Genomic DNA, 55,318 nt, shown 5'->3' on the forward strand with positions numbered 1-55,318 from the left:
GACTTGTGGCTAGGGGTGAAAGGCCAATCAAACTCGGAAATAGCTGGTTCTCCGCGAAATCTATTTAGGTAGAGCGTCGACCGAATACCCCAGGGGGTAGAGCACTGGATGGGCTAGGGGTCCTCACCGGATTACCAAACCTAACCAAACTCCGAATACCTGGGAGTACTAGTCGGCAGACACACGGCGGGTGCTAACGTCCGTCGTGAAAAGGGAAACAACCCTGACCTACAGCTAAGGTCCCCAAGTTATGGCTAAGTGGGAAAGGATGTGAGGATCCCAAAACAACCAGGATGTTGGCTTAGAAGCAGCCATCATTTAAAGAAAGCGTAACAGCTCACTGGTCTAAATAAGGGTCTTTGCGCCGAAAATGTAACGGGGCTAAAGCCATACACCGAAGCTTAGGGTTTGGTCCGCAAGGGCCAAGCGGTAGCGGAGCGTTCTGTAAGCTGATGAAGCCATACCCGTGAGGGGTGGTGGAGGTATCAGAAGTGCGAATGCTGACATGAGTAACGTAAGGGGAGTGAGAGACTCCCCCGCCGAAAGACCAAGGGTTCCTGCTTAAAGCTAATCTGAGCAGGGTTAGCCGGCCCCTAAGACGAGGCGGAAACGCGTAGTCGATGGGAACCACGTTAATATTCGTGGGCTTGGAGGTAGTGACGGATCATTGAGGTAGTCCAATCTTATCGGATTGAACGGGCTGCTGCGTGGTTCCAGGAAATAGCTCCTCCTTATAAACCGTACCCGAAACCGACACTGGTGGTCTGGTAGAGTATACCAAGGCGCTTGAGAGAACTATGCTGAAGGAACTCGGCAAATTGCACGCGTAACTTCGGAAGAAGCGTGACCCTTTTCTACGCAAGTAGAGGAGGGTGGCACAGACCAGGGGGTAGCGACTGTTTATCAAAAACACAGGGCTCTGCGAAGTCGCAAGACGACGTATAGGGTCTGACGCCTGCCCGGTGCTGGAAGGTTAAGAGGAGGGGTGCAAGCTCTGAATCGAAGCCCCAGTAAACGGCGGCCGTAACTATAACGGTCCTAAGGTAGCGAAATTCCTTGTCGGGTAAGTTCCGACCTGCACGAATGGCGTAACGACTTCCCCGCTGTCTCCAGCATAGACTCAGTGAAATTGAATTCCCCGTGAAGATGCGGGGTTCCTGCGGTTAGACGGAAAGACCCCGTGCACCTTTACTATAGCTTTACATTGGCATTCGTAGTGGCATGTGTAGGATAGGTGGTAGGCTTTGAAACCTGGGCGCCAGCTCAGGTGGAGCCACCCTTGAAATACCACCCTTATTACTATGGATGTCTAACCGCGGCCCGTTATCCGGGTCCGGGACAATGTATGGTGGGTAGTTTGACTGGGGCGGTCGCCTCCTAAAGAGTAACGGAGGCGCGCGATGGTGGGCTCAGAACGGTCGGAAATCGTTCGCTGAGTGCAATGGCATAAGCCTGCCTGACTGCGAGACTGACAAGTCGAGCAGAGACGAAAGTCGGTCATAGTGATCCGGTGGTCCCGCGTGGAAGGGCCATCGCTCAACGGATAAAAGGTACGCCGGGGATAACAGGCTGATGACCCCCAAGAGTCCATATCGACGGGGTTGTTTGGCACCTCGATGTCGACTCATCGCATCCTGGGGCTGGAGCAGGTCCCAAGGGTATGGCTGTTCGCCATTTAAAGCGGTACGTGAGTTGGGTTCAGAACGTCGTGAGACAGTTCGGTCCCTATCTGCCGTGGGTGTAGGAATATTGAAAGGATCTGTCCCTAGTACGAGAGGACCGGGATGGACGGATCTCTGGTGGACCTGTTGTGGCGCCAGCCGCATAGCAGGGTAGCTATATCCGGACGGGATAACCGCTGAAGGCATCTAAGCGGGAAACCCACCTTAAAACGAGTATTCCCTGAGAACCGTGGAAGACGACCACGTTGATAGGCCGGGTGTGGAAGAGCGGCAACGCTTGAAGCTTACCGGTACTAATAGTTCGATCGGCTTGATCGTTCTCATTCCTTATGCTCATCTGACAAAGTCAGATGTTCTCACTCACGCTTGTTCCGCCCTGCGGGCGGCGCTACGTGGGTGCGGCGCATCAGCGCCGACGGTCGGTCGACCTTGCGAAGCTTCGCTTCGAAAGGCGTCAGGATCCAAAGAACTGTAAAGGCACAAAAAGACCAGCGAACAGCTCAGAGAAAGCAGCAAATAGGGTCCCTATTCGCTACTCACTATTGGCTATTCGCTCAAAAAAGCTTCTCGAACAACGTGCGTTTTGCCGACCTGGTGGTTATGGCGGAGCGGCTGCACCCGATCCCATTCCGAACTCGGCCGTGAAACGCTCCAGCGCTGATGGTACTTCGTCTCAAGACGCGGGAGAGTAGGTCGCTGCCAGGTCTGCCAAACGCACGTTGAACTCACATCCAATCGGATGTGAGAGAAATCTTCTCTTTATGAAATGGCCCGCCAAGGGATCACGGGCCGCGTAAGCGGCCCTTTCATTTGGTCAGCCATATACCTATCTGTAGGCCTCGGCTTACACAAAAAAAGCAAGCAAGCGCTTGCTTAGGAACGCAAGCAAACGCTTGCTTAGGGAATGCAAGCAAACGCTTGCTTAGGGTTGACGCGGGGTGGAGCAGCCCGGTAGCTCGTCAGGCTCATAACCTGAAGGTCACAGGTTCAAATCCTGTCCCCGCAACCAAATACAAAAGAGCCCGCCCTCGTGCGGGCTCTTTTGTATTGTGCCGTGGTGCCGGCGATTTAACCTGTCATCAGGCGCCCGCAAGCAAGCGGAGCCGACGCCGCCGGACAGAAAACTCAATCCTGTCCCCGCAACCAATCTGCGGTAAACGGCCCGCCTGGCACAAAGCCCGCGGGCCGTTTTGATGTTCGGCTGGGCTGGCCATCGATTGCCCCGGATCAGGCGCCCGCAACAAGGCGAAGCCCAAGCTGCGGGACAAAAAACCCAATCCCGTCCCCCGCAAACCAATCTCCACCAAGCAACAGTCCCCCAGGCACCAGCCAGCGGGCCGTTCGCATTCGGGGGACTGCCGAAGCTTCTCGGAATACGCCGGATGGTCCGAAGGCTGCCGTAAGCCGACGCAGCAGCAGACTTCTTGGCTAAGCGACATGGAGAGCGTCACGCCGCGCCCGGAATAGATGCTATCAAAGACAAGATCGTGGCTTCACGCGATAAAGACGCGGCCGGCGGGAGGGCACCACGCGAGCTCCTGGGTGCCGATACTCTAACCACACTCTCCGCGGTTCGCGGCCAAAGGCCGGAAAGGCCCTGCCTAGCCCGTACGGCACCTTGGCGGCCCGCGACCAGCTTCGTCGATCGGAGCGTATAGGTCCCCGAAGGAGGTCGTGAAATATATTTCAATATGTGAATTATATTGACAACATGCGCCGAGGCTGTAATGTCCCGATCGTCGGCTTTCGGAGGAAGGTCGGCATCATCAAATCCATACGGCAGCGCTCGCCGAGTGCCTGCGACGGTCATTGAGGATGGCTTCGGCCAAGGGAGGAAACTTGCGCAAATTTCTGAGCACGCTCGCAATCGCGGCGGCTGCATCGACCTGCTTTGGGTCGATGCAGGTACGCGCCGAAACCCCCAACCCGTTCAAATGCGAGCCGGGTGAAAAATACGTCATGAACGTCATGGTCTCGGGCGTCGAATACTGGTTCCCGGTCTATGAAATGTTCAAGCAGGCCGGCCAGCAGTTCGGCTGCGAGACCGCCTATACGGGTACGCCGGAATACGACGTCAACAAGCAGATCGCGACCTTCGACCAGGCGCTGGCGCAGAAGCCTGCCGGCATACTGGTACACCCGATGAATTCCGATCCGTTCATCGAGCCGATCAATCGCGCCATCGAACAGGGCACCGCGGTGGTGACCTTCGCCGCCGACTCGCCGAATTCCAAGCGCGTCTCCTACATCACCTCCGACAACAATGCCGAAGGCACCTATGCCGCCGACGCCGTTGCCAAGGCGATGGACGGCAAGGGCGAATATGCGGTGCTGGAGAATCCCGGCCAGGACAACCACGACAAGCGCGTCAACGCGTTCGTTGCCCGCATGGAAGCCAAATGGCCTGACATGAAGCTCGTCGGCCGCGCCGCTTCGAACCAGGATCCGACCAAGGCCTATCAGGCGGTTCTGAGCCTGGCGCAGGCGCATCCTGATCTTGGCGCCGTGTTCATGCCGGAGGCCAACTCGGCCATCGGCGCTGCCCAGGCCGCCAAGGAAGGCGGTGGCAAGATCCGCGTCATGCTCGCCGACGTTAATGCCAAGATCCTCGACATGATCAAGGCTGGCGAGATTTTCGGCTCGGTCAATCCAAACCAGGGCATGCAGGGCTATATGGGCTTCATGCTGTTGTGGATGGCCAAGCATCCCGGCCTGATCGACCCGATGAACGACGCCAAGCGTTCGGGTTTCAACCCGATGAGCGTGCCCTTCGTCGACAATGGCTTCTCCATCGTCTCCAAGGACAATGCGAACGACTTCTACTGGGACAAGTACCTCAAGCGTCGCGGCACCAAGGGCATCGAGGAATAGTCTCGATCTCGCCGCCCGGCCTCGGCATGGCCGGATTAACCGGGAAGGAGGCTTCGGCCTCCTTCCTCCCCCGCAGGTTCATCGCAGGAGCACGGCGTGACCCAGGCGCCCATTCTTGAAATCCGTGGCCTGTCCAAGGCGTTCGGCCCGGTCAAGGCGCTGAGCGACGTACGGTTCGAGCTGCGGCGCGGCGAAATCCATGCACTGTGCGGAGAGAACGGCGCCGGCAAGTCGACGCTGATGAACATGATCGCCGGTGTATTGCAGCCCGACGAGGGCGACATCCTGATCGATGGTGAGCGTGTTTCGATCCACTCGCCCGCGGCCGCCCAACGCCTCGGCATTGCGCTTGTCCACCAGGAAATCGCGCTGTGTCAGGACGCCACCGTTGCCGAAAACATCTACATGGCCGCGATCAACAGCCGGCGCGCGCCGCTGATGAATTTCCAGAAGCTCTACGCCGACGCCCAGAAAGTGATGGATCTTCTCGCACCCATTCCGGTGCGTACCAGGGTCGCCGACCTCTCCATTTCCAACCAGCAGCTTGTCGAGATCGCCAAGGCGCTGACGCTCGACTGCAAGGTGCTGATGCTTGATGAGCCGACCGCGGCGCTGACCGAAAGCGAAGCGCAGCGCCTGTTCTCGATCGTGCGCGGGCTCAAGGAGCGTGGCATTTCGGTGGTCTATATCAGCCACCGCATGGCCGAGATATTCTCGCTGTGCGACCGAGTCACCGTCTTCCGCGACGGCCGCTACGTGGCGACCGATCAGGTCGCCGCCGTCTCACCGGACGATGTCGTGCGCAAGATGGTGGGCCGCGAAATCACCCAGCTCTATCCCGACAAGCTGGCGCCGCAGGTGCCTGGGCGCCTGCTCCTCTCGGTCGAGGGGCTTTCCGATGGGCGCCGCTTCGCCGACGTCGATCTGCAGCTTCGCGCCGGCGAAATTCTGGGCATTGGCGGCCTGATCGGCGCCGGCCGCAGCGAGATCGCACAGACGGTCTGTGGCCTCAGGCCAATGACGGCAGGAACCGTCGCGCTCGACGGAAAGCAGCTCCGGCTGCGCGGCTATGGCGATGCGGTCAAGGCGGGGCTGGTCTATCTCTCTGAGGATCGCAAAGGCTCCGGCGTGTTCCTCGATCTGCCGATCGCCGCGAACATCTCGGCGCTCGACCTCGGCCGGCTCACCGGGCGCCTCGGCCTGCTCGACCGCAAGGCCGAGGATCGTCAGGCGAGGGAACTGACCGGCAGGCTCGGCGTGCGCATGGCCGGCATCGAGGCCGCCGTCTCGACGCTGAGCGGTGGCAACCAGCAGAAGGTTGCCATCGCCAGGCAGCTGTCCGTCAGTCCCAAGGTCATCATCATGGACGAGCCGACGCGCGGGATCGATGTCGGCGCCAAGGTCGAGATCCACCGGCTGCTGCGCCAGCTTGCCGGCAGCGGTGTCGGCGTCATCGTTATCTCGTCGGAACTGCCGGAGCTGATTGGCTTGTGTGACCGCGTTCTCGTGGTGCGCGAAGGCAGGATCGCCGGCGAACTCACCGCCGACGAGCTCGGCGAGGAAGCCATCATCATGCTCGCCTCTGGCGTTCAGGATAGTTCAAATCAAAGGCAGGCCCAGAATGTCGCCTAGGGAATCAGGAGAAGCGCTCGTGCACGCCGAGATCAAGGCCGCCGGGCGGCGCATCAATCTCGCTCAGCTCGCCTCGATGCGCGAGGCCGGGCTGATCGTCATCATCCTGGCGCTGTGCATCGCCATGAGCTTCGCCTCGCCGCACTTCCTGACATGGGGCAATTTCCGCGCCATGCTGATGAGCTTCTCCATCGAAGGGATCGTCGTCGTCGGCATGACGATCCTGCTCATCGTCGGCGGCATCGACCTTTCCGTCGGCTCGGTCGTATGTTTCTCGATGGTGGTCTCGGGTGCGCTGTTCCTCGCCGGCCTCGACCCCTGGACGGCAAGCCTGATCGGCATCGGCGTCAGCGCGCTGATCGGCGCGGCGATGGGCTTCTTCGTGACCGTGATAGGCCTCAATCATTTCATCACGTCGCTGGCGGCCATGGTCATCGTGCGCGGCATGTGCCTGGTGGTCACCAAGGGCACGCCGCTGTCGCTGTTCACACTGCCGCCGGCTTTCAAGGCCATCGGCCAGGGCAGTTTCAACAACATTCCCTATGTCATCCTGATCTTCATCGTCGTGGTGGCCATCTTCGACTTCCTGCTGCGTCGCGCCACGGCCTTCCGCAAGGTTTTCTACACCGGCTCCAACGAGAAGGCCGCGCAGTTCTCCGGCATCAGGACCAATCAGGTGAAGTTCTGGGTCACGGTGCTGTGCTCGACCCTCGCTGGACTGGCCGGCGTCATCTACATGGCGCGCTTTGGCGCGGCGACGCCGACCTTCGGCGCCGGCATGGAGCTCAACATCATCGCCGCGGCCGTCATCGGCGGCGCCTCGCTGAATGGCGGCTCGGGCACCATCTTCGGGGCAATCCTCGGCATGGCGCTGCTCTCGGTGGTGACGAGCTCGCTTATCCTGCTCGATGTCTCGGTCTATTGGCAGGACATGATCAAGGGATGCATCCTGCTGGCGGCGGTGTCGATCGATCACTTCCTGCACCGCAAAAAGTCCTGAACCTCAAAGGCGGCGAAGCAAGACCATGGCCCCTCCCAACACCCGAGACGACATCGCCGCTGTTCGTCAGATGCACCAGGCGCTTGTCCTGCATTATATCGAAGGCAAGACCCAGGCCGAGATCGCCGGGGAACTCGGCCTCTCGCACGCGACGGTCAACCGGCTGATCAAGCGCGGCCACCAGCTCGGCCTCGTCGAGATCAAGATCAAGTCGCCGATCGACCATCTGGTCGACCTGGAAGCGCGGCTGGTTGCGCTGGGCGGCATCGAGCGGGCGATGGTGGTGCCGTCGGTTTCCGAAAATCCGCACACGGCCCTGCAGCGGGTCGGCGAGGCGGCGGCTGGGCTGCTGCTCGACACCATCAAGGACGGCGACACGATCTCGATCACCGGCGGCAAGGGCGTCAGCGCGCTGGTCGCCGGTCTCAAGCCGGGGCGCCGATACGACGTCGAGATCATTCCCGCAACCGGCCTGGTGCAGGGCAAGCACTATACCGACGTCAACCACGTCGCCTCGCTGATGGCCGACAAGCTCGGCGGCCGCGCTTACCAGATCCATGCGCCGCTGTTTGCCGACACCGCGCAGCAGCGCGAAATGCTGATGGGCATCAGCTCCGTCGCCGACGTGTTTCGCAAGGCGCGCGAGGCGGATGTCGCGGTGGTGGGTGTCGGCTCCATCCTGACCGACGATTCCAGCTACTACGACCTGCATCCGTCCTCGAATGCCGATCGCCAGGCGATCGAGAAGTCCGGGGCGACAGGCGAGCTGCTCGCTCATCTCATCGACCGCCAGGGCAAGCTTTGCAACTACTCGCTCAACCGTTCGCTGGTCTCGTTGACGCTTGACGAGTTCGCGACCATCCCGCGCTCGATCGGCATTGCAAGCGGCCCCAGCAAGGTCGCGCCGATCCTCGCCGCCCTGCGCGGCAACCATCTCGACACCATCGTCACGGACGAGGCCACGGGGCTCCAGATCCTCGAGCTGGCCGAACAGGAGGTAGCATGAATTCTCGACAGATCCAGCGGCAGATCGGCAAGTCCGGCATATCGGCGTCGGCTGTAGGCCTGGGCACCTGGGCGATTGGCGGGTGGATGTGGGGCGGCACCGACGAGAAGGAGTCGGTCAAGGCGATCGAAGCCTCGATCGATGCCGGCCTCAGCCTGATCGACACAGCGCCGGCCTACGGTCTTGGCCGCAGCGAGGCGATCGTCGGCACCGCCATCAAGGGCAAGCGCGACAAAGTGGTGATCGCGACCAAATGCGGGTTGAACTGGCATTCCGGCAAGGGCGGCCATTTCTTCGATCAGGACGGCAAGCCTGTGCATCGCTATCTCGGCGCCGCCGGCATCGCCTATGAGGTCGAGCAGAGCCTGCGCCGTCTGGGTACCGACTACATCGACCTCTACATCACCCATTGGCAGGACCCGACGACGCCGATCGCCGAGACGATGGCAGTGCTGGAAAGGCTGAAGGCGGACGGCAAGATCCGCGCCATTGGCGCCAGCAATATCAGCGCCGAGGATCTCGGCCACTATATCGACGCCGGCCAGCTCGATGCGATCCAGGAGCGCTATTCGATGATCGACCGCGAGATCGAGAGCAGCCTGCTGCCGATCGCCCGCCGCCATGACATCGCCACCCTCAGCTACTCCTCCCTGGCGCTGGGCCTGCTCACCGGCACGGTTGAACCCGGCCGCACATTCGGCGGCGACGACCAGCGTAAGGACAACCCACGCTTTTCCACGGCCAACCGGCAGAAGGTCGCAAAGCTGAAAGAGGCAATCGCCCCGATCGCGGAAAGCCACCAAGCGTCGATGGCGCAGATCGTCATCGCCTGGACGCTCGCCCAGCCGGGCATCACCTTCGCCCTGTGCGGCGCGCGCAATCCTGAACAGGCGCTCGACAATGCACGGGCCGGCGAGATCACGCTTGCCGCAAGCGAGCTTGCGGCAATCGACGCCGCGGCAGCCGCGCATCTCACCGCGATGGATGCCTGAGCAAAAAAGGCAACAGCCCCGATGAACCGTAGCCATACGTTAGCCGGTCTGCGCGACCGGCCTGATATCGCCGTGCTCGTCATCGGTGGCGGCATCAACGGCATCAGCGTCTTTCGCGAACTGGCCCTGCAAGGCGTTGATGTCGTGCTGGCGGAGAAGGGCGACTATTGCAGCGGCGCCAGCGCCGCCCTGTCGCGCATGGTGCATGGCGGCCTGCGCTACCTCGAAAACGGCGAATTCAAACTGGTGCGCGAATCGCTGCTCGAACGCGACCGGCTGCTGAGGAATGCGCCGCACTATGTGGCCCCATTGCCGACGACGGTGCCGATCTTTGATATGTTTTCCGGCCTCGCCAACGGTGCGGTGCGTTTCCTGGGGCTGACGCGGCGGCCCAGCCGGCGCGGGGCGCTGGTCATCAAAGCCGGGCTTGCCATGTATGACCTTTTCACCGCTGCACGGCGTTTGATGCCGACGCACCGGTTCAGGGGCCGCGCCGAAACCCTGAAGACATGGCCGGCGATCAACCCGGCGATCCGCAATTCGGCGACCTATTACGACGCCTGGGTAAGCCGGCCCGAACGCCTCGGCCTGGAGATGCTGCTGGACGCCACGGCGAGCGCGGCGAACGCCCGCGCCTTAAACTACGCTCAGGTATCGTCGACAGGTGACGGCCTCTCCATTACCGACACGCTGACGGGCGAACAACTGCCGGTGCGGCCGCAACTGGTGATCAACGCCAGCGGCGGCTGGATCGACCTGACCAACAAGGCCATCGGGGCAACGGCGCAGACTATGATGGGTGGCACCAAGGGCTCGCATCTGATCGTCGACAACAGCGAACTGTTCGACGCGCTCGGCGGCCACATGGTCTATTACGAGAACGAGGACGGACGCATCTGCATCCTGTTTCCCTATCTAGGCAAGGTGCTGATCGGCTCGACCGACATCCGGGTCGATGATCCGGACAAGGTCCGTTGCGAGGCGGACGAGCAGCGCTACATCCTGCAGTCGCTCGCTTTCGTCTTTCCCTCGATCAAGGTTACCGAAAACCAGATCGTGTTCCGCTTCGCCGGCGTGCGTCCTTTGCCGGCCAGCGAAGACAGTTTTACGGGCCGCATACCGCGCGATCATTTCTGCGAGTTCGTCGAGCCGGCCGGACATCTGCCGGCGACATTGTGCATGATCGGCGGCAAGTGGACCACCTTCCGTTCGTTTGGAGCGCTGGCCGCCGACATGGCGCTGAAGCGGCTCGGCCTCGCGCGCAGCAAGGGCACGCAGGACATGGCCATCGGTGGCGGCCGTGGTTTTCCGGCCGACCCGCAGGTCTGGTGCGCATCATTCGCTGGCGAGCATGGCCTGCCGGTCGAGCGCGCGCACACACTTCTGCAGCGCTACGGCACGTCGGCCGGGGATTTCGTTTCGCATCCGGCAGGCGAACAGATGCTGCCGCGGTCGGACTATTCGGCAAGCGAGATCGGGCGCATCATCGAGCGCGAGCAGGTCGAGTGCGTTGCCGACCTGTTCCTGCGCCGCACCACCATCGCCATTTCGGGTGGCCTCAGCTTCGACCTCGTCAACGCCGTTCTCGACATGCTGGCGGCGCACAAGGGTTGGAGCACCAGCGAGGCCGCCACTGAGCGCTCGACCTTCCTCGCCTTGCTGGCAGACCGGCACGGCATCGACCTCCAGACGCATCAAAGGAGCGCCCTATGCGCGTAAACAAGAAAGTCCGCATGAACCGTCTGTTCGGCGGCGGCCGCTGTCTCGACGTCGCCATCGATCACGGCGTCTGCAACGAGCCGAGTTTCCTTGCCGGGCTGGAAGACATGGCAAGCGTCGTCAACCAACTGGTCAAGGCCGGCCCCGACGCCATCCAGATGAACTACGGCCAGGCCGACCTGCTGCAGGCCGTGCCTGGCAAGGACAAGCCGGCGCTGGTGATGCGCATCGACATGGGCAATCCCTATAACAGGATACGCCACCGAGCGATGTGGGCGGTGCTGCAGAACGAAGCCGAGCCCTTGCTTGGCGCCATCGAGATGGATGCGGCTTGCGTCGTGGTCAATCTGTTCATGCTGCCCGACGAGCCGGACCTGTTCCGGCAATGCGTGCAGAACATCGCCCGCGTGCGCGCGGATTGCGAGAAATACGGTCTGCCGCTGATGATCGAGCCGCTGGCCATGCTGCCGGTCGCAGAGCATGGCGGCTACATGGTCGACGGCGATGCCGAAAAGATCGTCACCTTGACCCGGCTTGCCCGCGAGATGGGTGCCGATATCGTCAAGGCCGATCCGACCACCGATCCCAACGACTTCCACCGCGTCATCGAGGCGGCGCGCTGCCCGGTGCTGGTGCGCGGCGGCGGCAAGGAGGATCTGCGTGCCGTGTTCGACAAGTCGGCTGCCTTGATGGCGCAGGGTGCGCTTGGCATGGTCTATGGCCGCAACATCTACCAGCATGCCAATCCGAGCGCCGTCGTGCGCGGGTTGATGGCGATCATTCATGACGATGCCGATGGCGGCGTGGCCTGGGATCTGTACAACCAGGCATAGGCTGCGGCCTCGGGAGGCGCCAATGGCAAGCTACATCCTCGGCCTCGATGCCGGCAACACCGTCATCAAGGCCATCCTCTTCGACTTGTCCGGCCGCGAGCTGGCATTCGCCGCCCGTGACGGCCGCTCGTCCATGCCAAAGCCCGGACATGTCGAACGCGACCTCGACGAACTCTGGCGCAACGCGGTTTCGGTCATCGGCCAATGCATTGCTGAAGCCGGTATCGACGCCGGCGAGATCGTTGCCATCGGCTGCGCCGGTCATGGCAACGGGCTCTACGCGCTCGATCGCGATGGTGCGCCATTGATCGGCATCCAGTCGCTCGACACACGCGCGGTCGGCATCGTTGCCGAATGGGCAAAAGAGAATGTCGGTGACCGCACCTATGCACATTGCCTGCAACGGCCGTGGGCGGCGCAGACACCGACCCTGCTTGCCTGGCTCAAGCGCTTTTCGCCGGCTTTGTTCGCCAACATCGGAACTGTGTTCCTGTGCAAGGATTTCGTCGTCAACCGCCTGACCGGTGCGCGCAGCAGCGATACTTCAGATATGTCGGGCTGCGGCCTGCTGCAGATGCGGGACCGTCGCTACGAGCCGGACCTGCTTGCCGCCTATGGGCTCGGCGATTGCGTGGACCTGCTGCCGCCAGTGCTGGAATCGGCCGACATTGCCGGCCATGTGGGCGCGGAGGTGGCGGCCCTGACTGGACTGCGCGCCGGCACGCCGGTCGTCGCCGGGCTGTTCGATGTCGTCGCCAGCGCGGTCGGTTCGGGCGTGACCGGAACCGGTGCCGCCTCGGTCATCGCCGGGACCTGGAGCATCAACCAGGTCATCACCGACGAACCGATCCGCGACCCTTCGATCTTCATGCTGTCGACTTTCGATCGCCAGCGCTATCTGGCGATCGAATCCAGTGCCACCTCGGCCGCCAATCTCGAATGGATCGTTCGCGAATTCCTCGAACATGGCGGCGAAGCCGGCAAGTCGCCGTTCGAATTGTGCAGCGAACTGGTGGCGTCCGTCGATCCCAACAGCGACATCCCGATCTATCATCCCTTCCTCTACGGCTCGCAGCAGAATGGCCATGCGCGCGCCGGGTTCTACGGCATCGCCGGCTGGCACAGCCGAGCCCATCTGCTGCGTGCGCTGTTCGAGGGCGTAGCCTTCGAGCATAAGCGCCATGTCGAGACCTTGCACAGAGCGGGCGCTGATTTCGACCAGGTGGTGCTGTCCGGCGGCGGCTCGCGCAGCAGCGTCTGGCCGCAGATATTCGCCGATGTGCTCGGCGTGCCCGTCACCGTGGCGCGCAGCCGCGAAACCGGCGCGCTGGGAGCGGCGATCGCTGCGGGCACCGGCGTCGGCATCTTCGCGGACTACAGCGCCGGTGCCGCCGCCATGACGGCGGCGGCCCGACATTTTGTACCCAATGAGGCGGTTGCCGACGCATATGCGGGGCGGTATCGACTGTACGGCGAGATCAACCAGGCGATGACCCCGATGTGGGAGCGTATCGCCGGACAGCAGGCGCGCACGTGACCGAAGCTCCACCGTCCCCGTTCGGCAGTTACGACTACGTCATCGTCGGGGCCGGCTCCGCCGGCTGCGTGCTCGCCAACCGGCTTTCGGCCGATCCGCGCAACAATGTGCTGCTGCTCGAGGCCGGGGGCAGCGACCGCTATCACTGGGTCGATATCCCGATCGGCTATCTCTTCTGCATGGGCAACCCGCGCACCGACTGGATGATGAAGACCGAGCCGGAAGCCGGTCTCAATGGACGCAGCCTCAACTATCCGCGCGGCAAGGTGCTCGGCGGCTGTTCATCGATCAACGGCATGATCTACATGCGCGGCCAGGCAGCCGATTATGATGGCTGGCGGCAGGCCGGCAATGCCGGCTGGGGCTGGGACGACGTGTTGCCCTATTTCCTCAAATCGGAAGACTATCACGGCGGCAAGAGTGCCATGCACGGCGGTGGCGGCGAGTGGCGGGTCGAACGGCAGCGGCTGTCGTGGCCGATCCTCGACGCCTTTCGGGACGCTGCCGAGGAACTCGGCATTCCGCGCACCGAAGACTTCAACACCGGCACCAATGAAGGCTCGGGTTATTTCGAGGTCAACCAAAGGAAGGGCGTGCGCTGGAACACGTCGAAGGCGTTTTTGCGCGGCATCGCGGGGCGCAAGAACCTGCGCGTGGTGCTCGGCGCGGAGACCGAACGGCTCGAATTCGACGGCCGGCGCGTCACCGGACTGGTTTTCCGCCAAGGCGGCCGCCTGCACCAGATCCGCGCTGGACAGACGATCCTTGCGGCCGGTGCCATCAACTCGCCGAAGCTGCTCGAACTGTCGGGGGTGGGCCGCCCCGACCTGCTTTCGAGCATCGGCCTGGATGTTCGTCATGCCTTGCCGGGCGTTGGAGAAAACCTGCAGGACCATTTGCAGATTCGCACCGTCTTCAAGGTCGCCAACACCGCCACGCTCAACCAGCGCTACCACAATCTGGTCAGCCGTGCGTCGATGGGGCTGGAATACGCGCTCAAGCGCAGCGGGCCACTGTCGATGGCGCCGAGCCAGCTCGGCATCTTCGCCAGGAGCGATCCACGCCTCGCAACGCCCGATCTCGAATATCACGTGCAGCCGCTGAGCACCGACCGTCTGGGCGAGCCGCTGCATCGCTTTCCCGCGGTCACCGTCTCGGTCTGCAATCTGCGCCCCGAAAGCCGGGGCAGCGTGCACATGGGTTCAGCCGATGCGCGGGAGGCGGCGAAGATCCGCCCGAACTATCTTTCCACCGAGGGGGACCGCAGCGTGGCCGTCGCGTCGTTGCGCCATGTCCGCAGTCTGATGAAGGCACAGGCGGTGGCGCGCTTTGCGCCGGAAGAGATGCTGCCCGGCATGCAGTATGACAGCGACGAAGAGCTCATCCGCAAGGCCGGCGATATCGGCACGACGATCTTCCACCCCGTCGGCACCTGCAAGATGGGTTCGGATACGATGGCGGTGGTCGACGAGGCCCTGCGTGTTCACGGGCTTGGCGGGCTGCGCGTGGTCGATGCCTCGATCATGCCGACAATCGTTTCGGGCAATACCAACTCGCCGGTCGTCATGATCGCGGAAAAGGCAGCCGAGATGATCCTGCAAGAGGCCCGCTGACCGCCATCGGCTTCAAGCCGCGGCAACACCGCGCGATCGCCGTCTCTCGGCCGCCGCGAGCAGATCGACGAAGGTGCGCACCTTGGCGGGCCGGAACCGGGCCGGCGGAAAGACCGCGTGGATGCCGCCTGACGGCAGGCTCCAGTCGGCAAACACCGGCACCAGCCGCCCCTCGGCGATATCGTCGCTGACGCTGTAGTCCGGAAAGACGCCGAGCCCGATGCCGACGAGCACGCAAGCCAGGGCGGCGGGGCTCTTGTCGCACATGATGACCGGATTGAGTTCGGTCAGCACCGTTTCGCCGTCCCTGGAAAACAGCCATTGGCCGATGCCACGCAACTGGGCGTTGCCGACCCAGGCCAGCGATCTTGCCTGGCGCGGCGTCACGTCGGGCGGCAGGCTCGCCGCGAAGCCAGGGCTCGCCACCACGATCTGCCGGATCGTCCCCAGGCGCCGCGCCTGGTTCGAGGAATCGGTGAGCCAGCCGACGCGGATGCCGAGATCGATCTGCTCGTCCACCAGATTGCTGACGGCGTCGTCGAAGATCGCCTCGACGCGCATATGCGGGTAGGTTCTGAGATAGGCCGCCATGACCGGAGCCACCATCTTGGTGCCGTAGTCGAGTGGCGCCGTCAGCCTCAGCGTTCCGCTCGGTTCGACGGCTCCGCGCGAAATTTCGCCATAGGCCGCCTCCGCTTCCCGCAGGATGATCATCGCGCGGTCATAGAAGAGGCGGCCCTCTTCGGTCGGCGTGACCCGCCGGGTCGTACGCTGCAGCAGCGTTGCGCCCAGTTCTTCCTCGAGCTTGCCGATCTGATGGCTGACCACGGCCTTGGCGACGCCAAGCCGGTCCGCCGCCGCGGTGAACGAGGCGGTTTCCATCACCGTAGTGAAGTAGGCGAGCCGATTGAGGTTCAGAAGTTCGGCCAAGCTGGCAGTCTTTGTATGATCAGATCAGACAGTTTGTATAATTGGGCACCGTTTATCGCAAGACCCCCGCCTGCCACATATGAGCCAAGGGCATTCGCCAAGCCGGCAGCCCAGGGATGGCAGCGATTATGAGCAATTCAGAAGTGACCTATCTTTTCGATCCGCTGTGCGGCTGGTGCTATGGCGCCACACCGATGCTCGGCAGACTGTCGGCCACCGGACTGCACGTCGAGCTCCTGCCGACCGGCCTGTTCTCGGGCTCCGGCGCGCGTCCGATGGACGAAGGTTTTGCCGCCCACGCCTGGGCGAACGACCAGCGCATCGAGCGCCTGACCGGACAGTCGTTCACGCAGTCCTATCAGCGCAATGTCCTCAATGTTCGTGGGACCTTGCTGGACTCGCATGCCGCCACGTTTGGCATCAGTGCCGCCGGCCTGGAAGACCCCAGCCGCCGGCTTGCCGCGCTGAAGACGATCCAGCATGCGCGCTATGTCGACGGCCGCGATGTCGTGACGATCGGTGGTGTCGCCGAGGTGCTCGCCGCCGCCGGCATGGCGGACGCCGCCGAGTTGCTGAAAACACCGACGGAAGGGCTGCTGACAGCCCACCGCGAGCTGGTCGGCCGCGGCCGAGCACTGTTCCAGCGCCTGCATGCCGATGGCGTGCCTTCGCTGGCGGTCATCCGCAACGATGCGCCCCGGCTCATCGGTTCGAACGCACTGTTCGGCAGCTTCGACAATCTCGTCGCCCATATCGCGGCGGCGTGATCCCCAGCAAATCTTCAACAAGGGAACTGAAAGACATGGCAAAAGTCGCTCTCATTGGTGCATCCGGCGCAGTTGGTTCGCGCCTTCTCAAAGAACTCTCCGATCGCGGCCACACCGTCACCGGCATTGCGCGCAACCCGGAAAAGATCGCGGCGCTGCCACGCGTGACGGCCAGGAAGGGCGACGTCTTCGACGAGCAGGGTCTTGCCGATCTGATCCGCGGCCATGATGTGGTGATCAGCTCGGTGCATTTTTTGGACAGCGACGCCGACACGCTGATTGCCGCTGTGCGGGCCTCCGGCGTGAAGCGCTATCTCATCGTTGGCGGCGCCGGCAGTCTCGAAGTCGCGCCCGGCAAGCGGCTGGTCGATACCCCCGAATTCCCTGATATCTACAAGGCCGAAGCGCAGAAAGGCGCCGACTTCCTGGACAAGTTGAAGACGGTCGGCGACCTCGATTGGACGTTCCTGTCGCCATCCGCGATGTTCGTGCCGGGCGAGCGCACCGGCAAATTCCGCCTCGGCAAGGACACGCTTCTCGCCTCCGACAAGGGGAGCAGCATTTCCTTCGAGGACTACGCGATCGTCATGGTCGACGAGATCGAGAAGCCTGCCCACATCAGGCAGCGCTTCACCGTCGGCTATTGAGCGAACGGGTGGTGGCGGCCGGAGCTCAATCGAGGCCGGCCGACGCCAGCCGCATGAAGATTTCGCGGACGGCGACGCCCCGGTAGGTCATCGGTGACGACGCCGTCCCGTCTCGGTGCCTTGGGCAAAGCAAATGCTGGGCTGTCATGCCTGCGATCTCACTTTTCGGGATCATGGTCCGGCCCGGTTCAATCTTGGCGCGGCCGCCACCAGCGCCTTGCCGATGGCTGATTGCGGCGCGCCGATGACGGTTTGGGCATCGCCGTTTTCGGCAATTCGGCCGGCGTCGAGAAGGATGACGCGGTGGGCGACCGACCTGATGACGCCGAGATCATGTGAAATGAAGAGATAGGCGATCTTTTCCTGGCGTTGCAGGTCGAGCAAAAGCTCGAGGATCTCCCCGCGCACGGAGACGTCAAGCGCCGACACCGCCTCGTCGAGCACGATCAGCGACGGCTTCGTGACGATGGCGCGGGCAATGGCGACACGCTGCCGCTGGCCGCCGGAGATTTCATGAATGGCGCGCGGCGCGAGATTAGCCGTCAGCCCGACGCGCTCCAGCAACGCGGCGATGCGGCGCGGGCGCTCGGCGCGGGAGGCGATGCCATGGATGCGCAAGGGATCGTCGAGCACACGCGCCACCGTGGCGCGAGGGTTGAAGGCGGCCAATGGATCCTGGAATACCATTTGCAGGCGTGCGCGGCGTGCTCGCAGCGCGGCGCCGCTCAAGGCCAGGAAATCGTCGCTTTCGAATTCGATGCGTCCGTCGTCCGGCTCGATCAATCGCAGCACCAACCGCGCGATCGTCGACTTGCCGCTGCCCGAAGGTCCGGCCAACGCCAGCGTCTCACCGGGGTCGATGTGAAAGGAGACATCGTCGACGGCAGCGATGGTCTTGCCGCCGCGACGGTAGCGCTTGGTGAGGTTGGACACCGCCAGCAGGTTCATGCGTGGAGCCTGGCTCGGTTCAGCAATGGCCTGGTGTCGAGGCCTATATGGGCGTCGAGCAATGCACGCGTATAGGGCTGGGCCGGGGCGCCGACAATCTGCGCCGTCATGCCAAGCTCGACCAACTGGCCATGACGGAAAACGGCGATGCGCTCGGCAAGCTCGGCCGCCAGCGCGATGTCATGGCTGATGAACAGCAGCGTCATGCCGTCCTCGTTCACCAGTCGTCTGATCAAGGCAACGATCTCGGCCTGCACGATGGTATCGAGCGCGCTGGTCGCTTCGTCGGCGATCAGCAACTTCGGACCGGCCGCAATGGCGGCGGCGATCGCCACACGCTGCTTCTGGCCGCCGGAGAGCTGATGCGGGAAGGCGCGCAAGGCCGAGTCCGGATCTGGCAGGCGGACGCGCTCGAGCAGGCTTTTGGCCCTGGCATAGGACTGGGACCAGGTGAGGCCGAGATGCGTGCGCGCCACTTCGGCGATTTGCTTGCCGATGGTCATCACCGGATCGAGGCTGGCGGACGGGTCCTGGAAGACGAAGCCGATGTCGCGGCCGAGGCGGGGGATTTTGTTGAGTTCGGGTTTGAAAGGCTGGCGTTCCGTCACCCCCCCCTCTGTCCTGCCGGACATCTCCCCCGCAAGGGGGGAGATCAGCAGCTTCGCCGACCGCTCCCCTTCCGCGACATTGGTGATTGGCGAAGGCAGAGGTGAGAGCGTAATCTCCCCCCTTGCGGGGGAGATGTCCGGCAGGACAGAGGGGGGTGCCTTGGCGCCCGATGAGGACAAAAACCAATCGATGCGACCTCCAACCTTGGCAGAAGCCGGCAGCAGCCCGGCAATGGCCAGTGCCAGCGTGCTCTTGCCCGAGCCGCTTTCGCCGATGATGGCGAGGCGTTCGCCAGCGGCGATGTCGAGGCTGACGCTCTTCAGTGCCGCCACCTCGCTGCCGTCGCGGCGGTAGGTCACCGTCAGGTCGCGGATCGTAGCCAGGGCGGTCACGAAAGGCCTCTCCTGACTGCCGTCGTCTCGACGATGCCTTCACCAGCGAGATAGACGCCGAGCACGGTCAGAACCAACGCTATGCCCGGGACGATCGACAGGAAGGGCGCGGTGCGCAGCACGGCGCGGCCTTCTGCTATCATGCCGCCCCAGGTGACCCGGTTGGGGTCGCCCAAGCCGAGGAAAGACAAGGCCGCTTCGGTGAGGATCGCGGCGGCGACGATCACCGACGACATCGCCAGCACCGGTGGCAAGGCGTTGGGCAGCACCTCGCGAAAGGCGATCGCCAGCGGGTGCATGCCGATGACCCTGGCCCCGGCGACATAATCGCGTTCGCGAATGGAGAGGACTTCAGCGCGGGCTACTCTAGCCGGTCCGGTCCAGGTGCCGAGAGCGATGGCAATCACGACGACGCCGAGCGACGGTCCGACGACGCTGACGAAGGCCAGCGCCAACAGGAAGCTCGGCACGGTCTGAAAGGCGTCGGTGACGCGCATCAGCACCTCGTCGACGAGGCCGCCGGCAAAGCCGGCCAATGTGCCGACCACCGCGCCGACGACAAGTGCCGCCGCCGCGGCCGCGAGCCCGACGGCCAGCGACGTGCGGGCGCCATGAAAAAGCTCGGCCAGCACGTTGCGGCCAAGCCGGTCGGTGCCGAGCGGCAGCGACCAGTCCTGGAACGGCGGCAGCAGCGCCGGCCCGGCAATCGCTTGCGGATCGCCGGGGAACAGCAGCGACGCCGACAGCGCCATGGCGATCAGCATCGCCAGGAGGAGGGCGCCGGCGACCGCCTCGGGCGTGCGCAGAAAGCGGCGGAGCGGGCTCATGCGTCGGCCTCGCCGGCGCCGACGCGCGGGTCGAGGAAGGCATAGGCGATGTCTACGGCAAGGTTGATGACAATGACCAGGACGGCGCTGGTGAGAATAATGCCAAGCAGAAGCGGCGTATCGCGGGAGGCGACTGCCTCCTGCGCCAGGCGGCCGAGGCCGGGCACGGAAAACACGCTCTCGATGACGACGCTGCCGCCGAGCATCTGCGCCGACTGCAGGCCGAGCATGGTGACCAGCGGCAGCAGCGCATTGCGGGCGACGTGGGCGAGCACGATGCGACGGCGTGACAACCCTTTGGCGCGTGCGGCCAGGACGAAATCCTGCCGCCAGACCTCGGCCATGCCGGCGCGCATCATGCGCAGATAGAGCGCCAGATAGATGAAGCCGAGGGCGGAAACGGGCAGGATAAGATGGACAGCGATGTCGGCGACGCGATCAAGGCCGGTCTTGTCAGAGGCCAACGTCTCGATGCCGCCGATCGGCAGCCAGCGCAGATCGACGGCAAAGACGACGATCAGCACCAGTCCGAGCCAGAACCCAGGCACGGCATAAAGCGCCAGCGAACCGATCGACAGGAAGCGATCGCGAAAACTGCCCGGCCGCGCGCCGGCATAGATGCCGAGTGCCGAGCCGAGCCCGAAGGAGAGCGCGGTGGCGCTGACCATCAACAGCAGCGTGTTGGGCAGGCGCTCGAGGATGACGTCGCGGATCGGCCGGGAGAAGGTCACCGACTGGCCGAGGTCGAGATGCAGCAGCGCCCAGAGATAGTTGGCCAGCCGCGTCAGTTCCGACTGGTCGAGGCCCCAGCGATGGCGCAACAGCTCGATCATGCCGGCGTCGCCGCCGGTCGAGACGATATAGGCGTCGACCGCGTCGCCGGGGGCAGCTTCGAGCAGCAGGAAGGTGCCTATGACGACGATCAGCAGCACGAAGATGCTGCCGACGAGGCGACGGCGGAGCAGGGTGAGGGCGCGGGTCATGGGAAAAGGACGCCGGCCTGATCGTGAGAGGTGCGGTGTCTGGGCACCCCCCTCTGTCCTGCCGGACATCTCCCCCGCAAGGGGGGAGATTGGATGTCACCGACGGCTTCGCCAATTTTCGAGGTTGCATAATTGGCGGGGCGGACAAATAGCCGATCTCCCCCCTTGCGGGGGAGATGTCCGGCAGGACAGAGGGGGGTGTGAAGGATCGCGGCCTTAGGCCATGTCTCGCCCCCGATTTCGCCGCAAACTCTCATCCGCGCAACTGTGTCACGATTCCAGATACGTGTCCGCCCAGTTCGACACCGCCCAGCGCGGGTTGTTGGCGATGTTGCCGACAGTGTCGCGCGCGACGCTGATAAAACTCCATTCGGCGACGTTGATCAGCGGCAGGTCGGTGGCCACCTCCTTCTGGAATTCCTTGTAGAGGTCGGTGCGGGCTGATGCGTCGAGCGTCTCCGATGCCTTGGCGATGAGCGCGTCGAGCGCGTCGTTCTTGTAGCCGCCCTGGTTGGAGAACGGCACGCCGTCCGGAATGCCGCTCTGCACCAGGATGGTGGTGGAAATCGCCGGGTCGCCGCGGAACACCGGCGGGCCGACGGCGAGGTCGAAGGCGTGATCGGTGTAGACCGCCTTGATATGCGCGGCCGAGTCGTTGTTGACGAGCTCTGCGTCGATGCCGATGGCGGCGAGCGCCTGGCGCAGATAGTCGCCGAACTGCTTGGTCTCGTTGAAATAGGGCGCAGGCAGCAGTTTTAGCGTGAAGCGCTTGCCGTCCGGACCTTTCTTGTAGCCGGCCTCGTCGAGCAGCGCGTTGGCCTTGGCGACGTCGAAGGCATAGGTCGGCACATCGGCGGTGTAGAATTGCGGATCGTTCTTCGGCACCGGACCGGTGGCCGTGGCGGCATAGCCGAGGAACACCGTCTTGATGACGAAATCCTTGTCGATGGCATGCGCGATCGCCTGGCGTACTTTCAGGTCGGCCAGTTCCTTGCGGCGATGGTTGATCTCGACGACAAGCTGATAGGTCAGCCCTTCGTAACCCTTGGAGATCACCTTCAGGCCCGGCACTTTCGAGATGCGGTCGAGGTCGGCCAGCGGCACGGCGGAAAAGGCTGCGAGCTGGATCTCCTCGGCCTCCAGCGCGCTCGCCGCTGACGTGCGATCCGGCAGCACCTGATAGATGATCTCGTCGAGATAGGGCTCGTCCTTGCCCCAGTAATCCGTGTTCTTCGTCAGCCGGTAATATTGGCCGGCCTTGTACTCGCCGAATTTGAACGGCCCGGTACCGATCGGCGCGTTGTTGGCCGGGTTGTCCTCGATCTTGCCGACCTCGTAGATGTGCTTCGGCACCACGCTGCTCAGCGCCGGCAGCGCGTTGCGGATCAGCTGGAACGGCGTCGGCTTGGCGAATTTGAAGATGGCGGTGAGATCGTCGGGCGTGTCGACGCTGGCCAGATCCTTGAACACAGTGCGGCCGAGATTCTGCAGCGGCTTCCAGATCTGCAGCGCCGAAAAGGCGACGTCGGCCGAAGTGAACGGCTTGCCGTCATGCCATTTGACGCCGTCGCGCAGTTTGAACGTCGCCGAGAGCCCGTCGGCGGCACCTTCCCAGCTCAGCGCCAGCCGTGGTGCAAGCCCGTCCTTGCCGTCGAAGGAGGCTTCGGCCAGCGTTTCGACGATCTTGCTGGAGATGAAGAACACGCCGTTGGAGGCGACAATCGCCGGGTTGAGGTTGCGCGGTTCGGAATCGGCGGCAAGCACCAGCCGCCCGCCCTTCTTTGGCGTCTGCGCCCAGCCCGGTGCCGGCATTGCGGTGGAGGCCAGCAGCATTGCCGAACCGGCAAGCATCGTGCGTCTGGAAATCGTGAAACCTGACATGATCGAACTCCGTCCTCTCCGCGACCCGGTCGGGTGCGCCAATACCCCTCGGACGCCGGCAAGCCCGCCAGCATCCCTTGCGGCGGCAATTATGAGCTTTGCCGAGGGTTTCGCCAGAGACGGAATTGGCGCATCCTCGCTTGGCTTTGAAATTTTCGTCCGCTGGACCAGTTTGGAGGGCGTGGCTCAGTTCAATCAATCTGGTAAGACCAGATTGATTGAATGTGCGACGAATGACAACATAGAGACGTAGAGAGGCGACATTTCATCTCTTTCTGGCTGGACCAGAATGGGCAAAATGGTGCAGATTTGACCACTGCCAAGGGATCGGGAGCGGAACTGCGGCGATCCGGCTATTCAGGGAGAGAGAGATGAACATTGCTCCGGGCAAGAATGCCGTCGGCAATATTCCGTTCGACCAGGCAAGGGTCGACCGGCTGATGGAGGAGGCCGGCATCGATGTGCTGCTCGCCACCTCCAAGCACAACACGCAATATCTTCTGGGCGGCTACAAGTTCATCTTCTTCGCCGCCATGGATGCGATCGGCCACAGCCGATACCTGCCGATCGTCGTCTACGAAAAGGGTGGGCCGGACCATGCCGCCTATATCGGCAACCGCATGGAAGGCGGCGAACATCAGAACAACCCGTTCTGGACGCCGACGCTGCACGCCGCCTGCTGGGGCACGCTCGACGCCGCCAACCTTGCGGTCGAGCATCTGCAGAAGATCGGCAAGGCCGGCGCCCGCATCGGCATCGAGCCTGGCTTCCTGCCGTCGGACGCCTATACGCTGATCCGCAAGGCGTTGCCGGATGCCAGGCTGATCGACGCGACCGACATGCTGGAGCGCATGCGCGCCATCAAGACCGATGCGGAACTGGAGAAGCTGCGCACGGCCTCCGAACTGATCACCGATTCCATGCTGGCGACCATTGCCTGGGCGCGCGAAGGCACGACCAAGGGCGAGATGATCGAACAACTGCGGCGCGAGGAAACCAATCGCGGCATTCATTTCGAATATTGCCTGCTGACGCTGGGCTCCAGCCACAACCGCGCCGCTTCACCGCAGGCGTGGAAAAAAGGCGAGGTGCTGTCAATCGATTCCGGCGGCAATTATCACGGCTATATCGGCGACCTCTGCCGCATGGGCATCCTCGGCGAACCGGATGCCGAACTTAGAGATTTGCTGGCCGAGGTCGAGACGGTGCAGCAGGCGGCCTTCTCCAAGGTCAAAGCGGGCACGCTGGGCGGCGACATGATTTCGCATGCCGAGGGCGTGCTGAAGGCTTCGAAGGTCGCGCCCTACACGGATTTCTTCGCCCATGGCATGGGGCTGATCACGCATGAAGCGCCGTTCCTGATGACGAACCATCCGGTCACCTATGAAGGCACCTATGCGGCCAAGCCGCTGGAGAAGAACATGGTGCTTTCGGTGGAGACAACCATGCTCCACCCGACGCGCGGCTTCATCAAGCTGGAGGACACGCTGGCGGTCACCGACACCGGCTATGTGATGTTCGGTGATCGTGGCAGGGGATGGAACAGGGGTGGTGCGGCCTAGCTGGTACTGAAGGGCGCTGCCCCCTCACCCGGATTGCCATCCGAATAGCGAAGAGCAATTCGGGGCAATCCGACCTCTCCCCGAGGGGAGAGGTCGGAGCCGGCGATGATGCTCGTCTCTTCTCCCCTTGGGGAGAAGGTGGCCGCGAAGCGGCCGGATAAGGGGGGCCTCCCAGCAAACGCGGGAACGGAGGAAAGATCACTGCCCCGCCGGAACCAGCCTGAAGTCCGGTAATTCCCGCAAAACCAGTTCGGGCCCTGCCGGCGAATAGACGACGAAAAGCTGCATCGGCCCGTCGCCGGTGTTCAGCGTCGAATGAAAGCGGCTTTCCGGCACATAGATGGTGCAGCCGGGGCCGACTTTTGCGACCACCGGATTGCCCTTTTCGTCCTCAACCATCTGCTCGCCATGACCGGAGATGACGAAGATGATTTCTTCCGCGCCCGGATGATTGTGGCGCGTGTGACCCTTGCCGGAAGGCAGGTCCACCACACCGCCGGAAAAGCGGGTTGCGCCATTCACTTCGGGCGCCACCGTCAGCGCCAATTTTCCCCAGTCGAAGCCGAAGGCGCTGACGTCCTTCGGGTAGACAAATACCTTGCTCGTGTCAGTCATCGTCTCATCATCCCTTCTTTTTCTTCGTGGTCTTGTCACCACCAAGTGTCACCGCCTTGAAATCGGCCGTCTGTTTGGCGATCGCGGCTTCCGCCGGCAGCCGTTCCATCGAACTTGCGCCATAGAAGCCGTGCAGGCCCTTGGCCTGGGAGAGAATATAGCGGGCGTCGTCGGGCATCGAAATCGGGCCGCCATGGCAAAGCAGGATGACATCCTTGCGCACCGAGCGCGCGGCATTGGCGATGGCGTCGATCTCCTGAACGCAGTCGTCGAGCGACTTGGCTGACGTGGCGCCGATCGAGCCGCCTGTCGTCACACCCATATGGGCGACGACGATGTCGGCGCCGGCTTTTGTCATGGCGCGGGCTTCGTCGGGGTTGAAGACATAGGGCGTGGTCAAGAGATCGAGCTTGTGCGCCGAGGCGATCATGTCGACCTCGAGGCCGAAGCCCATGCCGGTTTCCTCGAAGCTTTGCCGCATGCTTCCGTCGAACAGACCGATGGTGGGAAAGTTCTGCACGCCGGAAAAGCCCATGGTCTTCAGCTCGGCCAACAGCAGCGGCATGATGACGAACGGGTCGGTGCCGTTGACGCCGGCAAGCACAGGCGTGTGTCTGACCACCGGCAGCACCTCATAGGCCATTTCCTTGACGATCTCGTTGGCATTGCCATAGGCGAGCAGGCCGGCGGCCGAGCCGCGCCCGGCCATGCGGTAGCGGCCGGAATTGTAGATGATGATGAGGTCGATGCCGCCGGCTTCCTCGGCTTTCGCCGACAGGCCGGTGCCGGCGCCGCCACCGACGATCGGCACGCCCTTGTCGATCATTCCCCTGAATTTCTTCAATATGTCCTTGCGCGGTATGGCGGGCATCTTTGATATCTCTCACTGTCTGGCGATGTCGAGGAAGGCTGATGTTGCAGCCTTTGCGAATTCCGGGTCGTTGATGTGCAGCGGCAGGCGCGTCACGCGGCGCTTGCTGTTGGGCTTGATGGTGCGCTCGATGGCATCGAACAGAACGGCGTCGGCTTCCGGGTCGAAGAAGGCGCCGCCTTCGATGTCGAGCGCCGAGACGCCTTTTTCCGGGATGAGAAAATGCACCGGCCCCCCGCAGCGGGCGAGCTTGGTGCCGATCCACTCGCCGATCGCACGGCATTCGTCCGCCGTGGTGCGCATCAGCGTGACATTCGGATTGTGTTCGTAGAACAGCCGATCGCGATAGTGCTCCGGGATGGTCGAAGGCGCCCAGAAGTTCACCATGTCGAGCGCGCCGACGGAGCCGACATAGGGCAGCCCCGTGCGAGCGATGGCGCCGAAACGATCGTCAGTCGCCGGCAGCACACCGCCGAATAGCAGGTCGCAGACTTCGGTCGTGGTGATGTCTACGACGCCGGACAGCAAGCCGCTGTCGGCCAGCTTTTCCATGCTGCGGCCGCCTGTGCCGGTGGCGTGGAAGACCATGCAGTCATATCTAGAACGGAGCTGCTCGGCGATGGCGGTCACGCAAGGCGTGGTGACGCCGAACATGGTGAGGCCGATCGACGGCCGGCCGTCGGGCGGTGGCGCCGGCCTTGCCGCCATGCCCGATATCGCCTGGGCGGCATTGTGCAGCACGACACGGGAGAGCCGGTTCAGTCCGGCCATGTCGGTCACAGCAGGCATCATGATGATGTCGGAAACGTCGACGTAGGGTGCGGTATCGCCGGAGGCGAGCGTCGAGACCATGATCTTGGGCAAGCCGAGCGGCAGGGCGCGCATGCCCGACGTGATGATCGATGTGCCGCCACCGCCGCCGATGCCGATCATGGCTGCGATGTCGTTGCGCGATTGGGCAAAGCGGGCGAAGGCGATGCCCATCGCGGCGACCGCGGCGCCACGATCATTGCCGCCGAGCACGGCGTCACGGCCGCCGGGATGATGGTCGGCGATTTCCCTCGCGCTGATATCGACGGGGATGGTTGCGCCGCGCGTTCCGACATCGACACGGCTAACGAGGGCGCCCGCAGCAGCGATCGCATCGGCCAGGAAGGCGAGTTCCTCGCCCTTGGTGTCCGCGGTACCCACCACATAGATACGCTTCATTGCGCTCTCCCAATCCTGGCAGGCGCGATGCCGCCTCCATCACTCATTGCCCGGGCCGCTCGACGATGCGGACGCCATTGCAAATTTTTGAGACGAGCGTATCGTATTGGCATGAATGTCTCACGTCAACAATCCGCTGCGATCGACGACGCTGAACGGGCAACCGGTCCAGTGCCCGAACGTGGGCCGCGCGCGCGGACGAAACGGCTGATGCTGGAGACGGCAACAAGGCTGATGCAGGCGGGCGTCACACCTTCGGTCAGCGAGGTCGCCGAGGCCGCCGAGGTTTCCCGCGCTACCGCCTATCGTTACTTCCCGAGCCAGGCGGTGCTGGTGCAAGCGGTGGTCGACGAGGGGCTGGGGCCGATCCTCACCTGGCAATCGACCTCCGCCAATGCCGAGCGCCGGGTCGCGGAGCTGTTCGACACGGCCATGCCGCGCATCGAGGCCTTCGAAGCCACGTTCAAGGCAGCACTGAAGCTGTCGCTCGATCAATGGGCGCGACGTCAGGCCGGCACGCTGGGCGGTGAGCCCGCCTTTACGCGCGGCCATCGCATCGACTTGCTGAAAGATGCGATCGCGCCGCTCAAGGGCCGTTTGCCGCCGCGCGACTTCAAGCGGCTGGCGCAGGCGCTGTCGCTGATCTTCGGCGTCGAGGTGCTGATCGTGCTCAAGGATATCTGGGGGCTGGACAGCCGCCGGACGAGGGCGGTCGCACAGTGGGCGGCCGGGGCGCTGGTGCGTGCGGCAGTCGCGGAATCGGTCGATGAAGGAGGCAGCCTCGATCCGAAGGCAGTCATGAAATAGAACCTAACTGGTTCGACCAGATTGGCATGCACACTACCGATCTTAGCCGTTGGGTGGAGTATCGGACAATACCCAATCATATCACTGAGTAGGAAAATCTTGGTAAAACAGGCAGATAAAGCGGGAATCCCATGGCAATGGCCATGTCAAGCTGCCAAGAAAGGGCTTGACGTGCATGCAAAATTGGTAATACCAGATTGGATCAGAAATGCGGATCGAAAGTGAGGGCTGCGATCCATTTTCCGGCGGGGCGAGGAGGCTCGAAACCGGAAAGGTGCGATCACGGGAGGAACTACCAGGGCCGGCCACGTTGCCGGCTCGCACGATAAGGTAGAACGCGCACAAGGGAGGAAATCATTATGCGCAAGTTAGTGACCAGCGTACTTGCTGGTATCGGCTTAACGCTTGCCTGCGGAACGTCCGTTTACGCGCAGGAAAAGTCACTCACCATCTTCTGGGCTGAATGGGATCCCGCAAACTATCTGCAGGAACTCGGCAACGAGTACGAGAAGCAAACCGGCGTCAAGATCACGGTGGAAACCACCCCGTGGGCCGATTTCCAGACCAAGGCCTTCACCGAGTTCAACGCCAAGGGCAGCGCCTATGACCTGGTCGTCGGCGACTCGCAATGGCTTGGTGCCGCCTCCGAGGGCGGTCACTATGTCGACCTCACGGACTTCGTCAAAGAGAACCAGGTTCTCGACAAGATGGCTCCGGCGACGGTCAAGTTCTACTCCGAATATCCCGGCAACAGCGGCAAATACTGGTCGATCCCGGCCGAGGGCGACGCAGTGGGCTGGGCCTACCGCAAGGACTGGTTCGAGGACCCGAAGGAAATGGAAGCGTTCAAGGCCAAGTATGGCTACGAACTTGCCGTTCCCAAGACCTTCAAGGAAATGACCGACATCGCGGAGTTCTTCAATAGGCCCGACCAGAACCGCTACGGCATCGCCATCTACACCCAGAACCAGTATGACGGCCTGGCGATGGGCTTCGAGAACGCGCTGTTCTCGTATGGCGGTGAGCTCGGCGACTTCGGCACTTACAAGGTCGACGGCATCATCAACTCGGACAAGGCGGTAGCCGCGGCAGAAAACTACCGCAAGCTGTTCGGCTTCACGCCTCCGGGCTGGACCAACGCCTTTTTCGTCGAGAACAACCAGGCCATCACCGAAGGCCTGGCGGCGATGAGCATGAACTACTTCGCCTTCTTCCCCTCGTTGATCAACGAGGCGTCGAACCCGCATGCCAAGAACACCGGCTTCTTCGCCAACCCGGCAGGTCCAGGTGGTGAGCAATTCGCCGCGCTCGGCGGCCAGGGCATTTCCGTCGTCTCCTATTCCAACAACAAGGAAGAGGCGATGAAATTCCTGAAGTGGTTCATCCAGGACGATACGCAGAAGAAGTGGGCAGCCCTCGGCGGCTACACCTGCAACAAGGCCGTGCTGGAATCGGCCGAGTTCCAGAACGCCACGCCCTACAACAAGGCCTTCTACGACACGATGTTCAAGGTCAAGGACTTCTGGGCGGTGCCGGAATATGCGGAACTGCTGCAGCAGCTCAACCAGCGTGTCTATCCGTACATCGTAAACGGCGATGGTACGGCCAAGGAAATGCTGGATGCGCTGGCGAAGGATTGGGACGCCACGTTCAAGAAATACGGCCGCGGCCAATAACCGACATGTAGTGCGGAGGAGGCCCGTGCCTCCTCCGTTTTCTTTTTCAGGAATGGGAGCAGGTCTTGGCGACCACAATGATCACACCGCTGAATACCTCCTCCAGAGCCGCCTCTCGCGGCCTCAGCGACATTTCGATACGCAACCTCTTCATCATCCCGACGATCGTGTTCCTGATCGTCTTCAACATCTTTCCGCTGATCTATTCGCTCGGCTATTCCTTCACCGACTTCCGCGCGTCGACCAATGCGCCGGCCAATTTCGTCGGACTGAAGAACTATCGCGAACTCCTCAGCGACCCTTATATCTGGAACAATTTCGCGGTGACCGCGAAATACGTCATCGTCTCGGTCGTCGGTCAGGTTGTCGTCGGCTTTGGAACGGCGATGCTGCTCAATCGTACCATTCCGCTCAAGGGCCTGATCACGACATTGCTGCTCTTGCCGATGATGCTTTCGATGGCGGTGGTCGGCCTGTTCTGGAAACTGCTCTACGATCCGTCCTGGGGTGTCATCAACTACGTGCTCGACCTCGGCAAATTCCAATGGCTCGGCGATCCGAAGATGGCGCTCTACGCGGTCGCGTTCACAGACATCTGGATGTGGTCGCCCTTCGTCATGCTGTTGTCGCTCGCCGGGCTTTCGGCGGTGCCGAAGCATCTTTATGAAGCTGCCGCGATCGACCGCGCCGGGCCGTTCTATACCTTCTTCCGCATCACGCTGCCGCTGGTCGCGCCGATCCTGATGATCGCGGTCATCTTCCGCACCATGGAAGCCTTCAAGACTTTCGATCTTGCCTATGTGCTCTCGACGCAGCCGAGCACCGAGGTGATTTCCATCCGTCTCTACAAGATGGCTTTCCAGGAATGGCAGACAGGGCGCTCCTGCGCGCTTGCCTATATCGTGCTGATCATGGTGCTGGCGATCACCAACATCTATGTGAAATACCTCAACAAAGTTAAGGAGCGCTGAGATGGCGGCCGTCCAGACTTCGGGTGAACGGGCGCTCAACAAGGTCGCTATTGTCGCCGTTCTTTTGGTGACGATCATCTTCCTGGCGCCGATCTACTGGATCGTGGCGACCTCGTTCAAGCCACGCAACCTGGCCACGACGATCCCGCCGACCGTGATGTTCGAGCCGACCATCTCGCCTTTCGTCAAACTTTTCACAAAGCGCTCACAGTTGCGCAGCCCGCCGTCGGCCGAAGAATATGCCGCCGCGCCGTGGTGGGAGCGCGTCGTGTTCGACGGCGGCGAGAAGATCGTGCGCGACGGCAAGGGCCAGGTGCAATGGTCGGGATATCCGAGCCGCTTCCTGAATTCGCTCATCATCGCCATCACCTCGACGGTGTTGGCGGTCGGCATGGGGACATTCACCGCCTATGGCTTCTCGCGTTTCAAGGTGAAAGGGGAGGCGGACCTGCTCTTCTTCATCCTGTCGACGCGCATGTTGCCGGCGGTGGTGGTCGCCATTCCGATGTTCCTGATGTACCGGGCAGTCGGGCTCAACGACACGCATCTGGGCCTGATCATTCTCTACACCGCCTTCAACCTGTCCTTCTCCGTGTGGCTGATGAAGGGTTTCATGGACGAGATCCCGAAGGAGTATGAGGAGGCAGCGCTTGTCGACGGCTACACGCGCATGGAGGCGTTCTTCAAGATCGTGCTGCCGGAGGCCGCCACGGGCATCGCCGCCACCGCCGTGTTCTGTTTCATCACCGCGTGGAACGAATACGCCTTTGCGCTGATCATGACCAACCGCCGCGCCCAGACCGCGCCTCCCTTCATCCCGAGCCAGGTCGGTTCGGGCCTGCCGGACTGGACGGTGATCGCCTCCGGAACCTTCCTGTTCCTGCTGCCGGTCGCCATCTTCACCTTCCTGCTTCGCAACCATCTGTTGCGCGGCATGTCCTTCGGAGCGATCCGCAAATGAGTTTTCGCGCCATCAACCAGAAATACCTCGAGCCCGGATCGCAGATCCTGATGGTGCTCGGCATCATCGCGCTCTGCCAGCCCTGGAGCATGCTGCTGCACACCTATGGCCTGACCATCATCCTGATCGGACTCGTCGGCTTCAACGTAACCTCCAAGATCGCGCCCGAGGAAAAGGCCGGCACCGGCCAGGTGCGCAATCCGGGAGCACAGCATTGACCCAGATCGAGCTTCGCGGCGTCCAGAAATTCTTCGGCGCCGTCCAGGTCATCAAGGACCTGAACCTCAAGATCGCCGACAACGAGTTCATCGTGCTGCTGGGCCAGTCGGGCTGCGGCAAGACGACAACGCTGCGCGCCATCGCCGGGCTGGAAACCATCGACGAGGGCGACATCTTCATCGACGGCAAGCCGGTACAGCATTTGAAGGCCGCCGACCGCGACATCGCCATGGTGTTCCAGTCGTTCTCGCTCTATCCGCATATGAGCGTCTACGAGAACATCGCCTTCCCCTTGCGTGCCACGCGCAAGAGCAAGACGGAGATCGACAGCGAGGTTCGCTCCGTCGCCAAGACGCTGCAGATCACCGACCTGCTGGACAAGAAGCCGTCGGCGCTCTCGGGTGGCGACATGCAGCGCGTCGCCATCGGCCGGGCGCTGGTGCGGCGGCCGAAGGCCATGCTGATGGACGAGCCGATCGGCGCGCTCGACGCCAAGCTGCGCGAGGAGATGCGCGCGGAAATCAAGCGGCTGCACATCAAGCAGGGCTCGACCACCATCTATGTCACGCACGACCAGATCGAGGCCATGAGCCTGGCCGACCGCATCGTCATCATGCACGCAGGCGTCTTGCAGCAGGTCGGCACGCCCGACGAGGTCTATTCGCAGCCGGCAAATCTGTTCGTGGCGCAATTCGTCGGCAGCCCGGTGATGAATGTCACCGATGCCGCAGTCGCCGAGACCGGATCCGCGGTCTCGGTAACGGTCGGCGGCGCGGCTTCCGGCTTCGAATTTCCGCAGGCATTGCTGTCGAAGCTCAACGGCCATGCCGGGCGGCAGCTCGCGCTGGGCATCCGCCCGGAGGGCGTGCTCATTCGGCGCGAGGCAACCGAGGGCTTCGTGCCTGTCGACACGCATATCGTCGAGCCGCTCGGCTCCTTCGACATCGTCGATCTCAAGGTGGGAACCGAGTTGCTGCGGGCCCGCACCAAGAGCGGCTTCGTTGCCGGACCCGGTGAAAGGGTCTTCGCCAGGATCGACCCGACCCAGGCGCACTTCTTCGACAAGGCAAGCGGCAAGTCGCTTGAGGTGAGACTCTGATGGCCCATATCCAGCTCAAGAACATCTCGAAGACCTTCGGCAACCACACTGCGCTCACCGGGCTCGATCTTGATATTGCCGATGGCGAGTTCTTCGTGCTGCTGGGCGAGACGGGCGCCGGCAAGACGACGACGCTGCGGCTTATCGCCGGCCTGGAAAAGCCGAGCGAAGGCCAGGTCTTCATCGACGGCGTCGATGTCGCCGACTGGGGTGCGGCCGAGCGTGACGTGGCGCTGGTGCTGCAGCAATATTCGCTCTATCCGCGCTACACGGTGCGCGAAAATCTAGAATTCCCGCTCAAGCCGAAAATCCGCCGGCTGCCCGACGCCGAGATCAAGGATCGCGTCGACCGTGCCGCCCGTACGCTGCGGATCGAGCATCTGCTCGACCGCAAGACGGATCGGCTGTCCGGCGGCGAGATGCAGCGCGTCTCGATCGGCCGCGCCATCGTGCGCAAGCCGCGTGTGTTCCTGATGGACGAGCCGCTGTCGGCGCTCGACGCAAAGCTGCGCGAGGCGCTGCGGACTGAACTGAAGAACCTGCAGATGCAGCTCGGCGCCACCTTCCTGTTCGTCACCCACGACCAGATCGAGGCGATGTCGATGGGCGACAAGGTGGGCGTGCTCAACCATGGCCGCATCGTCCAGACCGGTACGCCGCACGAGATCTACAACAACCCGCGCGACACCTATGTGGCAAGCTTCGTCGGCTCGCCGCCGATGAACCTCATCGACGGCAAGCTTGTGAACGGCCGCGCGGTGATGGCTCCGTTGAACTTCGAACTGCCTTTTTCGCAGGGCGCCAAGACTTTTGGGGGGCTAAAGGCGGGTGCGGCGACCGACGGTCGCCCGCTCGTCTTCGGCATTCGTCCCGAGGACGTCTATCTCGAGAGCGGCGCGCCGGTCGAGGCGCGCGTCCACGACGTCGAGAATCACGGCGTCGAAAAGATCCTGACGCTGCGCGTCGGCGACGCGACGCTGCGTGCCACCGTGCCGGCCAGGACTGACGTCGCCATCGAGCAGGCGGTGCGCTTTGCCTGGAACCCCGACAAGGTGGTGCTGTTCGACAAGGGCAGCGGCGTCAGCTTGCGACACGCCTCATAGGCTGCATCCCAGCCTATTTCTGGAAGTAGGTTTCGTAGGGCGTGTCGTTGATCAGCAGGATCACGCATTCCGTGTCGGAGACGCAGGCGTCGTCATGCATCTCATCGGCCTTCTGGGTCCAATAGGATCCAGGAGGCAGTTCGACCTTGGTCGCCTCGCCGCCATCCATCTGCCAGTGCGCCCACAGCCCCTTTATGACCACCGCGCGATAATCCGCGGTATGCGCATGGACCGGTGCACGCCAGTTGCCGGGAACCTTCAGCAACGTGCCTGCCGGGCCCTTGGCCCGCTCGCCCCACAATGGGCCAAGACGATGCGGCTGGTCGGGTACTTCCGCCACATAGGGGATCTTGTCGGCCGGCAGGTAGCTGTCCTCGAGGGCAAAGGCGCGCCCGGGAACCGCAAGCATGACGGCGAGTGCGATGACCTTCGGATAATTTGGCATTGGTTCTCCTCTTCGGACCGACTGGACGCCGGCCTCTCGCTGCTTGGTTCTGGCAAGCTATTGCATGCGGGTGGCCCGGCAATGGCATTGCGTCCGGAAGGCTTGGCAAATCATCCAGACCCGGCAATTCATCCAGACCCGGCAATCCACGGCCGCGGATCCGGGATCGCCTCAGCGGTTTTCGGAGGTGCTGTCGACAGTGCGCAGGTGGCTGGGCGCGATGCCTATGATGCGCTTGAACGCCCGGCTGAACGACGCTTCGGAATCGTAACCCAGTCTGGCGGCGACCACTGATACCCGCATCCGATCGTCGATCAGCCATTGCCGCGCCTGGTGCATGCGTATGTGGGCGACATATCTCGCCGGTGTTTCGCCAACGATGGCCGTGAAGCGTTCGGCGAAGGCCGATCGCGAGGCGCCCATTTCGCGCGCGAGCGCTTCGACGGTCCAGTTCCTGTCGGGTTGCAGATGAATGGCGGCAAGTACGCGGCCGATGTCGCGATCCTTGATCGCCGCGATCCAGCCCCTGGTGTCGCCGCCACTGTTTTCTGCCCAGGAACGGATGATGCTTGCAGCCAGCACGTCGGCCAGTCGCGCCAGCATGCCGCCAGAGCCGGCCCGGTTCATTGTGATTTCGCCGGCCATGGCTTCCAGCAGATGCGGAATACCTGGCTCGCCAGCCATCAATTCCTTGGCGCGCATCATGTCCGGCATCATGCCCAGCAAGGGGTGCGACCCGTCCAGGTTGAAGTGCATGCTGCCGCAAAACAGCAAGGTTTTCGGGCCGTGGCCGCCGTTCGAGACATTGAAGACATTGTCCTGCAAAGGCTCGACAGTGTAGCTTTCGATCGGCACGGCCGGAATGCCAGGCGCGCTGGCAACGACATGCTCGGCACCGCGCGGCAAGAGCAATGCATCGCCGGGTGTCAGCTCAATCCATTCCCCGGCTGGCGAAAACAGCCAGCATTGGCGGCGGCCGATAAAGTGAAACCTTGCTGCCTTCTGGGCAGGAAACAACACGGCCCATGGGTCTGAAAGTTCGCAGCGGCCATAGTCGACGCCATCAAGCCGCAATCCGCGCAAGATGTCGGTTAGCGGACCGTCCGAGGCCGGGAAGGCAGTCTTGGGCGAGGTGAAAACCATGCTGATTTCTCTAGCCTGGAATCACCAGTCCGTCACGGCCTCCATGCGTCAGCTCAGGGGCAACAAACTCGGGCCAACGGGTTCCTCCGCCGGGGCGTCGGCTGACGTAGCATCAAACGCAAAACCCACCTGTGCGGCGGGTCACTGGCGCAAATCAGCACCATGGGCAAAAATGTAGCATAGCTGAGGTCACCGAGTCAAGAAAAAATTCCTATCGCGAAAAGCTGCCGGCAAAAAAACTGCCGGGACCGCCGAACTGGGTGCTGCCTTTGTCAAGCTGAGTTCGGAACCCTGTGCGTCAGCTGGCCTGGCGGATATCGGCCTGTTCCTCGGCCCGGAGATGGCTGGGCGCCGAGCCGATGACGCGCTTGAAGGCGCGGCTGAAGGCGGCGTCCGATTCATAGCCGAGACGCGCCGCAACGACGGAGATCTTAATCCGGTCGCGGACCAGCCATTGCCGTGCCTGATGCATTCTGACCTGAGTGACATATTTTGCCGGGGTTTCGCCGACGATGGTGGCGAAGCGATCGGCAAATCCCGATCGCGAGGCGCCCATCATCCTGGCCAGCGACTCGACCGTCCAGTCATGGTTTGGCTCGAGATGGATGGCGGCCAGCACGCGGCCGATTTCCGGGTCCCTGACGGCGGCGATCCAGCCGGAGGCGTCGCCGCAGCCGCGCTCGACCCATGAGCGGATGACGGTGGCGGCCAGTACGTCGGCCAGCCGCGCCAGGATGCCGCCGGAGCCGACGCGCTCCATCGTCACCTCACGCTCCATCGATTCCAGCAGATGCGGAATGCCGGGCTCATAGGCTTCCAACTCATGCGTGCGCATCACATCCGGCATCATGCCGAGCAGGGGGTGCAGGCCATCGAGATTGAAGTACATGCTGCCGCAAAACAACAGGGTTCCCGGCCGGCAGCATTCCGACATGCCTTCGTTCGACGTGCAGTAGACGTCCTTGCAGACCTCCTCGACTTCGTAGCCGTGGATCGGCCAGGCCTGGGCGCCGGGCTCGCTGGCCAGCACGTGCGCCGCACCGCGCGGCAGCAGCACCGCGTCGCCTGCCTTGAGTTCCACCCATTCGCCGGATGGCTGCTTCAGCCAGCAGCCTTTGCGGCCGATGAAATGAAACCGCGCCGCTGGCTGGGCTGGAAACTGAATGCCCCAGGGTTCCTTCAGTTCGAAGCGGCCGTATTCGACGCCATCGAGGCGCAAGCCACGCAAAATGTCGGTGAGCGGGTCGCCAGTGATCGGAATTTTGGACGAATTGTCAAGCATGATGGGGTTTCTAGCATGGAAGCTCCAGGTGGTCACTCCCTATGTTGCGTTGCAGCCAAATGCTGCGCTGCAAAACAACTCGGAGACTGACCATGGCCGAACAGGCGACAGGCGTCATCGACGCCACACTTTTGAACCCTGCGGACTCCGACGAACGAACCGAGCCGGCCTGGGGCGCCGTTGTTTCGCTGGCACTTGGTGTTTTTGGCCTCGTCACCGCTGAATTTCTCCCCGCCAGCCTGCTGACGCCGATGGCGCGTGATCTCGGCGTCAGCGAAGGCGTGGCCGGACAGGCGGTGACGGCAACCGCGATCGTCGGAGCCATTGCCGCACCCACCATGGCCATCATCACCAGGCGTATGGATCGCAGGCTGGTGATGTGGATGCTGACCGTATTCCTGATCCTGTCCAATCTTCTGGCCACCTTTGCCTCATCGCTGCCCGTGCTTCTGCTTGCCCGTGTCGTGCTCGGCGTAGCACTTGGCGGCTTCTGGGCGATGTCGGCAGCGATGGCGCTGCGGCTGGTGCCGATGCGATTGATGCCGCGCGCCATGTCGATCATCCTGACCGGCGTCTCGCTGGCGACCGTCTGCGCGGCGCCGGTCGGCGCTTACGTTGGTGACATCTGGGGCTGGCGCACGGCATTCATGATTGCGACCGTCGTCGCCGCCCTGGCACTGTTGGTGCAACTGGCCACCATTCCGAAATTGCCTCCCGTGGGTGTTGCAAGCTTCCGCACCTTGCTCGACGTGCTGAAGCGTCCGTCGATCAGGGTGGCGCTGCTGGTCGTGCTGCTGGTCGCTTCGGGACACTTTGCCGGCTTCACCTATGTCCGTCCGTTCCTCGAGAAGGTGCCCGTGCTCGACATCGAGACGATCTCGCTGGTGCTGCTGGCCTATGGCATTGGCGGTTTCTTCGGCAATGTCGCCGGCGGCATCCTGGCCGAGCGCAGCCTCAAGGCAGCCGTTGCGCTGGCGCCGTTGCTGATCGCAATGGCCGCCGCCTCGATGCTGATTTTCGGGGCTTCGCCGACGATCGCCGCTGCCGACGTCGCGGTCTGGGGCTTTGCTTTCGGCGCGGTGCCGGTCGGGCTGCAGAGCTGGCTGGTGCGGGCCGCGCCCGATCAGGCAGAAAGTGCCGGCGGACTGATGGTGGCGACGTTCCAGGTGGCGATCGCGCTCGGCGCCGTCTTCGGTGGCCTGCTGGTCGACCACACCGGCGTCGCCAGTGCCTTCGCCTATTGCGGCGCCGCGACATTGCTGGCGGCCATCGTTGTGTTCCTGCGCGGCCCGAAGCAGGCCGAGTAGCCTGGCCGCAATCAGGCTTCCCTGACACTGCGCGTCGGCCCGAGAACCATCACGGCTTTCGGGCCGGCGCCGTTGTGATGGCAGGGGCGAACAAACTCAGGCCGACCGCCCGTCGAAATCGAAAACCGACAGGGTCGAGGGGTCGAGATCGGCCACGCAGTTGATGTTGATGTAGGCACTGCGTTCGCTGCCTTCGCGGACATCCTCCGCAAAGGGATGGATGCCGCAGGCCCGGCAGAACCGGTGCGCGATGGCATGATTGCCGAATGTGTAGGTGCCGAGATCGTCGCCCCAGGCCAGGACCTGCAAGGTCCCGTGCGGGATGGCACACAACAGGGCGCCCTTGCGCGAGCAGATCGAGCAATTGCACCGCAAGGCGCCCGTCAGTTCGGCCTTGAATTCGAAGGCGACCTTGCCGCAGTGGCAGCTGCCTTTGTAGAGCATCGGATTTTCCTCGCATTAGACAGGGTGCAAAACCGCCTGCGCCGGGTTAAGTCTCGGCAAGCCATGCCCCAAGGACGTTCAAGGCGTTCGGAGTCCGACACCGAAAATGCAATCCGTTCGTGATCATCTGGAAACCATTCTCGCGCGCCTCGCCGCCCGTGCCGGCGAAGAGCGCGTGTTCACGAAGCTCTATGCCGAAGCCGCACGGGCCGCGGCTGATGCCAGCGATGCCCGCAAGCGGGCAAGTGTGACGCTAGGGCCGCTCGACGGCACCATCGTCTCGATCAAGGATTTGTTCGATGTCGCCGGCGAGCCAACCACGGCTGGCTCGCTGATGCTTAGGACCGCAGCACCTCCGCTGCGCGATGCCGTGATCGTCAGCCGGCTGCGGCAAGCCGGCGCGGTCATTATCGGCAAGACCAACATGACCGAATTCGCCTTCACCGCGATCGGCGACAACCAGCACTATGGCACGCCCGGCAATGCCGTGGACGCCAGCCGCATTCCGGGCGGATCTTCCTCAGGCGCCGGCGTCTCGGTCGGTGAGGCGACGAGCGAAATATCGATCGGTTCCGACACCGGCGGTTCGATACGCATTCCGGCTTCACTCAACGGTGTCGTCGGCTTCAAGCCGACTGCGCGGCGCGTGCCTCTTGCCGGCGCGTTCCCGCTGTCCGCCACGCTGGACTCGATCGGTCCGCTTGCCCGAACCGTCGCCCAATGTGCCGCCGCCGACGCCGTAATGGCCGGTGAAGTGCCGACCGCGCTGACGCCGATTGCCCTTGCAGGGCTTCGCGTCGGCATTCCACGCGGCGTTCTTTTCGAAGAGACGGAAGACGAGGTGGCGACCGCGTTCGACCGCTGCCTTGGCAAGATCGAACAGACGGGCGCGCGGATCGCCGACCTGTCGATCGACGATCTGCTTGCCGATATGCGGGCTGCCACCAAGCGGGGTTCGATCGCTGCGATGGAAGGGGCCGAAGTGCATGCCGACTGGCTGGCGACAGGGGCTTCGGTGCCGGTCGACCCGCATGTCAGCGGACCTTTGTCGCGGGCGGCAATGCTGCCGACGCCTGTCTACATCAGGGCAATGCGCCGCCGCACAGCGCTCGTCGCCGCCATGGACGAGCGGCTGGCATCGGTCGATGTGCTGGCTCTGCCGACCACGCCGGTGACGGCGCCGACCATCGTTTCGATGTCTGACGATGCCGAGTTGCGCGACCGCACCGAAGGCCTGCTGCTGCGCAACACGCAGGTCGCCAACCAGTTCGATCTCTGCGCAATCTCGCTGCCGATGCCGGGCACGGCGCTGCCCGCCGGATTGATGCTGGTGGCGCGCAACGGGCACGACCGGCGCCTGCTGCGGATTGCTGCTGAAATAGAACAGCTGCTTGGCGCGTGACCAGGGCTGACCTGCCTATCAGCGCGACGAACAGTGCTTGCGTTCGCTGTCCTTGGCGGTCCGCACAATATGGGTCGCGACCAGCCAGGGGAGATTGTGCTCCTTGCCGGTGATCGTCTGGGTGCGGTGCTCGATCGAGCCTCTGACGACGATCTTGCCGGCATAAAGCGCGTCGGAAAGATCGGTTATCGCCTTGTCGGCCTGCGGCAATCCGCTGGGGTCGATCGACACGCCCTTGATGATCGTGCCGGTGCCAAGGTCGAGCGCGCTGTTCGATGGGCAGGGCGCCTTGAAGCAGCGCAGCCCGTTGTCACAATAGACATAGCTGCTTTCGGCCGCGAATGACGGCATGGCGCAGAGCGAACACACGACGGCTACCAGGGATGCGAGGCGTGGATCGGACATGGCTCTCAACGTCGCGGAGAATTGGGGCGAAACCGCGATGTGTTACAGGCTCTCCGGAAACCGCCGCCGGTAGTGATCGACCACTTCCGGATTGCGCAGATTGACCGGCAGCTTGTTGGCCAGCACCAGCAAGGCTTCACCCGCCGCGCCGACGCCCATGCGCATCATCGATTCTTCGGTGATCCCGGCCATGTGCGGCGTGATGATGACAGTGTCGAAGCCGAAATAGGGATGATTCGACGGCAGCGGCTGCGTCGCAAACACGTCGAGCGCGGCGCCGCCGATACGGCGTTTCTGCAACGCCTCGATCAGCGCGTCGTCGTCGATGACCGGTCCGCGCGACACGTTGATCAGCAGCGCATTGGGCTTCATTCGGGCGATCCGCTCACGGTTGATCAGGCCGCGCGTTTCCGGCGTCAGCGGGCAGCAGAGCACGATGATGTCGCTCTGCTCGACCAGCGCGTCGATCGACAGGAAGCCGACCTTGTCCGGCGCCGGCTGCATGCTGCGCGTCGTTGCCACCACCTTCAAGTCGAAGCCGTGCGCGGCGATATGGCCGACCGCCTGGCCGACGGCACCGAGGCCGACGATGCCGATCGTCTTGCCGGCAAGCTCGATGTTGGAATTGGCGTGCTCGCGGCCGGCGAGCCAGCCTTTGGTGCGCAGGTCGCGGTCGACGGCGCGGAAATTGCGCAGCAAAGCAAGCGCCGCAAACATGACGTGCTCGGCAACCGAGCGGGCATTGACCGCCGGCACGTTCGCCACCAGCACGCCGGCGACGGTCGCTGCTTCCATGGGGATCATGTCGAGCCCGGCGCCATGGCGGATTGCCGCCTTCAGCAGCTTTGCGCCGTCGAAAAGCTGTGGTGGCAGCGGCGCGCGCACGATGACGATCTCGGCATTTTTAGCCTCGGCGGCCAGCGTGGCCGGATCGATGGCGGAGGCGACGACGAGTTCGCCGGCGCCTGAGAGCATGGCCGAGGCGCGCGGGTGCAGGGCGTGGGTCGTGAGGATACGGGCCATGTCGGTCAGGCTCTTTCGAGCGCCGGGCTTTGCGGCTCCTCGCCATGGCCCTCGATCAGGCCTTTCCAGTAGCTCTCAGCCCCTTGAAGATGGGCGCTCATCAGCGCCTGGGCGAGATTGCCGTCGCGGCGCAGCAGCGCCTCATAGATCTGGATATGCTCGGCATGCGAGCGCAGGTTGCGCTCGGGGTCGTTGAAATAGATCGGCAGGCGCTGCTCGCCCATCATGTAGTAGACGCTGCAGACATTGTGGAAGACGCTGTTCTTGGTGGCGCGCACGATTTCGAGGTGGAATTCGCGGTCTTCCCTGGCAAGCCCTTCACCGGCGGCGATGCGCTCTTCCGAAGCCTTCAGGATTTCGCGCAGCCGCTCGAAATTCTCCTCGGTGGCGCGCGAACAGGCAAGTTCGGCCGCCTTGATCTCGTGGATCTTGCGCAGTTCGACCGTCTCGTAGATCTGGATCGGGTCGAGCGGCAGGCCTGCGCGGGCAAAAAGCGCCATGGCCTCCACACTGGCCTGCTTGGTGTCGATGTAGATACCGGACTTGGCTCGACGCTCGACGATGCGCATGGCCTCCAGGATGGCCAGCGCCTCGCGGATCTGACCGCGGCTGACGGCGAAATGCTCCGCCAGTTCGCGTTCCGAAGGCGTTCGGCCGCTCTCCTTGTCCGAATGGGAGAACAGGTAGGCAGCGAGTTCTGCGAGGAGGTTCTTTTCTTTCATCGTCAACCGCGTTGCGCGTGCGCCTCCAGGAACCGCTCCGAAATGGTGAATCCCAGACCCGGTTTTTCCGGGATCGCTATCATACCGTCCCTGGCTTCGACAGTCTCTTCGACCAGATCATGGATCATCGGGTTGGCGCCAAGCGAATATTCGACGGTGAAACTCGACGGCGAGGCGGCGCAGACATGCAAGCCTGCGAAAAAACAGGGCGCGCCGGCCCACAAATGGGGTGCAAAGCGCAAATTGAAGGCGCTGGCGATGGTGCCGATCTTCATCGCCTCGCTGATGCCGCCGCAGAAAGCGGGATCAGGCTGGAAGATGTCGGCGGCTTTGAGCACGGCAAGGTCGCGGAAGGCATAGCGTGTCGCCTCGCTTTCGCCGGTGGCGATCGGGACGGCACCTGACGCCCGCACTTCAGCCATGCCGGGCTTGTCGTCAGCGATAATAGGTTCCTCGAACCAGGCGAGGTCCAAATCGTTGACAAGGTGGATGAAGCGCTTGGCCTCGGCCACCGTGTAGGTGCCGTGCGCGTCGACCATCAGTTCGACATCGGGGCCGAGCGCCTGCCGTGCGGCCCGCACGCGGGTGGCGGAAATGTGTGCCGCGCCATCCATGGCGCCAACGCGCATCTTCAGTGCCTTGAAACCGCCCTTGGCGATATAGGACTTCAACTGCTCGCCGATGGCGTCGGCGGCTGCCCAGCCGCCGGACGCATAGGCCGGCATGCGATCGAGCTTGCGGCCGCCGAGCAGCCGCCAGACCGGAACGCCAAGCGATTTGCCAAGAATGTCCCACAGCGCGATGTCGACGGCGCTGATGGCGGCGATGCTCATGCCGCGCCGCGCCAGTTGCGGCATGGCGTGGCCGCCACGCGCGGCGCTGTCGTGGCGCACGCCATTGTAGAGCATCTCCCATATGACGCCGATGTCGGCCGGATCGCGGCCGACCAGTTGCGGCCCGACCTCATGGTTCAGCATGTGGACGAGCGCACCGTAGCTGCCGGCACTGCCAGCGGCGTTCTTGCCTTCGCCCCAGCCGACCAGCCCGTCATCGGTCTCGATGCGCAGGATGGCGGCGTCGAAGGTCGTCACCTGACCGAAGTCGCTGCGGTGCTGCCGAGCGGCTTCGATCGGAACGCGGATCCACCAGGCTTGGACGGACTTGATACGCATATTCTTCCCCAGCCCCGCCGCCGGTCAGGGCGGAAGGGCGAATTTCCCAGAGGCAGTCGACTACTTGATCAGCGGCAGCAACGTTTCGGCGTTGATGCGCATCTGGTCGGTGTAGAATTTCTCGGTGAGCACGCTGGAGCCGTGGTCCTGGATGAACTTCAGCTGCTCGGGCGAGATGTCGACCGGATTGCGCTCGACCATGTCGGGATAGGGGGCTGCCGGCGTCCGGTCGACGGGCGCGACGAACTCGTTGGTCAGCGCGCCGTCGTAGCCGATCTCGCGCAAGGTGGCGACGATCTTCGGCCAGTCGATCTGGCCGAGGCCGGCGGCAAACCGGTTGTTGTCGGCGACATGGAAGTCGAACAGGCGCTTTCCGGCCTGCCGGATCGCGTCATAGACGTTAAATTCTTCCATGTGGATGTGATAGGCATCGAGGCAGACGCCGCATTCGGGGCTGACCGCGTCGGCCAGAGCGAGTGCCTGGGCGCCGCGATTGAACAGATAGGTCTCGAAGCGGTTGAGCGGCTCTACCGCGATCTTGACGCCGACCTTTTTGGCGTGGGTGAAGCATTCACGGGTGGCGTCGACGACCCACTTCCATTCCTCTTCTTCGGTCCCGTCAGGCACAACCTTGCCGACGGTCGCCGGAACCAGCGTGATGATCTCGCCATCGAGTTCGCTGACCATGGTCAGCACGTCCTTGACATATTGAACGGAACGCTCGCGCTGGCCCTGGTTCCTGGCGGCAAGGTTGCGCTCGCCCAGCATCAGGGTCACCGCGCCCCAGCAGCGAATACCATGCTCCTTCAGCAACGCCCGGGTCTCCTTGGTCTTGTACTGCTCGGGCTCGCCGGAAATCTCGATCGACTCATAGCCGAATTTCTTGATGCGCTTGAGCGTCGTCTCCAAGGGTTCCGCGCGCATCCAGTTGTGCGTCGAAAGATGCATGGTCTGTCCTTCCCAACTCGTCTCTATGGTTCGCCTGCGACATGCATCGCCAAAAGGCGACACAAAGGTTCCTCCCCAAGGCGTTCCCAGCCTTTTCTCGCAAACTGGTTCGACCAATTGGGCCTGAAGCGAGGTCTACAGCAAATTCTCCAGATCGGCAAGAAGCGCTGGGATGCAACTTTCTCTGGGGATTATTTGCTTGATTATATTGAGATATATAGGCCTGCACCGGGTGATTTTAGGGTCTTGGTGGCGCATTGCATGGCTTGACCAAATTTCCACATTTGGTAATACCAGAATGGCGGTGCGTGCAAGCACCCGTTGAGAAAAGACCAAAGTGGCTGGCCCTGTTTCCAATCGGCGCTATGCTCGGTCGAGAGAAATGAGGGAGGATGCCGATGCCGACGACAATGAAGGGCCCTGGGCTGTTTCTGGCGCAGTTCGCGGGCGACGCCGCGCCGTTCAACTCACTGGCGTCGATCACCAAATGGGCGGCCGGTCTCGGCTACAAGGGCGTGCAGATCCCGACCTGGGACGCGCGGCTGTTCGACCTCAAGAAGGCGGCTTCTTCCAAGGCCTATTGCGATGAGGTGAAGGGCATCTGCGCGGATGCCGGCGTCGAGATCACCGAGCTGTCGACGCATCTGCAGGGGCAACTGGTGGCGGTGCATCCTGCCTATGACGCGCAGTTCGACGGCTTTGCGCCGGCTTCAGTGCACAACAATCCCAAGGCACGGCAAAAATGGGCGGTCGAACAGATGGAGTTCGGGGCCAAGGCCTCGAAGAACCTTGGCCTCAAGGCCTCGGTCAGCTTCTCGGGAGCGCTGGCCTTTCCCTACCTCTACCCCTGGCCGCAGCGGCCGGCCGGGCTGATCGAGGAAGCGTTCGCTGAGCTCGGCAAGCGCTGGAAGCCGATCCTCGATGTCTATGAGGATAATGGCGTCGATATAGGCTACGAGATTCATCCCGGGGAAGACGTGTTCGACGGCGCCACCTTCGAGATGTTCCTCGATGCGGTCGGCGGCCACAAGCGCTGCAACATCAATTACGATCCGTCGCATTTCCTGCTGCAGCAGCTCGACTATCTCGAATTCATCGACATCTATCACGAGCGCATCAAGGCGTTTCACGTCAAGGACGCAGAGTTCAACCCGACCGGCCGGCAAGGCGTCTATTCCGGCTATCAGAGCTGGACCAACCGTGCCGGCCGCTTCCGTTCGCTGGGCGACGGACAGGTGGATTTCGGCGGCATCTTCTCCAAGCTGACACAGTACAATTATGATTCCTGGGCGGTGCTGGAGTGGGAGTGCTGCCTGAAGCATCCGGAGGATGGTGCGGCCGAGGGCGCGCCTTTCATCGAGCACCACATCATCCGCGTGACCGAAAAGGCATTCGACGACTTCGCCGGTGGCACCACCGACAAGAAGTTGCTGCGCGCCATGATGGGAATCTGACGCGGTTTCCCCTCCCCTCGAGGGGAGGGTGGCCCGAAGGGCCGGGAGGGGTCGGTTCATGCCGAACTCTGCCTCAACGACCCCACCCGATCCGCTGCGCGGATCGACCTCCCCTCAAGGGGAGGTGAGCAACAGCGAGGAGCAAGATATGGTCGGCGCATCGAAGTCGGAAACGGGAGGCGGCCCGATCCGCTATGGCATGGTCGGCGGCGGGCAAGGCGCTTTCATCGGCGCAGTGCACCGGATCGCGGCGCGGCTGGACAATGATTTCGTGCTGGTTGCCGGTGCTTTGTCAGCCGACCCGGCCCGTGCCAAGGCCTCGGCCGCCGAACTGGGGCTCGACCCCGCACGCAGCTATGCATCCTATGCCGAGATGGCCAAGGCCGAGGCGAAGCGCCCCGATGGCATTGAGGCGGTGGCCATCGTCACGCCCAACAATGTCCATGTGCCAGCGGCAAAAGCTTTCCTCGAGGCCGGCATCCACGTCATCTGCGACAAGCCGCTGGCGACGACGCTCGCCGAAGCAAAAAAGCTTGCGGCGATAGTCGAGAAGACCGGCAAGGTGTTCGTGCTGACGCACAACTACACCGCCTATCCGATGATCCGCCAGGCGCGCGAGATGGTCGCCAAGGGTGTGCTCGGCGACATACGCATCGTGCAGTCCGAATATCCGCAGGACTGGTTGACCGAGGACCTTGCCGCGACAGGCCAGAAGCAGGCGGCGTGGCGCTCCGACCCCAAGCAGGCAGGCGCCGGCGGCGCGCTGGGCGATATCGGCACGCATGCCTACAACCTCGCCCGCTTTGTCTCGGGGCTGGAACTGGACTCCCTGTCGGCCGATCTCGACGCCTTCGTGCCGGGCCGGCTACTCGATGACAACGTCAACGTCATGCTGCGCTTCAAGCCGGTCGGCAAGACGCACCCGGCCAAGGGCATGATCTGGGCAAGCCAGGTGGCGCCCGGCCATGAGAACGGGCTGAAGCTGCGCATCTATGGCTCGAAGGGTGGGCTGGAATGGGTGCAGGCCGACCCGAACTATCTCTGGTACACGCCGTTCGGCCAGCCGAAACAACTGATAACCCGCAATGGCGCCGGCGCGCTGCCGGTGGCGGGCCGTGTCAGCCGCGTGCCGTCAGGCCATCCCGAGGGCTATCTCGAAGGTTTCGCCAACATCTACCAGGAGGCCGCGCGCGCTATCCGCGCGGCACGCCGCAAGGGCGGCAAGCCGGCCAAGGACGTCGTCTTCCCGACCATCCAGGACGGCGTCGAGGGCATGGCCTTCATCGAGGCCTGCGTGAAGTCATCGAAGAAGAATGGGGCGTGGACGAAGCTCTGAAATAGAGGCGGTCCGGGGGATCCAAGGGGAGGGGGGCGTCGATGAAAATCGGCATGTGCATGTTCTTATGGACGACGGCCGTGTCCAAGACACACGAGCCGCTGTTGCGCGACATCAAGGCAACCGGTTTCGATGGCGTTGAGATACCGATCTTCGCCGGCACGCCCGACGACTACAAAAAACTCGGCGAACTGCTCGACCGCATCGGACTGGAGCGGACCGCGGTTTCAGCGATGGGCGATCCCCGGATGAACCTGATCTCGGCCGATGCGGCAACGCGCAAGGCCGGTGTCGATTATATGAAATGGGCGATCGACTGCGCCGATGCGCTTGGCGCCAGCACGCTGAGCGGCCCGCTGCATTCGACGCTCGGCGCCTTTTCCGGCTCCGGGCCGACGGCCGCCGAGAAGAAGCGCTCCGTCGCCTCGCAGCGCGCTATCGGCGACCATGCCGGCAACAAGGGCGTTACCATCGGGCTCGAGGCGCTGAACCGCTTCGAATGCTACCTGCTCAACACGATGGCGGACCTGTCCGAGCATATCGATGCCATCGACCGGCCGCACATCAAGGCGATGTACGACACCTTCCACGCCAATATCGAGGAGGCCGACCCGATCGATGCCTACACAAAACACCGCAGGAATGTCGTTCATATCCACATCTCGGAAAACGATCGCGGCGTGCCGGGGCGCGGCAACATTCCGTGGAAGGAAACATTCTCGGCCATTCGCAAGAGCGGCTATGACGGCTGGCTGACGATCGAAGCGTTCGGCCGTTCGCTGAAGGATTTGGCGGCGGCGACCAAGGTGTGGCGCGATTTTTCCGAGAGCCCGGAAGCGGTTTATCGGGATGGGTATAAGCATATCAGGAACGGGTGGAGGAAAGCCGCTTAGGCACCCTTCGTCATGGTGGGACGGAGCAAAGCCTTCCAACACACCTGCCGCCGCGTTCCTTCACACCCCCCTCTGTCCTGCCGGACATCTCCCCCGCAAGGGGGGAGATCGGATGTCCGTCGGCCTTCGCTAATCTTCGGCGTTGGAAGGACGGCGCCGTCAGCGGAACCGCCCAATCTCCCCCCTTGCGGGGGAGATGGCCGGCAGGCCAGAGGGGGGTGCTGTCCCGCCGACTTTTCGCCCAATTGTGCACCACAGGACGATCACCCCTGCTCGGCCTGGATCCTGTTGTAGTCGTGGATCGTCTGGCTCAGCCGGCGGCGCAGGAAGTTGGAGATGTTGTCGAAGATGAAGACAACGGCCAGGATCAGCAGCACCATGTAGAAGACGTTGGCCCAGTTGGAGTTGGTGCGCATCGCTTCCCACAGCTTCAGGCCGATGCCGCCGGCGCCGACAGCGCCAATGATGGTGGCGCCGCGGGTGTTGGATTCCCACTGGTAGAGCGTCTGGCTGATGAACACCGGCACCACTTCCGGCAGCACGCCGTAGCGCTGCACCAGAAGGCCGTTGGCTCCGGTCGAGGTAATACCCTCGCGCGGTTTGTCGTCGATGTTCTCCAGCGCCTCGGAATAGGTTTTGCCGAGCGTGCCGATCTCGGTGAAGAAGATGGCTGCACTGCCCGCCAGCGGTCCCGGCCCGAAGGCACGGGTGAAGAACAGCGCCCAGATCAGCATGTCGATGGAGCGCATGAAGTCGAAGAAGCGCTTGAGCACCTGGTTGACCAGCCGGCTGGGCGTGATGTTTCGGGCGGCGAAGAAGGCCAGCGGGAAGGCGACGATGCCGCCAAGCATGGTGCCGAGAAAGGCCATGACGATGGTCTGCAGGAGCTTCGTCCAGACATCGCCATGCTGCCACTGGGCGTTGTTCCAGATGTTGTCGCCGGCCAGCGCCAGATTGGACGTGCCTGGTTTCAGTTCCGGTCCGGAGACGATCAGCGAGGCGACTTCGCTTGCCGACTTGCCGAAGAAGGGCGAGCGGGTGTCGAAGACGAAGTTTGCCCAGCCGAGAAATCGCTTTCGGATCCTGACGCGGTCAACGGCGACACGGGCCTCGCCGGCAAAGCCCATGTCGGCGACGACCTCATCTTCATGCGCGGTGATCCAGCCGGGTACCGGCCCCGAGATCAGCGGCTTGCCGGTGCCAAGCGCGACCGCAACGGTCTCACCATGGGCAATTATCGTCGCCTGCGTCTTGGCGAAGGTGATCGAGTTGGCGGTGCCGTCGATAAGGACCGTCACCGAACCATCGGCATTGGTCTTGACCCAGTCCGGATCTGGATTCGGGCCGAGCACCGAGAAGCGTGGATATTTGGCGGTGATCTGCGGTTCGTCGAGGCGGAAGATCGGCTGCACGTCGTAGCTGATCCACTGGGTCAGAAACAACGGCAGGCGCTCCCAGTGCGATTCCCGCATGACCTGCGGCAGGTTGAAGAACCACAGGGCATAGAGCAGGTAGAGGAAGATGCCGCCAAGCAGCATCAGCGGCCCGAAGCGCTTGTGGAACGGCCGCTGGAACACCTGCGGGAAGCGCTCTTCGATCGACTGGATTTGATCGGCGGTCAAGGCAGCCATGGTCAAGCCCCCACCACGAAAGCCTGCTCGCCGACCAGCTTGCGGCGCAGCCAGGCGGAGAACTGGTCGACGATGAAGATCGTCGTGAACAGGAGCAGCACGAGAGCTATCGTCTTGGCGCCGAAGCCGCGCGAGATCGACAGCTTCAACTCCTCGCCGATGCCGCCGCCGCCGACCGCGCCCATGATGGTGGAAATGCGGACATTTATCTCAACACGCAGCAGCGTGTAGGACATGAAGTTGGGCAGCACCTGCGGCAGGCCGGCAAAGCGCACCCGCTCGAACCAGTTGGCGCCGACAGCCCTCAGTCCTTCCTCGGCGCGCATGTCGATGTTCTCGTTGATCTCGTAGAACAGCTTGCCCAGCGCGCCGATCGAATGCAGGCCGATGGCGATGATGGCGGCGATCGGGCCGATCGAGACGATGGCGGCGAACAGGCCCGCGATGACGATCTCGGGAAAGGCGCGCAGCAGCTCCATGAGGCGCTTGACGATCAGCCGCAGCACCGGATGCGGCGTCAGATTGCGCGCCGCGATGAAGGAGAACGGCACGGCGAAGACGAAGCCGATGAAGGTCGAGACCAGCGCCACGTTGAGCGTGGTCAGCATCAGCTCGAAATATTCGGGGATGTAGAAGCTGTCCCAGACATACGAGCGGCCAAGCGGAAAGTTGAATTCCTGGGTGCCGGTGTCATGCGGGGAAGCGATATCGAACATCGCCCGCCAGACATCGTTCCAGTCCTTGGGGACGAGCCAGCTCAGGAAGTCCAGCAAATGCGGCAACCGGTCGAAGAAATGCCCGGCATTGGCCTCGTCGGCGAACCACATGGTGCTGCCAAGCGCGATGATGAGAAGGCCGACACCGATGGCGGTGTAGAGCCGGCGCAAGGACGTCTGGCGACGCCAGGCGTCGGCCATCTGGTGAGTGGCGCCGGAAGGGGCTGTCACGGAAAGGGTCATGATCGGACATGCAAGAAGGGCGGCGTTTTATCGACGCCGCCCTTCCTGATTTCGCCGTTAGCCGCCAATGGCTGCCTTACGGGCTTCGACGATGACGTTGTAGAAGTCCGCCTTGACCGGGACGTAGCCGGTAAAGTCGCCGCCTTCGACGCCTTCGAAGCAAGCCTTGTCCTTCTTCGGCAACTGCGTGAAGAAGTCGGCGAGCTTGGCGGTCATTTCGTCGCGGAGCGCGGTGCGCACGACCAGCGGGCCGTTCGGGATCAGGCCCGAGCGCCAGACTTCGACGAAGTCGTTGGGGTCGACGGCGCCCTTGGCGACTTCCTTGTGGAAGGTGCCCGAGGTGTAGCCGTCCTTGAAGTCGCCGATACCGGAGGAATCGTCCACCGCCACATCGACCTTGCCGTCGCGCACGGCCAGAACGTTGTTCTCGTGGCCGCCGTTGAACTGGGTCGAAGCGAAGAAGGTTTCGTTCGAAGCGCCGGTGTCCTTCGGGATCTGGGTCAGCGGGATCAGATAGCCGGAGGTAGAATCCGGATCGGCGTAGCCGAGTTTCTTGCCCTTGGCCGACTTGATATCGGTGATGCCGGAGGATTTCAGCGCCAGGCCGATCGAATAGTAGCCGGTGGCGCCGTCGGTCTGCTGGGTGGTGAGGATCGGGGTGACCGCCTTCGGGTCCTTGAGAGCGATGCTGGCGTAGCCGGAAGCGCCGAGTTCGGCGAAGTCGAGCGTGCCGCCAAGCAGGCCCTGGATCACGCCGTCATAGTCGGCAGCGGGGAACAGCGAGACCTTTTCGAAGCCGAATTCGGCCTTCAGATGGTCGGCGAGGCACTGGTAGTTGCGCAGCCGGTCGGTTTCGTTTTCGCCGCCGAGAATGCCGACGCGAAATTCCTTCATGTCGGCGGCATGGGCCATGCTGGTCGCCATGGCGAGCACCGAAACGGCGCTGAAAACCATCTTCCTGAACATCTGTAATCTCTCCTGTAGGTTCCGGCCCCGCGCCGGCAGCGTTCTCGATTTTGACAGGTGCCCTTGACGCGGGCTGTCGATCCAGGCCGCTCTCAGTATCCCGGGAATGCGGGCTCGAGCGGTCCGGCGGATGCGGCGATCTTTCGGCTGAAGGCAACGCTGGTCGAGGTGATGGCCTCGGAGATTTCCTGGCCATTGCTGTCGGCGCCGTAGACGAGACGCACGGCCTCGCGGTTGAGTTCTTCCGGCGGGCCGTCGAAGACGACCTTGCCGGCGGCCATGCCGATGATGCGGTTGCAGTAGGTGCGGGCGGTGTCCAGCGTGTGAAGATTGGTGACGACGGTGATGCCGTCGCGCAGATTGACGTCCTGCAGCGAATCCATCACCACCTTGGCGTTGAGCGGGTCGAGCGAGGCGATCGGCTCGTCGGCGAGGATCACTTTGGGCTGCTGCATCATGGCGCGGGCAATGGCGACGCGCTGCTGCTGGCCGCCCGACAAGGTGCCTGCGGGCTGCAGCGCGATGCGGGCAATGTCGAGCCGCTCGAGTGCCGCGACCGCCTCGGCGCATTCGGCGCGCGAGAACATGCCGAACAGGTTGGTGATGGTCGAACGGTGGTTCAGCTTGCCGAGCAGCACGTTGGTCAGCACGTCGAGGCGCGGCACCAGGTTGAACTGCTGGAAGATCATGGCGCAGTCACGCTGCCAGCGCCGCAGCGGCGAGCCGCGCAACTGGGAAACCTCGGCGCCGTCAAAAAAGATCGATCCCTGGCTGGGATCGATGAGACGGTTGATCATGCGAAGAAGGGTCGATTTGCCGGCGCCCGAACGGCCGATAATGCCAACCATCTGACCCTGTGGGATGGCGATGTTGATGTCGCTGACGGCGGTGTTCTTACCAAATCGGCGGCTGACACCGCGGATTTCGAGCGTGGCGGAATTTGCTGACATGGGGCAGGTTCCAGTCTGGACCATATTGATCGTCAGGCACTCGCCTAACGCAGCCACATGAACCTGCCGTGTCGCGGTGATGTCAGTTTTGTTACGCTCCACAGGTGTGGAGTTATGGCCGGCCCAGGGCCAGCAGGTCCTCGAAGTGCTCCATGTCCCTGAAGCCGCAGAAGGCGGGAGTTTTGATTTCGATCACGGGAGCCTGCTGCTCGAAAAAGCTTGAGAGAGTCATCGAACAGGTCCTGCCATGTGGCTGCCATGACGATGATGTGAAGAATTATCCTTCGTATTTTTCCAGGAAGGCCTCGGCCGATAGTTCCCGGAAATCGTCGAGCGAAGCGCGCAGCCTGGCATGATCCCAGTCCCACCAGGCAAGCGCCTGATAACGGTCGGCGGTGCGGCGGTCGAAGCGCTCACGGATCGGTTTGGCCGGCACGCCGGCGACGATGGTGTAGGGGGCGACGTCCTTCGAGACGACGGCTCCGGCGCCGATCGCCGCGCCGTCACCGACGGTGACGCCGGGCAGGATGGTCGAGCCGTGGCCGAGCCAGGTGTCGTGGCCGATGGTGACTCGCCTGGCGCGACGCTGGGCGAAGAATTCTGTCTCGTGCTCGGCGTCGTCCCAGTAGTCCGAGGCGCGATAGGTGAAATGGTGCAGCGTTGGCCGCCAGGTCGGGTGGTTGGTGGCGTTGATGCGCACGCTGGCGGCGATGTTGGCGAACTTGCCGATCGTCGCGCACCAGACGGCGCAGTCCTGCATCATGTAGGAATAGTCGCCAAGCTCGCTTTCCGACACCCGGCTGCGGTCGGCGATCTCGGTCCAGCGGCCGAGCGTCGAATTCTGCACATCCGCCGTCGGATGGACCAGCGGCGTCTCGGACAATTTCCTGGTCATGCGGCGATTTTTCCGGGAGCGAAAGCGGTGACGTCGATGATGCGGTCGGCAACCGCCTCGCGTACGTCGTGGTCATGGAAGATGCCGAGCAGCGCGACATCAGCCGCCTTCTTGGCGGCGATGAGTTCAATCACGACATCGCGGTTTTTGGCGTCGAGCGAGGCGGTCGGCTCGTCGAGCAGCAGGATCGGATGCTCGGTGATGAAGCCGCGTGCGATGTTGACGCGCTGCTGCTCGCCACCGGAGAAGGTCGCAGGTGGCAATGCCCAGAGTTTCTCCGGCAGGTTGAGCTGCGCCAGCAAGGCGCGTGCCTTGCCGCGGGCAATCTCGCGATCCTCGCCGCGCTCGACCAGCGGTTCGGCGACGACATCCAGCGCCGAAACGCGCGGCACGGTGCGCAGGAATTGGCTGACATAGCCGATCGTTTGCCGGCGCACGGCAAGCACGGTGCGCGGGCTGGCAGTGGCGAGGTCGATCAGCCCGTCATCGTGGCTGACGATGATCTGGCCTTCGTCGACGGCGTAGTTGCCGTAGAGCATCTTCAGGATCGAGCTCTTGCCGGCACCGGACGGGCCGCCGAGCACGGTGCATTCGCCGGCCCTGATCGAGAACGAGACACCGGCGATAACAGGCAATTTGATGCCGTCGCGCAGATGCATGGTGAAGCTCTTGGCGACGTCTGAGACAACGAGGGGCGTCGGCATCAGAAGGTCCTCCAATCGCTGTTGGTTTGCGGGCCAGCACCCCCCTCTGGCCAATGCAATTGCATGTGCGGAATAACGGTGAAATCTCGAAGCGGGTGTTTGCGAGGTGTCGGCGCGAGGCACCCCCCTCTGTCCTGCCGGACATCTCCCCCGCAAGGGTGGAGATTGGCAGTTTCACCCGCAGCGCTTTTCTTGCAGCCTTGGTAATTGGTGAAAGCAGCAGGGACAGCCGATCTCCCTCCTTGCGGGGGAGATGGCCGGCAGGCCAGAGGGGGGTGCCTCGCGCCAAGGTTTCGCGAACACGCGCTTTGAGACTTCATCGTCAAACCTGCAGAATCGAGGAAACGAGCAACTGGGTGTAGGGCGCGCGCGGGTCGTCGAGCACGCGGTCGGTGAGGCCGCTTTCGACGACGCGGCCGTCCTTCATCACCATCATGCGCTGCGACAACAGCCGCGCCACGGCAAGGTCATGGGTGACGACGATGGCCGCCAGGCCGAGATCGGTGACCAGCCCGCGCAACAGATCGAGCAGGCGCGCCTGGACCGAGACATCGAGGCCGCCGGTCGGTTCGTCCATGAACACCAGACGCGGGCCGGTGACGAGGTTGCGGGCGATCTGCAGGCGCTGGCGCATCCCGCCGGAAAAGGCGCGCGGTTCGTCGTCGATGCGGTCCTCGTCGATCTCGACGCGCGACAGCCAGTCGACCGCGGTGGCGCGGATCTTGCCGTAGTGGCGGTCGCCGACCGCCATCAGCCGCTCGCCGACATTGGCGCCGGCCGATACCGTCATGCGCAGGCCGTCGGCCGGGTTTTGGTGGACAAACCCCCAGTCGGTGCGCATCAGGAAGCGGCGCTCGGCCTCACTCATGCGGTAGAGTTCGCGGAACTGGCCATCGCGCATGCGGTAGCTGGCGGTGCCGGAGGAGGGCAGCAGCCGCGTCGACAGGCAGTTGAGCAATGTCGTCTTGCCGGAGCCGGACTCGCCGACCACAGCCAGGACTTCGCCCGGCCACAGGTCGAAGGAGACGTTGTCGCAGCCGACGCGCGAGCCGTAGAATTTGGAAAGTGCCGAGACGCGCAGCAGCGGTTCGTCGGTCATTGCTTCTCCTTACCCTCCCCCTTGTGGGGAGGGTCGGCGCGCAGCGCCGGGGTGGGGGTTGAGTGGGCCGTGGATTGGTCAAGACCCCCCCCCCCCTGGGGGCCCCCACCCCCCCAAGGGGGGGGTGGGGGGGTTGGCCGCGTGTGGGCAATGGTGGGGTGCGGGGCGCAGAACAA

At 63.1% G+C, this 55,318-nt stretch carries 50 protein-coding genes, 1 tRNA gene and 2 rRNA genes (1 of these 53 only partly in view); 28 read left to right on the plus strand and 25 right to left on the minus strand.

Going from position 1 to position 55,318, the window contains the following annotated elements:
* The 12 genes from NKH95_RS26320 to NKH95_RS26375 form a co-directional block, all read left to right on the plus strand.
* Positions 1-2,000, plus strand: a 23S ribosomal RNA gene (locus tag NKH95_RS26320) (it extends 822 nt beyond the left edge of the window).
* A gap of 272 nt (positions 2,001-2,272) precedes the next feature.
* Positions 2,273-2,387, plus strand: a 5S ribosomal RNA gene (rrf, locus tag NKH95_RS26325).
* A gap of 227 nt (positions 2,388-2,614) precedes the next feature.
* Positions 2,615-2,691 (plus strand) — tRNA-Met (locus NKH95_RS26330).
* 830 nt (positions 2,692-3,521) lie between these two features.
* Complete coding sequence (locus NKH95_RS26335; RefSeq protein WP_352893707.1) at positions 3,522-4,553, plus strand: substrate-binding domain-containing protein; 1,032 nt, start codon at positions 3,522-3,524, stop codon at positions 4,551-4,553.
* 96 nt (positions 4,554-4,649) lie between these two features.
* Complete coding sequence (locus tag NKH95_RS26340) at positions 4,650-6,185, plus strand: sugar ABC transporter ATP-binding protein (RefSeq protein ID WP_352893709.1); 1,536 nt, start codon at positions 4,650-4,652, stop codon at positions 6,183-6,185.
* 76 nt (positions 6,186-6,261) lie between these two features.
* Positions 6,262-7,185 carry an ABC transporter permease gene (locus NKH95_RS26345; RefSeq protein WP_236383556.1) on the plus strand — a complete coding sequence of 308 codons (924 nt, stop codon included), beginning with the start codon at positions 6,262-6,264 and terminating at the stop codon, positions 7,183-7,185.
* 25 nt (positions 7,186-7,210) lie between these two features.
* On the plus strand, positions 7,211-8,191 hold the full coding sequence (locus tag NKH95_RS26350; protein ID WP_023812425.1) for a sugar-binding transcriptional regulator: 981 nt from the start codon (positions 7,211-7,213) through the stop codon (positions 8,189-8,191).
* Entirely contained in the window at positions 8,188-9,183 is a 996-nt protein-coding gene (locus NKH95_RS26355; RefSeq protein WP_352893710.1) for an aldo/keto reductase, read from the plus strand. The genes NKH95_RS26350 and NKH95_RS26355 overlap by 4 nt, the downstream gene beginning before the upstream one ends.
* Positions 9,184-9,204: 21 nt before the next feature.
* Positions 9,205-10,902: a glycerol-3-phosphate dehydrogenase/oxidase gene (locus tag NKH95_RS26360; RefSeq protein WP_352893711.1), complete on the plus strand. Its 1,698-nt coding sequence runs from the start codon at positions 9,205-9,207 to the stop codon at positions 10,900-10,902.
* Entirely contained in the window at positions 10,893-11,735 is an 843-nt protein-coding gene (locus NKH95_RS26365) for a class I fructose-bisphosphate aldolase (RefSeq protein WP_352893713.1), read from the plus strand. The genes NKH95_RS26360 and NKH95_RS26365 overlap by 10 nt, the downstream gene beginning before the upstream one ends.
* A 22-nt stretch (positions 11,736-11,757) precedes the next feature.
* On the plus strand, positions 11,758-13,272 hold the full coding sequence (locus tag NKH95_RS26370; protein WP_352893715.1) for an FGGY-family carbohydrate kinase: 1,515 nt from the start codon (positions 11,758-11,760) through the stop codon (positions 13,270-13,272).
* The gene (locus tag NKH95_RS26375) at positions 13,269-14,885 is read left to right on the plus strand and encodes a GMC family oxidoreductase (RefSeq protein WP_352753820.1); all 1,617 of its coding nucleotides are present in this window, start codon (positions 13,269-13,271) and stop codon (positions 14,883-14,885) included. The genes NKH95_RS26370 and NKH95_RS26375 overlap by 4 nt, the downstream gene beginning before the upstream one ends.
* Positions 14,886-14,897: 12 nt before the next feature.
* On the opposite strand, the gene NKH95_RS26380 is transcribed toward NKH95_RS26375, so the two are convergent.
* The gene (locus tag NKH95_RS26380) at positions 14,898-15,815 is read right to left on the minus strand and encodes a LysR family transcriptional regulator (RefSeq protein WP_352893717.1); all 918 of its coding nucleotides are present in this window, start codon (positions 15,813-15,815) and stop codon (positions 14,898-14,900) included.
* Positions 15,816-15,943: 128 nt separating this feature from the next.
* Between NKH95_RS26380 and NKH95_RS26385 the strand changes: the two genes are divergently transcribed.
* Positions 15,944-16,582: a DsbA family protein gene (locus NKH95_RS26385; protein ID WP_352893718.1), complete on the plus strand. Its 639-nt coding sequence runs from the start codon at positions 15,944-15,946 to the stop codon at positions 16,580-16,582.
* Positions 16,583-16,617: 35 nt separating this feature from the next.
* Positions 16,618-17,229 carry an NAD(P)-dependent oxidoreductase gene (locus tag NKH95_RS26390; protein ID WP_352893719.1) on the plus strand — a complete coding sequence of 204 codons (612 nt, stop codon included), beginning with the start codon at positions 16,618-16,620 and terminating at the stop codon, positions 17,227-17,229.
* A 171-nt stretch (positions 17,230-17,400) separates the two neighbouring features.
* On the opposite strand, the gene NKH95_RS26395 is transcribed toward NKH95_RS26390, so the two are convergent.
* From NKH95_RS26395 to NKH95_RS26415, 5 genes are all read right to left on the minus strand, one after another.
* Entirely contained in the window at positions 17,401-18,177 is a 777-nt protein-coding gene (locus NKH95_RS26395; RefSeq protein WP_023812434.1) for an ABC transporter ATP-binding protein, read from the minus strand.
* The gene (locus tag NKH95_RS26400; RefSeq protein ID WP_352440806.1) at positions 18,174-19,178 is read right to left on the minus strand and encodes an ABC transporter ATP-binding protein; all 1,005 of its coding nucleotides are present in this window, start codon (positions 19,176-19,178) and stop codon (positions 18,174-18,176) included. The genes NKH95_RS26395 and NKH95_RS26400 overlap by 4 nt, the downstream gene beginning before the upstream one ends.
* Positions 19,175-20,005, minus strand: a complete 831-nt coding sequence (locus NKH95_RS26405) for an ABC transporter permease (RefSeq protein ID WP_352893720.1) — start codon at positions 20,003-20,005, stop codon at positions 19,175-19,177. Before NKH95_RS26405 ends, NKH95_RS26400 begins: the two co-directional genes overlap by 4 nt.
* Positions 20,002-20,988 (minus strand): ABC transporter permease, encoded by a 987-nt coding sequence (locus NKH95_RS26410; RefSeq protein ID WP_352893721.1) that lies wholly within the window; start codon positions 20,986-20,988, stop codon positions 20,002-20,004. Before NKH95_RS26410 ends, NKH95_RS26405 begins: the two co-directional genes overlap by 4 nt.
* 270 nt (positions 20,989-21,258) lie before the next feature.
* Positions 21,259-22,869 carry an ABC transporter substrate-binding protein gene (locus tag NKH95_RS26415; RefSeq protein ID WP_352723251.1) on the minus strand — a complete coding sequence of 537 codons (1,611 nt, stop codon included), beginning with the start codon at positions 22,867-22,869 and terminating at the stop codon, positions 21,259-21,261.
* Here NKH95_RS26415 and NKH95_RS26420 point away from each other — a divergent pair.
* Positions 22,868-23,122 (plus strand): hypothetical protein, encoded by a 255-nt coding sequence (locus NKH95_RS26420; RefSeq protein ID WP_352893723.1) that lies wholly within the window; start codon positions 22,868-22,870, stop codon positions 23,120-23,122. The genes NKH95_RS26415 and NKH95_RS26420 overlap by 2 nt on opposite strands.
* Positions 23,123-23,240: 118 nt before the next feature.
* Positions 23,241-24,431 carry a M24 family metallopeptidase gene (locus NKH95_RS26425; protein WP_352893724.1) on the plus strand — a complete coding sequence of 397 codons (1,191 nt, stop codon included), beginning with the start codon at positions 23,241-23,243 and terminating at the stop codon, positions 24,429-24,431.
* 198 nt (positions 24,432-24,629) lie between these two features.
* On the opposite strand, the gene NKH95_RS26430 is transcribed toward NKH95_RS26425, so the two are convergent.
* Genes NKH95_RS26430 through NKH95_RS26440 form a run of 3 tightly spaced genes read right to left on the minus strand, consistent with a single transcriptional unit; the run spans position 24,630 to position 27,126 of the window.
* On the minus strand, positions 24,630-25,046 hold the full coding sequence (locus NKH95_RS26430; RefSeq protein ID WP_352753833.1) for a cupin domain-containing protein: 417 nt from the start codon (positions 25,044-25,046) through the stop codon (positions 24,630-24,632).
* Positions 25,047-25,053: 7 nt separating this feature from the next.
* The gene (locus tag NKH95_RS26435) at positions 25,054-25,917 is read right to left on the minus strand and encodes a phosphoenolpyruvate hydrolase family protein (protein WP_352761626.1); all 864 of its coding nucleotides are present in this window, start codon (positions 25,915-25,917) and stop codon (positions 25,054-25,056) included.
* Positions 25,918-25,929: 12 nt separating this feature from the next.
* The gene (locus NKH95_RS26440) at positions 25,930-27,126 is read right to left on the minus strand and encodes a Tm-1-like ATP-binding domain-containing protein (protein ID WP_352893726.1); all 1,197 of its coding nucleotides are present in this window, start codon (positions 27,124-27,126) and stop codon (positions 25,930-25,932) included.
* A 111-nt stretch (positions 27,127-27,237) separates the two neighbouring features.
* On the opposite strand from NKH95_RS26440, the gene NKH95_RS26445 reads away from it, so the two are divergent.
* The 7 genes from NKH95_RS26445 (at position 27,238) to NKH95_RS26475 (ending at position 33,962) form a co-directional block, all read left to right on the plus strand.
* Positions 27,238-27,933: a TetR/AcrR family transcriptional regulator gene (locus NKH95_RS26445; RefSeq protein WP_352893727.1), complete on the plus strand. Its 696-nt coding sequence runs from the start codon at positions 27,238-27,240 to the stop codon at positions 27,931-27,933.
* A 359-nt stretch (positions 27,934-28,292) separates the two neighbouring features.
* Positions 28,293-29,609 carry an ABC transporter substrate-binding protein gene (locus NKH95_RS26450; RefSeq protein ID WP_127293507.1) on the plus strand — a complete coding sequence of 439 codons (1,317 nt, stop codon included), beginning with the start codon at positions 28,293-28,295 and terminating at the stop codon, positions 29,607-29,609.
* 65 nt (positions 29,610-29,674) lie between these two features.
* The gene (locus NKH95_RS26455) at positions 29,675-30,580 is read left to right on the plus strand and encodes a carbohydrate ABC transporter permease (RefSeq protein WP_013529495.1); all 906 of its coding nucleotides are present in this window, start codon (positions 29,675-29,677) and stop codon (positions 30,578-30,580) included.
* Position 30,581: 1 nt separating this feature from the next.
* Positions 30,582-31,541 carry a carbohydrate ABC transporter permease gene (locus NKH95_RS26460; protein ID WP_013529496.1) on the plus strand — a complete coding sequence of 320 codons (960 nt, stop codon included), beginning with the start codon at positions 30,582-30,584 and terminating at the stop codon, positions 31,539-31,541.
* Positions 31,538-31,759: a hypothetical protein gene (locus NKH95_RS26465; RefSeq protein ID WP_127293505.1), complete on the plus strand. Its 222-nt coding sequence runs from the start codon at positions 31,538-31,540 to the stop codon at positions 31,757-31,759. Before NKH95_RS26460 ends, NKH95_RS26465 begins: the two co-directional genes overlap by 4 nt.
* Positions 31,756-32,859, plus strand: coding sequence for an ABC transporter ATP-binding protein (locus NKH95_RS26470; RefSeq protein WP_023812449.1), 1,104 nt, complete (start codon positions 31,756-31,758; stop codon positions 32,857-32,859). Before NKH95_RS26465 ends, NKH95_RS26470 begins: the two co-directional genes overlap by 4 nt.
* Positions 32,859-33,962, plus strand: a complete 1,104-nt coding sequence (locus NKH95_RS26475; RefSeq protein WP_128304526.1) for an ABC transporter ATP-binding protein — start codon at positions 32,859-32,861, stop codon at positions 33,960-33,962. The genes NKH95_RS26470 and NKH95_RS26475 overlap by 1 nt, the downstream gene beginning before the upstream one ends.
* A gap of 13 nt (positions 33,963-33,975) precedes the next feature.
* Here the strand turns inward: NKH95_RS26475 and NKH95_RS26480 are convergent, their stop codons facing one another.
* From NKH95_RS26480 to NKH95_RS26490, 3 genes are all read right to left on the minus strand, one after another.
* Entirely contained in the window at positions 33,976-34,407 is a 432-nt protein-coding gene (locus NKH95_RS26480; protein ID WP_128304525.1) for a DUF4437 domain-containing protein, read from the minus strand.
* Positions 34,408-34,578: 171 nt separating this feature from the next.
* Positions 34,579-35,550 carry an AraC family transcriptional regulator gene (locus NKH95_RS26485; RefSeq protein WP_352893728.1) on the minus strand — a complete coding sequence of 324 codons (972 nt, stop codon included), beginning with the start codon at positions 35,548-35,550 and terminating at the stop codon, positions 34,579-34,581.
* A gap of 298 nt (positions 35,551-35,848) precedes the next feature.
* Positions 35,849-36,832, minus strand: coding sequence for an AraC family transcriptional regulator (locus NKH95_RS26490; RefSeq protein WP_352612890.1), 984 nt, complete (start codon positions 36,830-36,832; stop codon positions 35,849-35,851).
* Between the two features lie 92 nt (positions 36,833-36,924).
* Between NKH95_RS26490 and NKH95_RS26495 the strand changes: the two genes are divergently transcribed.
* Positions 36,925-38,139 (plus strand): MFS transporter, encoded by a 1,215-nt coding sequence (locus NKH95_RS26495; protein WP_352893730.1) that lies wholly within the window; start codon positions 36,925-36,927, stop codon positions 38,137-38,139.
* Positions 38,140-38,235: 96 nt separating this feature from the next.
* Here NKH95_RS26495 and NKH95_RS26500 read toward each other — a convergent pair whose 3' ends face one another.
* On the minus strand, positions 38,236-38,583 hold the full coding sequence (locus tag NKH95_RS26500) for a GFA family protein (protein WP_023812455.1): 348 nt from the start codon (positions 38,581-38,583) through the stop codon (positions 38,236-38,238).
* A 106-nt stretch (positions 38,584-38,689) separates the two neighbouring features.
* Here NKH95_RS26500 and NKH95_RS26505 point away from each other — a divergent pair, with 106 nt between their 5' ends.
* Positions 38,690-39,985, plus strand: coding sequence for an amidase (locus NKH95_RS26505; protein WP_128304521.1), 1,296 nt, complete (start codon positions 38,690-38,692; stop codon positions 39,983-39,985).
* A gap of 18 nt (positions 39,986-40,003) precedes the next feature.
* On the opposite strand, the gene NKH95_RS26510 is transcribed toward NKH95_RS26505, so the two are convergent.
* Genes NKH95_RS26510 through NKH95_RS26530 form a run of 5 tightly spaced genes read right to left on the minus strand, consistent with a single transcriptional unit; the run spans position 40,004 to position 44,255 of the window.
* Positions 40,004-40,390, minus strand: coding sequence for a hypothetical protein (locus tag NKH95_RS26510; RefSeq protein ID WP_128304520.1), 387 nt, complete (start codon positions 40,388-40,390; stop codon positions 40,004-40,006).
* Positions 40,391-40,432: 42 nt separating this feature from the next.
* On the minus strand, positions 40,433-41,413 hold the full coding sequence (locus tag NKH95_RS26515; protein WP_128304519.1) for a hydroxyacid dehydrogenase: 981 nt from the start codon (positions 41,411-41,413) through the stop codon (positions 40,433-40,435).
* Positions 41,414-41,418: 5 nt separating this feature from the next.
* A complete protein-coding gene (locus NKH95_RS26520; protein WP_023812459.1) occupies positions 41,419-42,135 on the minus strand; it encodes a FadR/GntR family transcriptional regulator in 717 nt (238 codons plus the stop codon).
* Positions 42,136-42,137: 2 nt separating this feature from the next.
* Positions 42,138-43,307: a mandelate racemase/muconate lactonizing enzyme family protein gene (locus tag NKH95_RS26525; RefSeq protein WP_023812460.1), complete on the minus strand. Its 1,170-nt coding sequence runs from the start codon at positions 43,305-43,307 to the stop codon at positions 42,138-42,140.
* A 60-nt stretch (positions 43,308-43,367) separates the two neighbouring features.
* The gene (locus NKH95_RS26530) at positions 43,368-44,255 is read right to left on the minus strand and encodes a sugar phosphate isomerase/epimerase family protein (RefSeq protein WP_023812461.1); all 888 of its coding nucleotides are present in this window, start codon (positions 44,253-44,255) and stop codon (positions 43,368-43,370) included.
* Positions 44,256-44,653: 398 nt separating this feature from the next.
* Between NKH95_RS26530 and NKH95_RS26535 the strand changes: the two genes are divergently transcribed.
* The 3 genes from NKH95_RS26535 (at position 44,654) to NKH95_RS26545 (ending at position 47,938) form a co-directional block, all read left to right on the plus strand.
* Positions 44,654-45,709 (plus strand): sugar phosphate isomerase/epimerase family protein, encoded by a 1,056-nt coding sequence (locus NKH95_RS26535; RefSeq protein WP_128304518.1) that lies wholly within the window; start codon positions 44,654-44,656, stop codon positions 45,707-45,709.
* Positions 45,710-45,857: 148 nt separating this feature from the next.
* Positions 45,858-47,045, plus strand: coding sequence for a Gfo/Idh/MocA family protein (locus NKH95_RS26540; RefSeq protein ID WP_127295124.1), 1,188 nt, complete (start codon positions 45,858-45,860; stop codon positions 47,043-47,045).
* Between the two features lie 41 nt (positions 47,046-47,086).
* Positions 47,087-47,938: a sugar phosphate isomerase/epimerase family protein gene (locus NKH95_RS26545; protein WP_352774977.1), complete on the plus strand. Its 852-nt coding sequence runs from the start codon at positions 47,087-47,089 to the stop codon at positions 47,936-47,938.
* A gap of 263 nt (positions 47,939-48,201) precedes the next feature.
* On the opposite strand, the gene phnE (NKH95_RS26550) is transcribed toward NKH95_RS26545, so the two are convergent.
* From phnE (NKH95_RS26550) to phnK, 7 genes are all read right to left on the minus strand, one after another.
* Complete coding sequence (gene phnE / locus NKH95_RS26550; protein ID WP_352774975.1) at positions 48,202-49,569, minus strand: phosphonate ABC transporter, permease protein PhnE; 1,368 nt, start codon at positions 49,567-49,569, stop codon at positions 48,202-48,204.
* A gap of 2 nt (positions 49,570-49,571) precedes the next feature.
* Positions 49,572-50,528 carry a phosphonate ABC transporter, permease protein PhnE gene (gene phnE, locus NKH95_RS26555; RefSeq protein ID WP_128306075.1) on the minus strand — a complete coding sequence of 319 codons (957 nt, stop codon included), beginning with the start codon at positions 50,526-50,528 and terminating at the stop codon, positions 49,572-49,574.
* 57 nt (positions 50,529-50,585) lie between these two features.
* Entirely contained in the window at positions 50,586-51,494 is a 909-nt protein-coding gene (gene phnD / locus NKH95_RS26560; RefSeq protein WP_352799298.1) for a phosphonate ABC transporter substrate-binding protein, read from the minus strand.
* Positions 51,495-51,586: 92 nt separating this feature from the next.
* The gene (gene phnC / locus NKH95_RS26565) at positions 51,587-52,444 is read right to left on the minus strand and encodes a phosphonate ABC transporter ATP-binding protein (RefSeq protein ID WP_352893732.1); all 858 of its coding nucleotides are present in this window, start codon (positions 52,442-52,444) and stop codon (positions 51,587-51,589) included.
* A 277-nt stretch (positions 52,445-52,721) separates the two neighbouring features.
* Positions 52,722-53,339, minus strand: coding sequence for a DapH/DapD/GlmU-related protein (locus NKH95_RS26570; RefSeq protein WP_128306073.1), 618 nt, complete (start codon positions 53,337-53,339; stop codon positions 52,722-52,724).
* The gene (phnL, locus tag NKH95_RS26575) at positions 53,336-54,043 is read right to left on the minus strand and encodes a phosphonate C-P lyase system protein PhnL (protein ID WP_023812471.1); all 708 of its coding nucleotides are present in this window, start codon (positions 54,041-54,043) and stop codon (positions 53,336-53,338) included. The genes NKH95_RS26570 and phnL overlap by 4 nt, the downstream gene beginning before the upstream one ends.
* 322 nt (positions 54,044-54,365) lie before the next feature.
* On the minus strand, positions 54,366-55,142 hold the full coding sequence (gene phnK, locus NKH95_RS26580; protein WP_023760811.1) for a phosphonate C-P lyase system protein PhnK: 777 nt from the start codon (positions 55,140-55,142) through the stop codon (positions 54,366-54,368).
* Positions 55,143-55,318 lie beyond the last annotated feature (176 nt).

Origin of the sequence: Mesorhizobium sp. M0848 (assembly GCF_040319805.1) — a bacterium.
Lineage (GTDB): Bacteria > Pseudomonadota > Alphaproteobacteria > Rhizobiales > Rhizobiaceae > Mesorhizobium.

Bases quoted from the DNA above. Each gene is read 5' to 3' on its own strand.
- NKH95_RS26345 (WP_236383556.1), top strand. From the start codon at position 6,262: ATGCGCGAGGCCGGGCTGATCGTCATCATCCTGGCGCTGTGCATCGCC.
- NKH95_RS26350 (WP_023812425.1), top strand. From the start codon at position 7,211: ATGGCCCCTCCCAACACCCGAGACGACATCGCCGCTGTTCGTCAGATG.
- NKH95_RS26355 (WP_352893710.1), top strand. From the start codon at position 8,188: ATGAATTCTCGACAGATCCAGCGGCAGATCGGCAAGTCCGGCATATCG.
- NKH95_RS26360 (WP_352893711.1), top strand. From the start codon at position 9,205: ATGAACCGTAGCCATACGTTAGCCGGTCTGCGCGACCGGCCTGATATC.
- NKH95_RS26365 (WP_352893713.1), top strand. From the start codon at position 10,893: ATGCGCGTAAACAAGAAAGTCCGCATGAACCGTCTGTTCGGCGGCGGC.
- NKH95_RS26370 (WP_352893715.1), top strand. From the start codon at position 11,758: ATGGCAAGCTACATCCTCGGCCTCGATGCCGGCAACACCGTCATCAAG.
- NKH95_RS26385 (WP_352893718.1), top strand. From the start codon at position 15,944: ATGAGCAATTCAGAAGTGACCTATCTTTTCGATCCGCTGTGCGGCTGG.
- NKH95_RS26390 (WP_352893719.1), top strand. From the start codon at position 16,618: ATGGCAAAAGTCGCTCTCATTGGTGCATCCGGCGCAGTTGGTTCGCGC.
- NKH95_RS26395 (WP_023812434.1), bottom strand. From the start codon at position 18,177: ATGAACCTGCTGGCGGTGTCCAACCTCACCAAGCGCTACCGTCGCGGC.
- NKH95_RS26405 (WP_352893720.1), bottom strand. From the start codon at position 20,005: ATGAGCCCGCTCCGCCGCTTTCTGCGCACGCCCGAGGCGGTCGCCGGC.
- NKH95_RS26410 (WP_352893721.1), bottom strand. From the start codon at position 20,988: ATGACCCGCGCCCTCACCCTGCTCCGCCGTCGCCTCGTCGGCAGCATC.
- NKH95_RS26420 (WP_352893723.1), top strand. From the start codon at position 22,868: ATGATCGAACTCCGTCCTCTCCGCGACCCGGTCGGGTGCGCCAATACC.
- NKH95_RS26415 (WP_352723251.1), bottom strand. From the start codon at position 22,869: ATGTCAGGTTTCACGATTTCCAGACGCACGATGCTTGCCGGTTCGGCA.
- NKH95_RS26425 (WP_352893724.1), top strand. From the start codon at position 23,241: ATGAACATTGCTCCGGGCAAGAATGCCGTCGGCAATATTCCGTTCGAC.
- NKH95_RS26430 (WP_352753833.1), bottom strand. From the start codon at position 25,046: ATGACTGACACGAGCAAGGTATTTGTCTACCCGAAGGACGTCAGCGCC.
- NKH95_RS26435 (WP_352761626.1), bottom strand. From the start codon at position 25,917: ATGCCCGCCATACCGCGCAAGGACATATTGAAGAAATTCAGGGGAATG.
- NKH95_RS26440 (WP_352893726.1), bottom strand. From the start codon at position 27,126: ATGAAGCGTATCTATGTGGTGGGTACCGCGGACACCAAGGGCGAGGAA.
- NKH95_RS26445 (WP_352893727.1), top strand. From the start codon at position 27,238: ATGAATGTCTCACGTCAACAATCCGCTGCGATCGACGACGCTGAACGG.
- NKH95_RS26450 (WP_127293507.1), top strand. From the start codon at position 28,293: ATGCGCAAGTTAGTGACCAGCGTACTTGCTGGTATCGGCTTAACGCTT.
- NKH95_RS26460 (WP_013529496.1), top strand. From the start codon at position 30,582: ATGGCGGCCGTCCAGACTTCGGGTGAACGGGCGCTCAACAAGGTCGCT.
- NKH95_RS26465 (WP_127293505.1), top strand. From the start codon at position 31,538: ATGAGTTTTCGCGCCATCAACCAGAAATACCTCGAGCCCGGATCGCAG.
- NKH95_RS26475 (WP_128304526.1), top strand. From the start codon at position 32,859: ATGGCCCATATCCAGCTCAAGAACATCTCGAAGACCTTCGGCAACCAC.
- NKH95_RS26480 (WP_128304525.1), bottom strand. From the start codon at position 34,407: ATGCCAAATTATCCGAAGGTCATCGCACTCGCCGTCATGCTTGCGGTT.
- NKH95_RS26485 (WP_352893728.1), bottom strand. From the start codon at position 35,550: ATGGTTTTCACCTCGCCCAAGACTGCCTTCCCGGCCTCGGACGGTCCG.
- NKH95_RS26490 (WP_352612890.1), bottom strand. From the start codon at position 36,832: ATGCTTGACAATTCGTCCAAAATTCCGATCACTGGCGACCCGCTCACC.
- NKH95_RS26495 (WP_352893730.1), top strand. From the start codon at position 36,925: ATGGCCGAACAGGCGACAGGCGTCATCGACGCCACACTTTTGAACCCT.
- NKH95_RS26500 (WP_023812455.1), bottom strand. From the start codon at position 38,583: ATGCTCTACAAAGGCAGCTGCCACTGCGGCAAGGTCGCCTTCGAATTC.
- NKH95_RS26505 (WP_128304521.1), top strand. From the start codon at position 38,690: ATGCAATCCGTTCGTGATCATCTGGAAACCATTCTCGCGCGCCTCGCC.
- NKH95_RS26510 (WP_128304520.1), bottom strand. From the start codon at position 40,390: ATGTCCGATCCACGCCTCGCATCCCTGGTAGCCGTCGTGTGTTCGCTC.
- NKH95_RS26515 (WP_128304519.1), bottom strand. From the start codon at position 41,413: ATGGCCCGTATCCTCACGACCCACGCCCTGCACCCGCGCGCCTCGGCC.
- NKH95_RS26520 (WP_023812459.1), bottom strand. From the start codon at position 42,135: ATGAAAGAAAAGAACCTCCTCGCAGAACTCGCTGCCTACCTGTTCTCC.
- NKH95_RS26525 (WP_023812460.1), bottom strand. From the start codon at position 43,307: ATGCGTATCAAGTCCGTCCAAGCCTGGTGGATCCGCGTTCCGATCGAA.
- NKH95_RS26530 (WP_023812461.1), bottom strand. From the start codon at position 44,255: ATGCATCTTTCGACGCACAACTGGATGCGCGCGGAACCCTTGGAGACG.
- NKH95_RS26535 (WP_128304518.1), top strand. From the start codon at position 44,654: ATGCCGACGACAATGAAGGGCCCTGGGCTGTTTCTGGCGCAGTTCGCG.
- NKH95_RS26540 (WP_127295124.1), top strand. From the start codon at position 45,858: ATGGTCGGCGCATCGAAGTCGGAAACGGGAGGCGGCCCGATCCGCTAT.
- NKH95_RS26545 (WP_352774977.1), top strand. From the start codon at position 47,087: ATGAAAATCGGCATGTGCATGTTCTTATGGACGACGGCCGTGTCCAAG.
- phnE (WP_352774975.1), bottom strand. From the start codon at position 49,569: ATGGCTGCCTTGACCGCCGATCAAATCCAGTCGATCGAAGAGCGCTTC.
- phnE (WP_128306075.1), bottom strand. From the start codon at position 50,528: ATGACCCTTTCCGTGACAGCCCCTTCCGGCGCCACTCACCAGATGGCC.
- phnD (WP_352799298.1), bottom strand. From the start codon at position 51,494: ATGTTCAGGAAGATGGTTTTCAGCGCCGTTTCGGTGCTCGCCATGGCG.
- phnC (WP_352893732.1), bottom strand. From the start codon at position 52,444: ATGTCAGCAAATTCCGCCACGCTCGAAATCCGCGGTGTCAGCCGCCGA.
- NKH95_RS26570 (WP_128306073.1), bottom strand. From the start codon at position 53,339: ATGACCAGGAAATTGTCCGAGACGCCGCTGGTCCATCCGACGGCGGAT.
- phnL (WP_023812471.1), bottom strand. From the start codon at position 54,043: ATGCCGACGCCCCTCGTTGTCTCAGACGTCGCCAAGAGCTTCACCATG.
- phnK (WP_023760811.1), bottom strand. From the start codon at position 55,142: ATGACCGACGAACCGCTGCTGCGCGTCTCGGCACTTTCCAAATTCTAC.